At 72.4% G+C, this 57,671-nt stretch carries 47 protein-coding genes and 1 pseudogene (2 of these 48 only partly in view); 22 read left to right on the forward strand and 26 right to left on the reverse strand.

Annotation, left to right across the window (positions count from 1 at the left end):
* From AC067A_RS02165 to mce, 6 genes are all read right to left on the reverse strand, one after another.
* Positions 1 to 40, reverse strand: partial view of an ABC transporter ATP-binding protein gene (locus AC067A_RS02165; protein ID WP_478613253.1) — the 5' portion only. Its footprint begins 1,133 nt before the window's first position; 40 of the gene's 1,173 nt are visible here — the first part of the coding sequence; the start codon lies at positions 38 to 40; its stop codon lies beyond the left edge, outside the window.
* Positions 41 to 207: 167 nt separating this feature from the next.
* Entirely contained in the window at positions 208 to 987 is a 780-nt protein-coding gene (locus AC067A_RS02170; RefSeq protein ID WP_478613255.1) for an ABC transporter permease, read from the reverse strand.
* 3 nt (positions 988 to 990) lie between these two features.
* A complete protein-coding gene (locus AC067A_RS02175) occupies positions 991 to 1,989 on the reverse strand; it encodes an ABC transporter ATP-binding protein (RefSeq protein WP_478613258.1) in 999 nt (332 codons plus the stop codon).
* A gap of 74 nt (positions 1,990 to 2,063) precedes the next feature.
* The gene (locus AC067A_RS02180) at positions 2,064 to 2,999 is read right to left on the reverse strand and encodes a coiled-coil domain-containing protein (RefSeq protein ID WP_017236114.1); all 936 of its coding nucleotides are present in this window, start codon (positions 2,997 to 2,999) and stop codon (positions 2,064 to 2,066) included.
* Between the two features lie 114 nt (positions 3,000 to 3,113).
* The gene (gene scy / locus AC067A_RS02185; RefSeq protein ID WP_478613508.1) at positions 3,114 to 7,460 is read right to left on the reverse strand and encodes a polarized growth protein Scy; all 4,347 of its coding nucleotides are present in this window, start codon (positions 7,458 to 7,460) and stop codon (positions 3,114 to 3,116) included.
* Positions 7,461 to 7,645: 185 nt separating this feature from the next.
* The gene (gene mce / locus AC067A_RS02190) at positions 7,646 to 8,098 is read right to left on the reverse strand and encodes a methylmalonyl-CoA epimerase (protein WP_478613260.1); all 453 of its coding nucleotides are present in this window, start codon (positions 8,096 to 8,098) and stop codon (positions 7,646 to 7,648) included.
* A gap of 137 nt (positions 8,099 to 8,235) precedes the next feature.
* Between mce and AC067A_RS02195 the strand changes: the two genes are divergently transcribed.
* Positions 8,236 to 9,438, forward strand: coding sequence for an acetyl-CoA C-acetyltransferase (locus AC067A_RS02195; RefSeq protein WP_478613263.1), 1,203 nt, complete (start codon positions 8,236 to 8,238; stop codon positions 9,436 to 9,438).
* Between the two features lie 29 nt (positions 9,439 to 9,467).
* On the forward strand, positions 9,468 to 10,424 hold the full coding sequence (gene meaB, locus AC067A_RS02200) for a methylmalonyl Co-A mutase-associated GTPase MeaB (protein ID WP_478613265.1): 957 nt from the start codon (positions 9,468 to 9,470) through the stop codon (positions 10,422 to 10,424).
* Positions 10,425 to 10,486: 62 nt separating this feature from the next.
* Here the strand turns inward: meaB and AC067A_RS02205 are convergent, their stop codons facing one another.
* The 4 genes from AC067A_RS02205 to AC067A_RS02220 all read right to left on the reverse strand — a co-directional run bounded on the left by AC067A_RS02205 (position 10,487) and on the right by AC067A_RS02220 (position 13,117).
* A complete protein-coding gene (locus AC067A_RS02205; RefSeq protein ID WP_478613268.1) occupies positions 10,487 to 10,963 on the reverse strand; it encodes a MarR family winged helix-turn-helix transcriptional regulator in 477 nt (158 codons plus the stop codon).
* An 83-nt stretch (positions 10,964 to 11,046) separates the two neighbouring features.
* On the reverse strand, positions 11,047 to 11,832 hold the full coding sequence (locus AC067A_RS02210) for an AIM24 family protein (RefSeq protein ID WP_478613270.1): 786 nt from the start codon (positions 11,830 to 11,832) through the stop codon (positions 11,047 to 11,049).
* A complete protein-coding gene (locus AC067A_RS02215; protein ID WP_478613273.1) occupies positions 11,829 to 12,479 on the reverse strand; it encodes an AIM24 family protein in 651 nt (216 codons plus the stop codon). The genes AC067A_RS02210 and AC067A_RS02215 overlap by 4 nt, the downstream gene beginning before the upstream one ends.
* Entirely contained in the window at positions 12,479 to 13,117 is a 639-nt protein-coding gene (locus AC067A_RS02220) for an AIM24 family protein (RefSeq protein ID WP_478613275.1), read from the reverse strand. The genes AC067A_RS02215 and AC067A_RS02220 overlap by 1 nt, the downstream gene beginning before the upstream one ends.
* 107 nt (positions 13,118 to 13,224) lie before the next feature.
* On the opposite strand from AC067A_RS02220, the gene AC067A_RS02225 reads away from it, so the two are divergent.
* The 7 genes from AC067A_RS02225 to glxA all read left to right on the forward strand — a co-directional run bounded on the left by AC067A_RS02225 (position 13,225) and on the right by glxA (position 20,078).
* The gene (locus AC067A_RS02225; protein ID WP_478613277.1) at positions 13,225 to 13,578 is read left to right on the forward strand and encodes a DUF3817 domain-containing protein; all 354 of its coding nucleotides are present in this window, start codon (positions 13,225 to 13,227) and stop codon (positions 13,576 to 13,578) included.
* On the forward strand, positions 13,575 to 13,868 hold the full coding sequence (locus AC067A_RS02230) for an MTH1187 family thiamine-binding protein (protein ID WP_478613279.1): 294 nt from the start codon (positions 13,575 to 13,577) through the stop codon (positions 13,866 to 13,868). Before AC067A_RS02225 ends, AC067A_RS02230 begins: the two co-directional genes overlap by 4 nt.
* Before the next feature lie 164 nt (positions 13,869 to 14,032).
* The gene (locus tag AC067A_RS02235; RefSeq protein WP_478613282.1) at positions 14,033 to 14,755 is read left to right on the forward strand and encodes a hypothetical protein; all 723 of its coding nucleotides are present in this window, start codon (positions 14,033 to 14,035) and stop codon (positions 14,753 to 14,755) included.
* Positions 14,756 to 14,793: 38 nt separating this feature from the next.
* A complete protein-coding gene (locus tag AC067A_RS02240) occupies positions 14,794 to 15,453 on the forward strand; it encodes a DUF4166 domain-containing protein (RefSeq protein ID WP_478613511.1) in 660 nt (219 codons plus the stop codon).
* Entirely contained in the window at positions 15,450 to 16,148 is a 699-nt protein-coding gene (locus tag AC067A_RS02245; protein ID WP_478613284.1) for a TetR/AcrR family transcriptional regulator, read from the forward strand. The genes AC067A_RS02240 and AC067A_RS02245 overlap by 4 nt, the downstream gene beginning before the upstream one ends.
* Before the next feature lie 90 nt (positions 16,149 to 16,238).
* Entirely contained in the window at positions 16,239 to 18,095 is a 1,857-nt protein-coding gene (locus tag AC067A_RS02250) for a glycosyltransferase family 2 protein (protein ID WP_478613287.1), read from the forward strand.
* Between the two features lie 3 nt (positions 18,096 to 18,098).
* A complete protein-coding gene (gene glxA, locus AC067A_RS02255) occupies positions 18,099 to 20,078 on the forward strand; it encodes a radical copper oxidase GlxA (protein WP_478613290.1) in 1,980 nt (659 codons plus the stop codon).
* 91 nt (positions 20,079 to 20,169) lie between these two features.
* Here glxA and AC067A_RS02260 read toward each other — a convergent pair whose 3' ends face one another.
* The gene (locus AC067A_RS02260) at positions 20,170 to 21,186 is read right to left on the reverse strand and encodes a glycoside hydrolase family 6 protein (RefSeq protein WP_478613293.1); all 1,017 of its coding nucleotides are present in this window, start codon (positions 21,184 to 21,186) and stop codon (positions 20,170 to 20,172) included.
* A gap of 56 nt (positions 21,187 to 21,242) precedes the next feature.
* Positions 21,243 to 22,235, reverse strand: a complete 993-nt coding sequence (locus AC067A_RS02265) for an ArsR/SmtB family transcription factor (RefSeq protein WP_478613296.1) — start codon at positions 22,233 to 22,235, stop codon at positions 21,243 to 21,245.
* 342 nt (positions 22,236 to 22,577) lie between these two features.
* Here AC067A_RS02265 and AC067A_RS02270 point away from each other — a divergent pair, with 342 nt between their 5' ends.
* The 4 genes from AC067A_RS02270 (at position 22,578) to AC067A_RS02285 (ending at position 26,439) form a co-directional block, all read left to right on the forward strand.
* A complete protein-coding gene (locus AC067A_RS02270; protein WP_478613513.1) occupies positions 22,578 to 23,771 on the forward strand; it encodes an MFS transporter in 1,194 nt (397 codons plus the stop codon).
* Between the two features lie 9 nt (positions 23,772 to 23,780).
* Positions 23,781 to 24,290 (forward strand): MarR family winged helix-turn-helix transcriptional regulator, encoded by a 510-nt coding sequence (locus AC067A_RS02275; RefSeq protein WP_478613298.1) that lies wholly within the window; start codon positions 23,781 to 23,783, stop codon positions 24,288 to 24,290.
* Positions 24,291 to 24,334: 44 nt separating this feature from the next.
* On the forward strand, positions 24,335 to 24,667 hold the full coding sequence (locus AC067A_RS02280; RefSeq protein WP_478613301.1) for a DUF3817 domain-containing protein: 333 nt from the start codon (positions 24,335 to 24,337) through the stop codon (positions 24,665 to 24,667).
* Between the two features lie 71 nt (positions 24,668 to 24,738).
* Complete coding sequence (locus AC067A_RS02285) at positions 24,739 to 26,439, forward strand: acyl-CoA mutase large subunit family protein (protein WP_478613304.1); 1,701 nt, start codon at positions 24,739 to 24,741, stop codon at positions 26,437 to 26,439.
* A gap of 65 nt (positions 26,440 to 26,504) precedes the next feature.
* Here the strand turns inward: AC067A_RS02285 and AC067A_RS02290 are convergent, their stop codons facing one another.
* A complete protein-coding gene (locus AC067A_RS02290; RefSeq protein ID WP_478613307.1) occupies positions 26,505 to 27,140 on the reverse strand; it encodes a TetR/AcrR family transcriptional regulator in 636 nt (211 codons plus the stop codon).
* 322 nt (positions 27,141 to 27,462) lie between these two features.
* Between AC067A_RS02290 and AC067A_RS02295 the strand changes: the two genes are divergently transcribed.
* From AC067A_RS02295 to AC067A_RS02310, 4 genes are all read left to right on the forward strand, one after another.
* On the forward strand, positions 27,463 to 28,428 hold the full coding sequence (locus tag AC067A_RS02295) for a tetratricopeptide repeat protein (protein ID WP_478613310.1): 966 nt from the start codon (positions 27,463 to 27,465) through the stop codon (positions 28,426 to 28,428).
* Between the two features lie 604 nt (positions 28,429 to 29,032).
* Positions 29,033 to 29,695: a DUF6230 family protein gene (locus AC067A_RS02300; protein ID WP_478613313.1), complete on the forward strand. Its 663-nt coding sequence runs from the start codon at positions 29,033 to 29,035 to the stop codon at positions 29,693 to 29,695.
* Between the two features lie 107 nt (positions 29,696 to 29,802).
* Positions 29,803 to 30,354 (forward strand): DUF6114 domain-containing protein, encoded by a 552-nt coding sequence (locus AC067A_RS02305; RefSeq protein WP_478613316.1) that lies wholly within the window; start codon positions 29,803 to 29,805, stop codon positions 30,352 to 30,354.
* Positions 30,344 to 31,630, forward strand: coding sequence for a hypothetical protein (locus tag AC067A_RS02310; protein ID WP_478613319.1), 1,287 nt, complete (start codon positions 30,344 to 30,346; stop codon positions 31,628 to 31,630). The genes AC067A_RS02305 and AC067A_RS02310 overlap by 11 nt, the downstream gene beginning before the upstream one ends.
* A gap of 69 nt (positions 31,631 to 31,699) precedes the next feature.
* Here the strand turns inward: AC067A_RS02310 and pyk are convergent, their stop codons facing one another.
* The 3 genes from pyk to pta all read right to left on the reverse strand — a co-directional run bounded on the left by pyk (position 31,700) and on the right by pta (position 36,676).
* The gene (gene pyk / locus AC067A_RS02315) at positions 31,700 to 33,130 is read right to left on the reverse strand and encodes a pyruvate kinase (RefSeq protein WP_478613322.1); all 1,431 of its coding nucleotides are present in this window, start codon (positions 33,128 to 33,130) and stop codon (positions 31,700 to 31,702) included.
* An 82-nt stretch (positions 33,131 to 33,212) separates the two neighbouring features.
* Positions 33,213 to 34,589: an acetate kinase gene (locus tag AC067A_RS02320; protein ID WP_478613325.1), complete on the reverse strand. Its 1,377-nt coding sequence runs from the start codon at positions 34,587 to 34,589 to the stop codon at positions 33,213 to 33,215.
* The gene (pta, locus tag AC067A_RS02325) at positions 34,586 to 36,676 is read right to left on the reverse strand and encodes a phosphate acetyltransferase (protein ID WP_478613328.1); all 2,091 of its coding nucleotides are present in this window, start codon (positions 36,674 to 36,676) and stop codon (positions 34,586 to 34,588) included. Before pta ends, AC067A_RS02320 begins: the two co-directional genes overlap by 4 nt.
* 301 nt (positions 36,677 to 36,977) lie before the next feature.
* Here pta and AC067A_RS02330 point away from each other — a divergent pair, with 301 nt between their 5' ends.
* Positions 36,978 to 38,003, forward strand: a complete 1,026-nt coding sequence (locus tag AC067A_RS02330; RefSeq protein WP_478613331.1) for an ATP-dependent 6-phosphofructokinase — start codon at positions 36,978 to 36,980, stop codon at positions 38,001 to 38,003.
* Between the two features lie 316 nt (positions 38,004 to 38,319).
* Positions 38,320 to 39,474, forward strand: a complete 1,155-nt coding sequence (locus AC067A_RS02335) for a helix-turn-helix domain-containing protein (protein WP_478613334.1) — start codon at positions 38,320 to 38,322, stop codon at positions 39,472 to 39,474.
* 19 nt (positions 39,475 to 39,493) lie between these two features.
* On the opposite strand, the gene AC067A_RS02340 is transcribed toward AC067A_RS02335, so the two are convergent.
* The 5 genes from AC067A_RS02340 to AC067A_RS02360 form a co-directional block, all read right to left on the reverse strand.
* Positions 39,494 to 41,203: a serine/threonine-protein kinase gene (locus AC067A_RS02340; RefSeq protein ID WP_478613336.1), complete on the reverse strand. Its 1,710-nt coding sequence runs from the start codon at positions 41,201 to 41,203 to the stop codon at positions 39,494 to 39,496.
* Positions 41,204 to 41,422: 219 nt separating this feature from the next.
* Positions 41,423 to 42,163: a tyrosine-protein phosphatase gene (locus tag AC067A_RS02345; protein ID WP_478613339.1), complete on the reverse strand. Its 741-nt coding sequence runs from the start codon at positions 42,161 to 42,163 to the stop codon at positions 41,423 to 41,425.
* A 36-nt stretch (positions 42,164 to 42,199) separates the two neighbouring features.
* Entirely contained in the window at positions 42,200 to 42,808 is a 609-nt protein-coding gene (locus AC067A_RS02350) for a helix-turn-helix transcriptional regulator (RefSeq protein ID WP_478613516.1), read from the reverse strand.
* A 145-nt stretch (positions 42,809 to 42,953) separates the two neighbouring features.
* Complete coding sequence (locus AC067A_RS02355; protein ID WP_478613342.1) at positions 42,954 to 43,649, reverse strand: response regulator; 696 nt, start codon at positions 43,647 to 43,649, stop codon at positions 42,954 to 42,956.
* The gene (locus AC067A_RS02360) at positions 43,646 to 45,277 is read right to left on the reverse strand and encodes a sensor histidine kinase (protein ID WP_478613345.1); all 1,632 of its coding nucleotides are present in this window, start codon (positions 45,275 to 45,277) and stop codon (positions 43,646 to 43,648) included. Before AC067A_RS02360 ends, AC067A_RS02355 begins: the two co-directional genes overlap by 4 nt.
* Before the next feature lie 188 nt (positions 45,278 to 45,465).
* On the opposite strand from AC067A_RS02360, the gene AC067A_RS02365 reads away from it, so the two are divergent.
* Entirely contained in the window at positions 45,466 to 46,848 is a 1,383-nt protein-coding gene (locus AC067A_RS02365) for a cation:dicarboxylate symporter family transporter (protein ID WP_478613348.1), read from the forward strand.
* 105 nt (positions 46,849 to 46,953) lie between these two features.
* Here the strand turns inward: AC067A_RS02365 and AC067A_RS02370 are convergent, their stop codons facing one another.
* Together AC067A_RS02370 and AC067A_RS02375 are read right to left on the reverse strand one after the other, a co-directional pair.
* Entirely contained in the window at positions 46,954 to 47,832 is an 879-nt protein-coding gene (locus tag AC067A_RS02370) for an aldo/keto reductase (protein ID WP_478613351.1), read from the reverse strand.
* A 179-nt stretch (positions 47,833 to 48,011) separates the two neighbouring features.
* A pseudogene (locus tag AC067A_RS02375) lies at positions 48,012 to 48,896 on the reverse strand (NAD-dependent epimerase/dehydratase family protein); the annotation flags it as partial.
* Between the two features lie 67 nt (positions 48,897 to 48,963).
* On the opposite strand from AC067A_RS02375, the gene AC067A_RS02380 reads away from it, so the two are divergent.
* Positions 48,964 to 49,482: an Lrp/AsnC family transcriptional regulator gene (locus AC067A_RS02380; RefSeq protein ID WP_478613353.1), complete on the forward strand. Its 519-nt coding sequence runs from the start codon at positions 48,964 to 48,966 to the stop codon at positions 49,480 to 49,482.
* Between the two features lie 187 nt (positions 49,483 to 49,669).
* Complete coding sequence (locus AC067A_RS02385) at positions 49,670 to 51,928, forward strand: HelD family protein (protein ID WP_478613356.1); 2,259 nt, start codon at positions 49,670 to 49,672, stop codon at positions 51,926 to 51,928.
* A 39-nt stretch (positions 51,929 to 51,967) separates the two neighbouring features.
* Here AC067A_RS02385 and glgB read toward each other — a convergent pair whose 3' ends face one another.
* From glgB to treS, 3 genes are all read right to left on the reverse strand, one after another.
* Positions 51,968 to 54,361 carry a 1,4-alpha-glucan branching enzyme gene (glgB, locus tag AC067A_RS02390; protein WP_478613359.1) on the reverse strand — a complete coding sequence of 798 codons (2,394 nt, stop codon included), beginning with the start codon at positions 54,359 to 54,361 and terminating at the stop codon, positions 51,968 to 51,970.
* A gap of 178 nt (positions 54,362 to 54,539) precedes the next feature.
* Positions 54,540 to 55,883 (reverse strand): maltokinase N-terminal cap-like domain-containing protein, encoded by a 1,344-nt coding sequence (locus AC067A_RS02395; protein ID WP_478613362.1) that lies wholly within the window; start codon positions 55,881 to 55,883, stop codon positions 54,540 to 54,542.
* Between the two features lie 233 nt (positions 55,884 to 56,116).
* On the reverse strand, positions 56,117 to 57,671 hold the 3' portion of the coding sequence (gene treS / locus AC067A_RS02400) for a maltose alpha-D-glucosyltransferase (protein ID WP_478613364.1). It continues 143 nt past the right edge of the window; the window shows 1,555 of its 1,698 coding nt (coding positions 144–1,698); the start codon falls outside the window, past its right edge; it ends in the stop codon at positions 56,117 to 56,119.

The following is a 57,671-nucleotide window of genomic DNA, read 5'->3' on the forward strand; positions in this document are numbered from 1 at the left end:
TGGCGCCGTAGCGCTTCGTCAGGCCGACTGCCTCGATCATTCTCCAGCCCCATCGACAGGTCGGTCGCATCCATGTCGGGGCGTGGCGGCCTTCGGCCGGAGCCCCCCGTATGAGCTAGGAGCTTATCCAGCCATTGACGGTTCCGGCGAAGCGGAATCGAACCACCGGGGAACCTCCGGGAGATTCCCCGGTGGTCCCCTACGGGATCAGGCGTCCCGCTTCTTCAGCACCAGGTAGCCGCCGAGCAGCGCGGCCGCCACCCAGATCAGCATGATCCCGAGTCCGCCCCAGGGCCCGTAGGGGGCCTTCTCCGAGCCCATCGCGTCCGGTACCACCTGCATGATCTTGGAGCCGGCCTGGTCGGGGAAGTACTTGGCGACCTCCTTCGCCTTCGGCACCGCCGAGAGGATCTGCGAGATCAGGAAGAAGAACGGCACCAGGATGCCCAGCGACAGCATCGAGGAGCGCAGCATCGCCGCCACGCCCATCGAGAAGATCGCGATCAGGCCCATGTAGAGACCGCCGCCGACCACCGCGCGCAGCACGTTGTCCGCGCCGAGGGTGGTGCGGTGGTCGCCGAGCAGCGCCTGCCCGAGGAAGAAGGAGAGGAAGCTGGTCGCCAGGCCCACGGCCAGGGCGAGCACGCCGGCCACCGCGATCTTCGAGAAGAGGAAGGTGGCGCGCTGCGGGACCGCCGCGAGCGAGGTGCGGATCATGCCCGAGGAGTACTCGGTGCCGACCACCAGGACGCCGAAGACCACCATCGCCAGCTGACCGAGGATCATCCCGGAGAAGCTGGCGAACGTCGGGTCGAAGGTCGCCTGCTCCACCTCGTTGAGATCGTCGAAGGTCGCCTTGAACAGGGCGCACAGCGCCGCGCTCATCGCCACCGTGACGAGCAGGGCGCTCGCCAGTGTCCAGACGGTCGACGACACCGTCCGGATCTTGGTCCACTCGGACTGGAGGACCGCGGATGCCGCTGCCATCGTTCAGGCTCCCTCGGAGGTCGAGTCGTAGGAGTCGGAGGCCGACCCGGAGTGCGGGCCCCACCGGGGGCCGGGCGCCGGAGCGCCGTGTACGTCGGTGCCGTGCGCGTGGTACTCCACCGCACCGGCCGTCATCTGCATGAACGCTTCCTCGAGCGAGGCGCGCTGGGCGCTCAGCTCGTGCAGGACGAGGCCGTTCTCCGCGGCCAGCTCGCCCAGCTTCTCGGTCGTCGCCCCGTCCACCTCGAGGGTCCCGTTGCCCGCCTCGACCACGACGAATCCGTTGGCGTGGAGCACGTCCCGCAGCCGTTCCTGCTGCGGTGAACGCAGCCGCACGAAACTCCTGGAATTCTGCTGGATGAAATCCGCCATCGACGTGTCGGCCAGCAGCTTTCCCTGCCCGATCACGATGAGATGATCGGCCGTCAGTGCCATTTCACTCATCAGGTGACTGGAAACGAAGATCGTCCGGCCTTCGGCGGCCAACGCCTTCATCAGATTGCGGATCCAGTGAATTCCCTCGGGGTCCAGACCATTGACGGGTTCGTCGAACATCAGGACCTCGGGATCGCCGAGCAGCGCCGAGGCGATGCCCAGCCGCTGGCCCATGCCGAGGGAGAAACCCTTCGACTTCTTCTTGGCGACCGGCGTCAGCCCCACCAGGTCGAGCACCTCGCCCACCCGCTTCTCGGGAATCCGGTTGGACTGCGCGAGGCACAGCAGGTTGTTGTACGCGGAGCGGCCGCCGTGCATCGCCTTGGCGTCGAGGAGCGCCCCGATGTACTTCAGCGGCTCGGCCAGCTCCCGGTAGTGCTTGCCGTCGAGCCGGACCGTCCCGCTCGTCGGGTTGTCCAGGCCGAGCATCATCCGCATCGTCGTCGACTTGCCCGCCCCGTTGGGTCCCAGGAACCCCGTGACCACGCCCGGTCGTACCTGGAAGGAGAGATGGTCGACCGCCGTCTTCGCCCCGTACCGCTTGGTCAGGCCCTCAAGCTCGATCATGCGTACCAACCTACGGGCGCGCAAAACCCCCCGCCACCGGAATGACAGGGGGTTTCGGGTGTGCTGTCGACTTGTTACCGCGACTGCTGGGCCGGGACGCCGGCCGCACGCTCGTCGTCGATCGGCGAGCCCGCCGCCGCCACCGCGGCGCCGGTCAGCGTCGCCAGCATCTCGCGGACGTTGGTCAGCTGGGCGTTGATCGAGTCGCGGCGGTTCGTCAGCGCCGCGAGCTCGCGCTCCGACTCCGAACGGATCCGGTCGGCCTTGGCGTTCGCGTCGGCCACGATGTCCTCGGCCTGGCGCTGCGCGGTCTCCACCGTCTGACGGGCCCGGCGCTCCGCGTCCGTACGCAGCTTCTCGGCCTCCAGGCGCAGCTGCTCGGCGCGGTGCTCGATCTCCGCGAGACGCTTCTCGGCCTTCGCCTGGCGGGAGGCCAGGTCCCGCTCCGACTGCTCGCGGCGCTTCGCCAGGTTGGTCTCGAAGTCGGCGGCGGCCTGGGCGGCCTTGGCGCGGGTCTCCTCGAAGAGGGCGTCCGCCTCCTCGCGCTTCGACTGCGCGTCCTTCTGCGCCTCGGCACGCAGCGAGTTGGCCTCGCCCTGCGCCTTCTCGACGATCCGGACGCCCTCGTCCTCGGCCTTGGCCTTCCGGTCGGCCGCGAACGACTCCGCGTCGTTGCGCACCTGCTGGGCGGAGGACTCGGCCAGCTCGCGGTGCTGCTCGGCCGCGCGACGGGCCTCCTCACGCAGGTCCTTCGCCTCCTCCTCGGCGAGCCGGAGGATCTTCTCGACCCGGGCGCCGAGCCCCGCGTACGACGGCTCGGCGTCGGTGACCTGCGCCTGGGCGTTCTGCGTCTCGAGGTGGAGCTCCTCGATGCGCTTCTCCAGCGAGGTGATACGGGACAGGGCGCTGTCGCGGTCGGACACGAGCTTGGTAATGCGGTCGTCCACCTGACCGCGGTCGTAACCGCGCCGCACGAGCTCGAAGCCGAAGGGGGAGGATGTGTCGCTCATGGGTTTCCTGTCGAATGAGACCGGTGAGGTGTTAGAGGGAATCCTAGGGGCCTAAGCGGCGTGTCATCGAGCGTATGCCCGTTTGATCTGGAGAATGTCCAGCCTTTTGAGTGGCTAGCCGTCCTGGGACTTGCCACTCGAACGAGTGGTCCCCGACGACGCGCCCGCCTTGACCCCCTCCTTCGCCCCCGCTGACGGGGTCTCGAAAGACTCCAACGCCTCCAGTACGTCCTGGACACGGGAGATCTCGGCGTTGATGTCCTTTCGCCGGCGCACCAGCACCTCCAGCTCGCGCTGACCCTCCGAGATCGTCTTCTCGGCCTCGGCCTCGGCCTCCGCCCGGATCCGCTCCGCCTCCGCCTTGATGGCCTCGGCCTCCGCGACGAGCGAGGCCTTCTTCTGCTCGGCCTCCTTGAGGAGCGCCTCGGCCTTGCGGACCGCGGCGATCCGGACCTTGCTCGCCTCCGAACTCGCCTCGGACACCAGCTCCTTGGCCTTCTCGTCCGCCTCGGCGCGCTGCTCCGTCGCGGCCGCCACCAGCTTGTCGACCCGCTCGCCGGCCGTCCGCATCTGCTCGGCCGTCTCGCGCCGCGCCCGCTCGTGCAGCTCCTCGATCTCGCCCTCGACGCGGCTCCGCAGCTCCTCGGCACGCTCCCTTATGGCCGTGGCGTCGCCGCGCGCCCCGACGAGCAGTTCGTCCGCGTCCGTACGGGCCTTCTCCACCAGGGAGTTGCCCTCGACGGTCGCCTCGGCGACGATCCGCTCGGCCTCCTTGCGGGCCGCGCCGACCATCGTGTCCGCCTGCGACTCGGCCTCGGTGGTGGCGCGCAGCGCCTCCTCCTGCGCCTTGGCGATCAGCTGGTCCGCCTGCTCGGCCGCGTCCGAACGCTTCCGGGCGCCGGCCTCCCGCGCCTCGTCGAGCGTCCGGTCCGCCTCCTCGCGGGCCTCCGAGCGCATCTGCTCGGACGCCGCCTCGGCGTCGGCCCTGACCCGCTCCGACTCGGTACGGATCCGCTCGGCGTCCTGCTGCGCCGCGGCCAGCGCCGCGGCGCCCGCGGCCTCCGCCTCGGCCTTGGCCCGCTCGCCCTCGGCGAGGGTCCGCGCGGCCTGCTCGGCGGCCTCCGCCGCGACCCGCTCCGCCTCGGCCCGCGCGTCCGCCGTGACCGCGTCGGACAGCTCGCCCGCCTCGCGGGTGAGCCGTTCGGCTTCGCTCGTCGCCTCGGCGATGAGGGCGTCGGCTTGTTCGGCGGCGTCGGCGCGGCGCTTGTCGGCGGCCTTGCGGGCGTCGTCGAGCACCTTCTCGCCGTCGGCCAGGGCGGCGTTCCGCAGCGCCTGGGCGTGTGCCTCCCCGTCGATCTTGACCTGTTCGGCCTCGGCGCGCAGGCGCTGGGCGTCCTGTTCGGTCGTCTCCATGAGCTCGACCGCTTCGGCGGTGAGCCGTTCGGCTTCGTTCGTCGCCTCGGCGATGAGGGCGTCGGCTTGTTCGGCGGCGTCGGCGCGGCGCTTGTCGGCGGCCTTGCGGGCGTCGTCGAGCACCTTCTCGCCCTCGGCCAGGGCGGCGTCGCGCAGGGCCTCGGCGTGTGCCTCCCCGTCGGCCTTGACCTGTTCGGCCTCGGCCCGCAGGCGCTGGGACTCCCGCTCGGCCTCCGCGCGGAGCTCGGCGGCCTCGGCGGCGAGCCGCTCCGCCTCCGTACGCGCCTCGCCGACCACCGTCTCGGCGCGCTCGGCGGCCTCCGAACGAATCCGGTTCGCGTCGTCCCGGGCGTCGGCCCGGGTGCGGGCCGCGTCCTGCTCGGCCGACGCGAGCGAATCCGTCACCTCGGTGCGCACCCGCTGCGCGTACTCGGCGGTGTCCGTCCGCAGCTTCTCGGCCTCGGCGAGCGCGTCCGTGACCGTCCGCTCGGCCAGCGCCTTCGCGGCGTCCGACTCCTCCTGGGCGCGCGTCCGCGTGCGGGCCGCGTCCTCGGACGCCCGCTCCCGCTCCTCGTACGCGTCGGCGCGGACCCGGTCCGCCTCCTCCTGCGCCTCGGTCCGGGTCCGCTCGGCCGCGTGCTCGGCGGCGCTGCGCAGCCCGGCGACCTCCTCCTCGGCCTGCTCGCGCAGACCGGCCACCGAGTCCCGCAGCTCCTGGGCGGTCTGCTCGGCCGCGGTGACCATCTCGGTCGCCCGCGCGTCCGCCTCCTCGACCAGCCGCTGGGCCTCGGCCTGGGCGTCCTCGACCCGCTTGCGGGCGGCGGCGAGGAGCTCCTCGGACTGCTCGCGGGCGTGCTCGCGCTCCCGGCCGGCCTCGGAACGGGCCGACTCGAGGGTCGACTCGGCCTCCCGGCGGCGCCGGTTGGCCTCCTCCTGCGCGGCGGCCAGCGCCTCGGCGGCCTCGGCGGCCACCCGCTCGGCCGCGGCGGCGGCCTCGGCCCGCACCCGGTCGGCGGTCTCCTGCGCCTCCGACTTCAGGCGCTCGGCCTCCTGCCCGGCCTCCGTGCGGAGCCGTATGGCGGCGCTCTCGGCCTCGGTACGCACGGTCGACGCGTCCGAAGCGGCCTCGGCGCGCAGCCGCTCGGCCTCGTGCTCGGCCTGCTCCCGGAGCGTCCGGATGCGCTCCGCGGCCTCGGTCCGCAGCCGCTCCGTCTCGTCCGCGGCCTCGCGCCGCATCAGCTCGCTCTCGGCGCGGGCGTCGGTCAGCTCCTCGCCCGCGGCCGTCACCTTGGCCTCGGCCTCGGCGTGCAGCCGGGCCAGCTCCTCGGCGGCCTCGGCCCGGCGGGCCTCCGCGGCCCGCTCGGCGTCCGCGCGCAGCCCGGCGGCGGCCTCCTCGGCCGCGCTCCGCACCGACTCGGCCTGCTCCTCGGCCTCGGTCCGCAGCCGCTCGGCCTCGGCGCGGGTCCGCTCCAGGGTCTCCTCGGCCTGGGCCCGGAGCGTCTGGGCGCGCTCCATGGCCTCCGACTTGACCCGCTCGCCCTCGGCGCCCGCCTTGTTCCGCTGCTCCTCGGCGTCGGTACGGGCCTTGGTGAGGAGCTCCTCGGCGGTCTTGGCCGCCTCCTCGATCTGCTGGAGGGCCTCGCGCCGGGCCTCGCCGCGGATCCGCTCGCCCTCGTCGACGGCCTCGGCGCGCAGCTGCTCGGCCTCGCCGCGCAGCCGGCGGGCCTCCTCCTGGAGTTCGACCGTCTTGGCGCGGTACTCCTTGGTGTCGTCCTTCGCGGAACCGAGCAGCTCGTCGGCCTGCTCGCCGGCCTCGGCGCGCAGCCGGTCCGCCTCGATCTCGGCCTCGCGGCGGACCCGCTCGGCCTCCTCGGCGGCCTTGCGGGTGGTCTCCCGGGCGTCGTCGGACGCCTTGGTGAGGATCTCCTCGGCGGTGCGCGCGGCCTTGGCGAGCGCGGCCGCGGAGTCCTCGGCGGCGGCCGCCACGGCCTTCTCGGAGGCCTCCGAGAGCAGCTTCTCGGCGTGGGCGGTCGCCTCGCGGAGCTTCTCCTCGGCCTCGGCCTTCAGCGCCTCGGCGTCCTTGGTGGCCTCGCCGACGAGCCGGGCGATCTCCGTCTTGGCCGTACGGGTCCGCTGCTCGTTGACCGACTCGGCGGAGGCGAGCTGCCTGGCGGCGGCCTCCTTGGCCTCGGCGAGGGCCTTCTCGGCCTCGGCGCGGGCCACCCGGAGCTTCTCCTCGGCCTCCTGCATGCGCTGCTCGGCGGCGCGCGAGAGCTCGGTCGCCTGGCGGCGGGCCTGGTCGGTCTCGGCGGTCGTGGTGGAGCGGAGCTGCTCGGCGTGGCTGGTGGCCTCCTGCGCCTGGCTGGAGGCGGCGTTCAGGAGCCGCTCGGCGTCCTTGCGGGCGCGCAGCAGGATGGCCTCGGCCTCGGCGCGGGCGGACTCCGCCTCGGCGCCGACCCGGCGGCTGGTCTCCTCGGCGAGCCGGGCGGCCTCGGCACGGGCGGTGGCGAGCGACTGCTCGGCCTCCGCGCGGGACTCCTCCATCAGGCGGCGGGCCTGGGACTCGGTGCGGGCGCGGAGCTGCTCGGCCCAGGCGACGTTCTCGTTGACGTGCGCCTCGACGGTCTGCCGGCGCTCGTTGAGCTCCTGGTCGAGCTGCTGGCGGCGCTGGACCGCCTCGTTGTGGAGCTCGGCCTGGAGCCTGGCCTGGTGCTCGGCGTGCTCCTGGAGGATGCGCTGGGTCTGGGCGCGGGCCTCGCGCAGCTCCCGCTCGGCGTCCTGGCGGAGCTGCTCGGCCTGCGCCTGCGCGTTCCGCAGCAGCTGCTCGGCCTGGTAGCCGATGTCGGCGCTGTCGTACGCGGGCCGGGACGCGATGGTGCGGCGCGCCTCGTGGAGCTTGGCGCGCAAGACCTCGACCTGGTAACCGAGGTCCTCGGCGTGCTGGACGGCCTTCTCGCGCTCGGTCTTCAGCCGGTCCATCTCGGCTTCGAACCTGGCGAGATGGTCGTCTTCAGCTCGGTGGCTCTCCTGGCGTTCGTAGCCCCGCACTGCGCGGTCCATCCGTCCCCTGGTCGCAACACTCCAACGAGCACCGCCCTCACGGCCGAGGACGGACCCCCGGGGAATCGTGGCAGATCGGACGACCCCGACATCCCGACTTCGGTGCCACGCGGGGCAGCCCCGACCGGCCCCGGCCCGGAGCCGCCCACTCTACCGGGCCAGGAATCCGGGGGTCAGTGCTCCGCTGAGGAGTGGTCGGTGGACGGCTTGGCCGAGGTGACCAGTTCCGTGAGCACGCCGTGGCAGTCCTTGGGGTGGAGGAAGGTGATCCGGGACCCCATCGAGCCGGTCCGCGGCTCGTCGTAGAGGACCCGCACGCCCTTGCCCCGGATGTCCGCGGCGTCCCCGTCGACGTCGGCCGTGCCGAAGGCGATGTGGTGCACGCCCTCGCCGTTCTTGGCGAGCCACTTGCCCACCGCGGAGTCCTCCCGGGTCGGTTCGAGGAGCTGGAGGTACGAGGCCCCGCCGTCGGAGGTGTCGTTGATCTTGAGCATGGCCTCGCGGACGCCCTGCTCCTCGTTGACCTCGGAGTGGAAGACCTCGAAACCGTACGTGGCACGGTAGAACTCGACAGTCCTGTCCAGGTCGAAACAGGCGATCCCGATGTGGTCGATTCGCGTCAGCATTCCTCCAGTGCACCGCCGGGAGGGTGGTTACGCAACGTGCGCGCGATCACACCATCGGGCCGGTGACCGGGCGCCGCGCCTCTCAGTACATTGGCGGTAAACCCTCGTTCACTCCTCATCCCAAGGGGCCGTGCCTCATGTCTGGAACGACCGGTACCACCTCAGTGATCGTCGCGGGCGCCCGCACGCCCATGGGTCGCCTGCTCGGCTCGCTCAAGTCCTTCTCGGGCGCCGACCTCGGCGGCTTCGCCATCAAGGCGGCCCTCGACCGGGCCGGCATCGGCGGCGACCAGGTCCAGTACGTGATCATGGGCCAGGTGCTCCAGGCGGGCGCCGGCCAGATCCCCGCCCGCCAGGCCGCCGTCAAGGCCGGCATCCCGATGAACGTCCCCGCCCTCACCATCAACAAGGTGTGCCTGTCGGGTCTCGACGCGATCGCCCTCGCCGACCAGCTGATCCGCGCGGGCGAGTTCGACGTGGTCGTCGCCGGCGGCCAGGAGTCGATGACGAACGCCCCGCACCTGCTGCCGAAGTCCCGCGAGGGCTTCAAGTACGGCGCGATCGAGATGCTCGACGCCATGGCGTACGACGGCCTCACCGACTCCTTCGAGGGCATCGCCATGGGCGAGTCCACGGAGAAGCACAACACCCGCCTCGGCATCCAGCGCCCCGAGCAGGACGAGATCGCCGCCCTCTCGCACCAGCGCGCCGCCGCCGCCCAGAAGAACGGCATCTTCGAGGCGGAGATCACCCCGGTCGAGATCCCGCAGCGCAAGGGCGACCCGGTGATCTTCTCGAAGGACGAGGGCATCCGCGCCGAGACCACCGCCGAGTCCCTCGGCAAGCTCCGTCCGGCGTTCGCGAAGGACGGCACCATCACCGCCGGCACCTCCTCGCAGATTTCCGACGGCGCCGCCGCGGTCGTCGTGATGAGCAAGGCCAAGGCCGAGGAGCTGGGCCTGGAGTGGATCGCCGAGATCGGCGCCCACGGCAACGTCGCGGGTCCGGACAACTCGCTCCAGTCGCAGCCGTCCAACGCCATCCTGCACGCCCTCAAGAAGGAGGGCATCGGCGTCGAGGAGCTCGACCTGATCGAGATCAACGAGGCCTTCGCCGCCGTCGCCGTGCAGTCAATGAAGGACCTGGGCGTTACCCCCGAGAAGGTGAACGTCAACGGCGGTGCCATCGCCCTCGGCCACCCGATCGGCATGTCCGGCGCCCGTGTGGTGCTGCACCTCGCCCTGGAGCTGAAGCGCCGCGGCGGCGGCATCGGCGCGGCCGCCCTCTGCGGTGGCGGCGGCCAGGGTGACGCGCTGATCATCCGCGTCGCCGGCAAGTAAGTCACTCCAGGCAGGCAAGGAGCCCGCACATGGTGGACGTCCCCGCTCTGGTCACCCAGGCACGGGAGGGCAGGCCACGGGCCGTGGCCCGGCTGATCTCGCTCGTGGAGGGGGCGTCCCCGCAGCTGCGCGAGGCGATGGCGGCGCTCGCGCCGCTCACCGGCGGCGCGTACGTGGTGGGCCTCACGGGCTCGCCCGGCGTCGGCAAGTCCACCTCGACGTCGGCGCTGGTCTCCGCCTACCGGCGGGCGGGCAAGCGGGTCGCGGTCCTGGCCGTCGACCCGTCCTCCCCGTTCAGCGGGGGAGCGCTGCTCGGCGACCGGGTCCGGATGTCGGAGCACGCCTCCGACCCGGGCGTCTACATCCGCTCCATGGCCACCCGCGGCCACCTCGGCGGTCTCGCCCGGTCCGCGCCGCAGGCCATCCGCGTCCTGGACGCGGCCGGCTTCGACGTGATCCTGGTGGAGACCGTCGGCGTCGGCCAGTCGGAGGTCGAGATCGCGGCCCAGGCCGACACCTCGGTCGTCCTCCTCGCGCCGGGCATGGGCGACGGGATCCAGGCCGCGAAGGCGGGCATCCTGGAGATCGGCGACGTGTACGTGGTGAACAAGGCCGACCGGGACGGCGCCGACTCCACCGCCCGCGAGCTCAACCACATGCTGGGCCTGGGCGAGGCGCGGGCCGCCGGCGACTGGCGGCCGCCGATCGTCAAGACGGTCGCGGCGCGCGGCGAGGGGATCGACGAGGTCGTGGAGGCGCTGGAGAAGCACCGCGCCTGGATGGAGGAGCGCGGGGTCCTCGCGGAGCGCCGCCGGGCCCGTGCCGCGGGCGAGGTCGAGGCCATCGCGGTCACCGCCCTGCGCGAGCGCATCGGCGACCTGCACGGCGACCGGCGCCTCGACGCGCTCGCCGAGCGGATCGTGGCGGGCATCCTCGACCCGTACGCGGCCTCCGACGAGCTGATCGCGAGCCTGACCGGAAACTGACCCCGGTCACACGGGAAGGGCCCCTCCGGACGTCCGGAGGGGCCCTTCCCGTCTTTGTCAGGTCACGGCTTGCCGCGGCGGCCGCGCAGCTGCTCCGCGACCGGCTTGAGCGACTCGTGGAGGTCGCCGAGGGCCTCGCCGCTGAGCTGGTCGATGAAGTGCCTGCGCACCGACTCGACGTGGTGCGGAGCGACCTTGCGCATGGTCTCCATGCCGTCGTCGGTCAGGACGGCGTAGAGCCCGCGGCGGTCGGACTCGCAGTTCTCGCGGCGGACGAGGCCGGCGTTCTCCATGCGGGTGATCTGGTGGGAGAGCCGGCTCTTCGACTGGAGGGTGGCCGCGGCGAGGTCGCTCATGCGCAGCCTCCGGTCCGCCGACTCCGAGAGGTTCACCAGGATCTCGTAGTCGTTCATCGTCAGCCCGAACGGCTGGAGGTCCCTCTCCAGCTGGTACGTCAGCATGCGCTGGACGTCCAGGAAGGTGCGCCAGGCGCACTGCTCGCCCTCGCTGAGCCACGGGGTGGCGGTCTCGGTCTCCATATGTGGATTCTACCTAAGAAGTTGAATACTTGACGAAGTCTGGGAGCGCGCGTTCGAAGACGTCACACTCCGCAGACTACCGCTCACAGACCGAAGCGACGCTGGAGGTCACCGAGCTGGCCGGGAAGGCGCGGTACCGAACCGGGCATGCCCTGGCCGGAACCGTGCGCCCCCTGCCCGCCGGGCACGCCCGCCTGTGCGGGAGGCCCGCCGATCGCCCGCTCCGCCATCAGGAGCTCCGTCGACTGGAGCAGCACCGTGCCCGCGCCGACGAACTCGAACTGGTGCTCCTCGCCCGAGGTGCCGCCGATGCCCGTCAGGGCCCGTACGCCGCCCATCACGCCGGTCATGTAGCCGTGGTCGTAATGATGACAGGGGGAGGGGCAGTCGGCCCAGCCCACGAGGGCCTGCGGGTCGACCCGCATCGGGGGCTCCATGAAGACCACGGGGCCGTTCGACGCGGCCACGAACTTCCCCGTGCCGATCAGGGTCACGAAGCCGGGCACGATCGACTGCTTGAGCGCGAGCGTGGGCTGGTAGGCCAGGAGGTTGCCCGAGCGGATCGTCAGGTTGCCGTTGTCCAGGTCGTAGGAGTTCACGTCGAAGGCCCGGTCCGCCAGCAGCATCTTGCCGCTGCCCTCGGCCACCACCCAGTCGCTCGCGTGCAGCGGCGAGTGGAAGGACGTCCGCACCAGCCGGTCGAGCCGGCCGTGACCGATGCCGTTGAACTCGATCCGCCCGTAGTAGGCGATCATCTTCCCCTTCTGCAGGAACCACTGGGAGCCCTTGAGCTCCACGCAGAAGGTGTACGGGTTGACGTTGTCGTCCGACGGCAGGGAGTGCGGGTCGTGGATGACAGGGGTGCTCACAGCTTCTCCTCCGAGGCCTGGACGTACACCGCGCCGCTGCCGCTCAGCTCCAGCTGGAAGGCCTCGCCGGAGCCGCGTCCCACCATGTCGCGCCAGCCGAGCGCGGTGGAGAGCTTGTTCCGCACGTCGCCGTGGTGGGCCACGTACGCCTGCGGGTCGACGTGCACCGGGTTGCCCGGGGTGATCGGCAGCTGGACGACCCCGCCGTGGGCCATGACGGCCACCGAGCCGTGCCCCCTAAGCGTCGTGGTGAAGAGGCCCTGACCGGTCACCTGGCCGCGGACCATGCCCATGACCCCGCCCTGCGAGCCCATGAACATCGTGCCCTGCTCCAGGGTGCCGTCGAAGGCGAGCAGGCGGTCGGCCTCGACGTACAGGGTGTCGCCGGTGAGCGCGATCACCTGGATGTGGTGACCGCCGTGGCCGAACATCACGGTGCCGTTGCCCTCGACGGTCATCAGCGGGGTCGCCTCGCCGGCCACCCGGCGGCCGATCATCGACATCAGGCCGCCCTGGCCGCCCGCCATGTTCGGCGTGAAACTGACGTCGCCGCGGTACGCGAGCATCGCGCCGCGCTGGCTGAACATCCGCTGCCCGGGGATGACGGTCGCCTCGACCATCTTGGAGTTGATCTCGCGGAACGGCATCAGACGTCGCCCCCGACGGTGTTGCGCTCGCTCGGCTGGACGTACACGAGGCCGTCCCCCTCGAAGCGGATCTGGAACGCCTCGCCGCCGCCCTCGCCCATGAGGGTGCGGAAGGTCACACCCGACTGGAAGTGCTGCTGGAGGTTGCCCTGGTGGGCGATGTACGCGCCCGGGTCGACCTGGAGCGGGTACTGCGGGGTCACCCGCAGCACCACCGCCGGGCCGTCGGACATGATCGCCGCCTGGCCGGTGCCCTCGACGGTGGTGGTGAAGAGGCCGTTGCCCGTCGCGCCGCCGCGCAGCCCCGTGAAGGTGGTGCCGGTGCGCAGCCCCGCGTCGGTGCAGAGCAGGTTGCTCGCCTCCACCCAGAGCTTGTCGCCGTGCAGGGACACGAGGTTGATCTCGGAGGCCCGGTCGGCGAACCAGCAGGTTCCCTGGCCGCGTACCTCCATCACCTCCATCTGCTCGCCGGTGAGCCGGCGGGTCACCATGCCGCGCAGGCCCTCACCGCCACCGCTCATCTTCTTGAACGCCATCTGGCCGTCGTAGGCGACCATCGAGCCGTTCTTCGCCTTGACGGAGTCGCCGGTCATGGAGACGGCGAGCACTTTGCTGCCTTGGAGTCGGAACGTTGCCACCCCAGGAAGGTACTGGGCCCCCGGCTAAAGAGACAGCAAAGTCGGCATGCACAATGGACGGGCCCTTGTGCATCCGTTCACAAGACCGAACGAAGGTGACCCCCTCCGTGGACATCAAGACCGCTTCCTCCCTCCACCGGCTCCGGCTCGTCTCCGCGCCGGAGGCCGTCTCGTTCCTGCTCCTGCTGGTCTGCTCGGTGCTCAAGCGGACGACGGACTTCAACGCGGTGCCGGTGATGGGCGCGGTCCACGGCCTGCTGTTCGTCCTGTACGTCCTCTTCTGGCTGGACGCCTGGAACCGCACCAAGTGGAGCTTCGGCACCGCCGCCCTGTACTTCGCCCTCTCGGTGCTGCCCTTCGGCGGCTTCTACGCCGAGCGCAAGCTCAAGCGCGAGGCCGAGGACGCGGTCATCGCCTCCCGCGCACGGGCCGCGGCGGCCGAGGGCGTGGTGAAGGCGTGATCGTCGCGTTCTCCGTGACCCCCCTCGGCGTGGGGGAGGAGGTCGGCGAGTACGTCGCCGACGCCGTCAGGGTCGTCCGCGAGTCCGGGCTGCCGAACCGCACCGACGCCATGTTCACCTCGATCGAGGGCGACTGGGACGAGGTCATGGACGTCGTGAAGCGCGCCGTCGCCGCCGTGGAGGCGCGGGCGCCGCGCGTCTCGGTGGTGCTGAAGGCCGACATCCGGCCCGGTGTGACGGACGGTCTGACCTCGAAGGTCGAGACGGTGGAGCGGCACCTCGGCGCCTGACGCCGGGCCGTGAACCCCGAGAGCCCCCGGTCCCGGCATCCGCCGTCCAGGACCGGGGGCTTCTTCGTGCCGAGCGGTTGAGCGACTGCTCAAAATCGGCTACCTTCACTCGCGGGCAGTTTTGAGCGGTCGCTCAAAATGCCGGACGAGCCGGGGGAACGGTGATGGGTCTCTACATCGAGACGCGCGTGCGCGTGGACCTGGAGACGCTCTGGGAACGCACCCAGGAACCCGCCCGGCACCAGCGGTGGGACCTGCGGTTCACGGAGATCGACTACCTCCCGCGCGCCGAGGACGAACCCCAGCGCTTCCGGTACGCGACGCGCGTGCTGCCCTTCCTGGCCGTCGCCGGCACCGGTGTCTCCGCGGGGGAGCGCCACCGGGCCGGCGGCGACCGGGTCTCGGCCCTCCGGTTCGCCTCGCCGCACCCGCTGTCCCTGCTCGCCGAGGGCAGCGGCTACTGGAGGTACGTCCCCACCGCCGACGGCGTCCGATTCCTCACCGGCTACGACTACCGCCCGCGCTGGGGCCTCCCCGGCCGCGTCGCCGACCGCCTCGTCTTCCGGCCCCTCATGGGCTGGGCCACGGCCTGGTCCTTCGACCGGCTGCGGCTCTGGTGCGAGCGGGGCATCACCCCGGAGCGCTCCCGGAACCGCTGGCTGCTCGAACTCCTCGCCCGGGTGCTGGCCGTGGCCGTTCCGTGGACCGCCGGCCCGCTGCTGCCGGCGTTCGCCCCGCTCGCCGCCGTGCCGCTCACCGTCCTCGGGCTCGCCGCCGCCGTCCTCGTACCGCCCTCGTCGCGGACCCCCGCCGCCCGGCGCTGTCTGCGCACCCCGCCCGCACGTACCCGGGAGCCCCGGCTCCTCGCCGCCCTGGAGCAGCCGTGACCGCGACCTCCGCCGTACCCTCCATCTTCCGCACCGCCATGGGCGACGCCGAGTTCGAGCGGCTGCACCCGGAGCTCCGGCGCCGCTTCTCGGTGGGGCTCGCGAGCGGGGAGCTGTGCGTCGGGCGGGGCGTCATGGACCGCATCTGGCACGGCCGGACGTTCGTGAAGCCGTTCCTCGCCGTCGGCGGGCTGCGGAACATCCTGCTGCCCCGCACCGGCCGCGACGTCCCCTTCCGCATCGAGAACGTGCCGTACGCCGACTCGTACGGGCGGGAGACCGTCACCTTCGTCCGCACCTTCGCGCTGCCCGGCGGACCCCGGCGCTTCGACGCCACCATGGTCCACAGCCCCGAACGCGACTGCGTCCTCGACTACCTCGGCACGCACCAGCACCTCGCCAGCGACCTGCACCTGTCCGCCGAGCCCGACGGCTCGCTCCTCATCACCTCCGGCGAACACCGCTTCCGCGAGGGCCCGTTGGACGTACGGGTGCCGGAACTGGTCGGCGGCCGGGCCGAGGTGCGCGAGTCCTTCGACGAGCGCACCGGGCGCTTCCGGATCGACGTCCGGGTGGTCAACCGGTACTTCGGCCCCCTCTTCGGCTACCAGGGGTCGTTCACCGCCGAGTACGCGGAGGTACGGTCCCGTGGGGTGCGCGCGGGGCTGCGCCCGGTGCGCGAGGAGGTACGGGCATGAGCGGGGACGCCACCGGCGGCGGCGTGAAGAGCCGCAGGGCGCCGGCGCAGGACGCCCGGAGCCAGGAGACGAGGGAGAAGCTCCTCGAAGGCGCGCTGCGCACCCTCGTCGAGCAGGGCATCGCCAAGGCGTCGGCGCGCGCCATCGCGGCCACCGCCGGAGTGAACCAGGCCCTGGTCTTCTACCACTTCGGCTCCGTCGACGAGCTGCTCGCCGCCGCCTGCCGGCACGGCGCGGAGCAGCGGGTCGCCCGCCACCGCGAGCGCCTCCGCTCCGTCGGCAGCCTTACCGAGCTGCTCGCCTTCGGGCGCGAGATGCACGAGGAGGAGCGGAAGGCCGGGCACGTGGCCTTCCTGGGGCAGCTGCTGGCCGGGGCGCAGACGCACCCCCGGCTCGTGCCGGCCACCGCGGCCGGGCTCGACCTGTGGATCGCCGAGATCGAGCAGGTGCTCGTCCGCGTCCTCGCCGGGACACCGCTGGCCGAGTTCACCGACCCCGCCGGGCTCGCCCGCGCCGTCGGCGCCTCGTTCATCGGCCTCGGGCTCTACGAGGGCGTCGACCCCGGCGGGGCGGAGGCGGCCTTCGCGGCGCTCGAACAGCTCGGCGCCCTGATGGCCGCGGTGGAGGAGCTGAACCCGGTCGCCCGGAAGGCCGTCACGTACACGCTGCGCCGGCAGACCGGCCGCGCCCGGTAAAAACCCTCACTCGGACGACTCCGGTCGACACGTCGAACAATGTCCCTTTTCGTGGGGATATAGGTATGTTCGACGACAGCTGGAGGCACCGTGCAGCCGGGAGGCTACGACTACGACACCTACAGCCGACTCGCCGGCCCGCTCACCGAGCCGGACCCCGTGGCCTACGAAGTGCAGTACCGGAGTCTGCTCTCGAAGGAACCGCACCGAATACGAGCCGTCCTGCTCATGTGCCTCGCGCCCCTCCTGTCGGCGCTGCTCCTCGCCTACCTCGTCTGGCCGAGCCACTGGACCGTCCGCGAGGGCGACGACACCTGGCGCGTGCCGTACGACACCGTGATGCTCGTGTCGATCGGCCTCATCTGCTTCTTCATGCTGGTGAACGTCACCTCGATCGCGCACGCCACCATGGTCGCCCGCGACCCGATACCCGTGTACCCCGAGAAGGGCACCCGCGTCGCCTTCCTCACCACGTACGTCCCGGGCAAGGAGCCGCTCTCCATGGTCCGCGGCACCCTCGAAGGAGCCGTGCGGCTGCGGCACGAAGGCCCCCTCGACGTGTGGCTCCTCGACGAGGGCGACTCCGCCGAGGCCAAGGCCCTCTGCGCGGAACTCGGCGTCCGTCACTTCACCCGCGCCGGCGTCCCCGAGTGGAACCGCAGGAAGGGCGTCCACCGGGCCAGGACCAAGCACGGCAACTACAACGCCTGGCTCGCCGAGCACGGAGACGCGTACGACTTCTTCGCCTCCGTGGACACCGACCACGTCCCGCTGCCCGACTTCCTGGAGCGGATGCTCGGCTACTTCCGCGACCCCGACGTCGCCTTCGTCGTCGGCCCGCAGGTCTACGGCAACTACGACAACCTCGTCACCAAGGCCGCCGAGTCGCAGCAGTTCCTCTTCCACGCCCTCATCCAGCGGGCCGGCAACCGCTACCGCGCCCCCATGTTCGTCGGCACCAACAACGCCGTGCGGATCACCGCACTCAAGCAGATCGGCGGCCTGTACGACTCCGTCACCGAGGACATGGCCACCGGCTTCGAACTGCACCGCAGGAAGAACCCCCGCACCGGCCGCTTCTGGCGCTCCGTCTACACCCCCGACGTCCTCGCCGTCGGCGAGGGACCGGCCTCCTGGACGGACTTCTTCACCCAGCAGCTCCGCTGGTCCCGCGGCACGTACGAGACGCTCCTCAAGCAGTTCTGGAAGGCGCCCTTCCGCACCCCGCCGGGCCGCTTCCTCAACTACACGCTGATGCTCGTCTACTACCCGATGACGGCCGTCAACTGGGTCCTCGGCATCCTCAGCTGCGTCCTCTACCTCTGGCTCGGCGCCTCCGGCACCCAGGTCTCCACCCAGGTGTGGCTGATGATCTACAGCGACGCCGTCGCCCTCCAGATCGGGCTCTACCTCTGGAACCGGCGGCACAACGTCTCGCCCCACGAACCCGAGGGCTCCGGCGGCCTCGCCGGCATGGCGATGTCCGCGATCTCCGCCCCCGTCTACCTCAAGTCCCTCGGCTCGGCGATCCTCCGCACCCGCGGCCGCTTCGTCGTCACCCCCAAGGGCGGCGCGGCCAGCCCCGACCGGATCCTCACCTTCCGGATCCACCTCTGCTGGGCGGTGGTCCTCATCGCCTCGCTCGCCGCCTCCGTCCGCTACGGCCACACCCACGCCGCCATGCGCACCTGGACCGTGCTCGCCCTGGTCATCGCCCTGGCGCCGCTCGCCGTCTGGACCGTCACGGCGGTGCTCGAGCGCCGCGCCCGGCGCGCCCGCGCACACGCCAGGGCCCGCGCGAGGGCCCGTGGCCTCGCCGACGCCCGCGAGGAGATCGAGGTCCGTGAGGAGATCGAGGTCCGTGAGGGGGTCGAGGTCCGACCCGCCGTCACGGCGCTCCCTCCCGCGCCTTCCGCGCCCGCTCCGACGACGACCGGAGGGAATTGAGCCATGGCCCACCGGCCGCCGAAGAAGTTCAAGCCGCCGAAGAAGTTCAAGAAGACCCTGCTCGGCACCTCGGCCGTCGCGCTCCTGGCGGCGCTCAACGCCCCCGCCGCCGTCTCCTTCGCGGAGGAGAAGTACCACGCGTACAAGATCGCCCGGCCCGAGTACATGCGGCGGTACGGCTCCTGGGCGGAGGTCCCCGTCCCCGCCGAGTACCGCGTCAACGCCATCCACGCGGCGCTCCTGCGCACCGGCAAGGTGCTGCTGATCGCCGGATCCGGCAACAGCCAGAAGAACTTCGACGCCGGGACCTTCGAGTCCATCCTCTGGGACCCCGTGAAGAACACCTTCAAGAAGATCCCCACCCCCGAGGACTTCTTCTGCTCCGGCCACTCCCAGCTCCCCGACGGGCGGCTGCTCGTCGCCGGCGGCACCGCCCGCTACGAGATCCTCGACGGCGAGGTGAAGAAGGCCGGCGGCGGCATGCGGGTCAAGAACGAGAGCCCCGACGAGGCCGTCACCCTCAAGAAGGGCACCGTCTTCCGCTCCCCGTCCGGGGTCGAGTACGTCTCCAAGTTCGACGTCACCGTCCCCAAGGCCAAGCGCGAGTTCGAGATCTCCTACTTCGAGAGCGGCCAGATGAAGCCGTGGAAGACCAAGGTGACCGCCGCCGAGGCGCGCGTCTTCGTCGAGGCGCGCGAGGAGGGCCCGCAGGCCCTCACCACCGAGGCCGCGCAGTACGAGGTCGTCGGCCTCAAGGGCGAGGCGGCCGACAACGTCTACGGCCTCGCGCAGAAGCTCACCACCGAGAAGCAGGACTTCCAGGGCATCAAGGGCGCCTACGAGTTCGACCCCAAGGCCGAGAAGTACCTCCCGGTCGCCCCGATGAGGAACGCCCGCTGGTACCCCACGCTCGTCACCCTCGACGACGGCAGGGTCCTCGCCGTCTCCGGGCTCAACGACGTCGGCGACGTCGTCCCCGGCGACAACGAGTACTACGACCCCGAGACCAAGAAGTGGTCCAAGGGCCCCTTCCGCTACTTCCCCACCTACCCGTCCCTCTTCCTCACCAAGGGCGGCAAGCTCCTCTACACCGGCTCCAACGCCGGCTACGGCCCCGCCGACAAGGGCCGCGAACCCGGCATCTGGGACCTGGAGAAGAACTCCTTCACCAAGCTCGGCGGCCTCACCCGGCCCGACCGGCTGGAGACCTCCGCCTCCCTGCTGCTGCCCCCCGCCCAGGACCAGAAGGTCATGGTCCTCGGCGGCGGCGGGGTCGGCGAGTCCGCCGAGTCCACCGCCCGCACCTCCGTCATCGACCTCTCGAAGGACAGCCCCGCCTTCACCGACGGCCCCTCGCTCCCGCAGGGCACCCGCTACCTCAGCAGCGTCCTGATGCCCGACGACTCCGTCTTCACCACCGGAGGCTCCGGGGACTACCGGGGCCGCGGCGGCAGCGACATCCTCAAGGCGCAGTTCTACGACCCGGGGACCAACGCCTTCAGCGAGGCCGCCGAACCCACCGTCGGGCGCAACTACCACTCCGAGGCGCTGCTCCTTCCCGACGGCCGGGTCGCCACCTTCGGCTCCGACCCGCTCTTCGACGACAAGGACAACACCAAGCTCGGCACCTTCGAGCAGCGCATCGAGGTCTTCACCCCGCCCTACCTCCACAAGGCGGGCGACGACCGGCCGGTCCTGGGGGAGGGTTCGCCGGAGCTCGACCAGAACGGCCGCGCCACCTTCAAGACCAAGGACGCCGGCCGGATCGTCAAGGCACGGCTGATGCGGCCCAGCGCCGTCACCCACACCACGGACGTCGAACAGCGCTCGATCGAGCTCGGCCTGACGAAGGGCCAGGACGGCATGACACTCACCGTCGGCGTACCGCGGGACCGGACCCTCGTCCCGCCCGGCTGGTACATGCTCTTCGTCACCGACCAGGACGGCATCCCGTCCGAGGCGAAGTGGATCCAGGTGGAGTAACCCCGGCCGGCACGCACGCCCGCCGCGCCGTGCCCGGCACGACCGGCAGGCCTCCGGTCAGCCGCGTCGACGACGCCGCGGGTCAATACACCTAGGACTTCGCCCGGCGGGCCAGGCCAAGGGCGTATTCCGGCCACCAGGTTCCGGCGGCCGGGCCACCGCGGCACTGGCCGTCCGAGTCGCCGGGGCGCTTGACCCACAGGTAGGCGTCGATCAGTCCGTCCCCGGTCCGGTCCGTCGGCGGTACGCCGAGGGACCGGCCCGGCGGATTGCACCAGGACTCCGCCCGGTCGCCCGGGAGGGGGCCGGCGCCGTTCCTGCTCGTGTCCACCGTGAAGTGGGTGCCGCCGAGCAGCCCCGAGAGGGTGGCGCCGAAGCCCTTCACGACGTCGTCGCGCTGGAAGTTGGACACGTTCAGGGAGAAGCCGTCCGCGCGCGCGATCCCGGCCCGGCGCAGCGGCTTCACCAGCTTGCCCGGGTCGTCGATCCAGGCCGGGTTGCCCGCGTCCAGGTAGACCCGGGTGCGCGGCTGCCGCTTCAGCCGCTCGATCGCCCCGGCGAGGAGCTCGTAGCGCTCGTCGTGGTACTGGGCGGGGGTGCAGCCGTCGACGATGTGCGGCACCGCGTCCGGCTCCAGGACGACGATCGCGGAGGCCTCCCCGATCGCCGTGGCGAAGGCGTCCACCCAGTTCCGGTAGGCCTGCGCGTCGTGCGAACCGCCCGCCGAGTACATCCCGCAGTCGCGGTGCGGGATGTTGTACGCGACGAAGACGGCCGTCCGCTTCTCGGCGGCCGCGCCGCGGACCGCACGCGTGATCTCCGGCACCGGGTCGTCACCGGCCGGCCACTCCGCGGCCGGGCGGTCCGCGATCCGCTTCAGGACCCGGGCGTCCTCGGTCCTGCCCTGGGCCTCGTACTGGCGCACCTGCCTGGCCGCGTCGCTGTCCGGGTCCACCCAGAACGGGGAGCCCGACGCGGGGGCCGCGGCCTCGCCGCGCGCGGACGGCGGGCCGACGGGGCCCGTCGACGGCTCGTCCGCACCGCACCCGGTCAGGAACAGCGCGGAGACGAGGGCCAGCGCGGCGGCGGCGACGGTGCGGCGGGACATCCGGCCCCCAGGGTCGGGTACGCGACGGGACGTGCGGCGTCATCGTGACATGTCGGTCACTTCGCGTCCGGCTGCGACACCGCGATCCCCAGCGGGGTCCGCTCGTACAGCACCTGATGGCCGTAGCGCCGGGAGGACAGCAGTCCCGCGTCCCGCAGCACGGCGAGGTGGGAGGAGACGGACGAGGGCGCCCGCCCGAGCAGGTGCGCGAGCGCCGTGGTCCCCATCGGCTCCTCCAGGGCGCACAGCACGTCGGCCCGCACCGGGCCGAGCAGCCGGGCCAGCACCTCCGGCGTGCGGTCCGCCGGCCCGGACCACAGCCCGCCGATCCCGCGCGCCGGATACGCCACCGTCGGCTGCCACGGCGGGTCGAAGCCGCTCACCACGTCCGGCCAGGTGAACACCGAGGGCATCAGCACCAGCCCCTGCCCGTCCAGCGGACGCACGTGCTCACCCGGATACGCGACCGTCAGCGTCGCCGTCTCCGCCGCCCAGTCGAAGGCCGGATGCAGCTCGCCCAGGAGCCGTTCCAGCCCGCCCTCCGCGAGCCGGCGCGAGTGGTAGGCCACGTCCGCCTCGAGGAGTGCCCGCAGCCGCGGCCAGTCGGGCTCGATCAGCGCCGCCCACGCCGCCTCCAGGAGGTCGGCGAGCCGTTCCACCGCGCCGGCCGGATCGGTGAGCATCCGCCGTCCCTCCGCCGTCTCCGCCGCCCCCGGCGTCTCGGCCAGCGCCCGCTCGAAGTCGAACAGGGCCACCGCGGGATCCGTCTCCCGCACGGCCTCGATCTCCTCCTCGAAGGACGCGGCGGGCCCCAGCGGCGGCGGATAGAGCGAGTCGGGGCTGTGCCCCCGCAGCGGCATGAGGAGGTGCAGCGGACCCAGGTCGAGTCCGCGCGCGGCGCCCGCGATCCGCCGCATCCAGGGCAGGTGGTACCCCTGCTTGGCGGGCCGGGCGAGCACCCGCACGGCAGAGTGCGTCTCCCAGAGCGGCGAGATCGCGAACCGGATCCGCATCGGGTCCGCCTCGCCGAAATGCAGGTGGTACGGCACCGGCCCTCCCCGGACATTCGGCTGGAGCCGAAAGTCTAGGGCGGGACCCTCGCGCCGGGCACGCTGCCCTCCATGCCCACGAACGACACCCGGCCGCCGGAACCGGCCCCCGCCCCGACCCCCGCGCCCCCCACCGCCGCCACGCCCGCCTCGGCCCCGGACCGGAAGCCCGCCCCGGCGCACACCCCCGCCGGGGAGTCGGCCGCCCCCGCCCCGCACACCCCTGCCGGCGCCCCGGCGCACACCCCCGCCGACGAGCCGCCTGCGGCCGTACCCGCTCCCGCCCCCGCCCCCGAGCCGGCCGCGTCCGCGCCCGTCGTTCCCGCCCCCGGTTACCGTGCCGTGTTCGCCGTGCGGGAGTTCCGGTTCGTGTTCGTGGCGCACCTGTTCTCGCTGGTCGGCGTGGTCGTCAGCGAGCTGGCGCTGACGGTGCTGGTGTACGACCTGACGCGGTCGCCGCTGCTGTCGTCGCTCACGTTCGCGCTCGGGTTCCTGCCGTACCTCGTGGGCGGCACGCTGCTCGCCGGGCTGACCGACCGGTTGCCGCCCCGCCGGATCCTCGTCGTCTGCGACCTCGTCTGCGCCGCCTGCGTCGCCACGATGGTGGTCCCGGCGACCCCCGTCGCCGTCCTGCTGGCGCTGCGGTGTGCGATCGCCGTCGTCTCGCCCGTCTTCAACGGCACCCGGATGGCGACCCTCGCCGACATCCTCGGCGAGGGCGACCTCTTCGTCCTCGGCCGCTCGCTGCTGCGGATCGTCTCGCAGAGCGCCCTGCTGACCGGCTTCGCCGTCGGCGGCGTCCTGCTCACCGCCGTACCCCCGCGCGGCGCCCTCGCGGTCACCGCCACCACCTTCGTCGTCTCCGCGCTGCTGCTGCGCTTCGGGACCGTCCGCCGTCCGGCACGGGCGGCCGGGGCGGCGCGGAGCGGGCTCGCGGGCACCTGGGCCGTCCTGCGCGACCGGCGGGTGCGGGCCCTGATGCTGATGTTCTGGGTGCCGCCGCTCTTCGCCGTCGTGCCCGAGGCCCTCGCCGCCCCCTACGCCGACGAGATCGGCGCCTCCACCGCCGCCCTCGGTCTGCTCATGTGCGCGCTGCCCGTCGGCACCATCGCGGGCGAGCTCTTCGCCGGCTCCTTCCTGAGCGCGGCGACCCGCTCCCGCGTCGTGGTGCCGCTCGCGGTGGTGAGCGTCCTGCCCTACCTCCTCTACGCCCCCAGGCCGGGCCTGGTCCTGGCGGCCCTCGCGCTCTTCCTGGCCGGCGCCACCGGCGCGTACACCCTCGGCCTCGACGCCTGGTTCGTCGCCGCCGTACCCGAGGAGCAGCGGGGGAGGGCGATGACCCTGATGACGGCGGGCATGATGACCGTCCAGGGCGTCGGCATGGCGGCCGCCGGCCTCGCGGCCGAGTTCGCGTCCGTCCACGCGGTCGTCGCGGGCGCCGGAGTGCTCGGCACGGCCTGTGTCGTCGCCGTCGTCGTGGAGCTGCGGGCGACCGAACTGCGAGACGGGGCTGACCGGCATATGACCAGTCGGTAAGGTCGACGCGTGCCGAAGCCGCTCAGTCTCCCCTTCGACCCCATCGCACGCGCCGACGAACTCTGGCAGAAGCGCTGGGGTCCGGTCCCCTCGATGGCCGCGATCACCTCGATCATGCGCGCCCACCAGATCCTCCTCGCGGAGGTCGACGCCGTGGTCAAGCCGTACGGGCTGACCTTCGCGCGGTACGAGGCCCTGGTGCTGCTCACCTTCTCCAAGGCCGGGGAGCTGCCGATGTCCAAGATCGGCGAGCGGCTGATGGTCCACCCCACCTCGGTGACGAACACGGTGGACCGGCTCGTGAAGTCCGGCCTCGTGGCCAAGCGCCCCAACCCCAACGACGGCCGCGGCACCCTGGCCTCGATCACCGGGAAGGGCCGTGAGGTCGTCGAGTCCGCGACCCGGGACCTGATGGAGATGGAGTTCGGCCTCGGGGCCTACGACGCCGAGGAGTGCGCCGAGATCTTCGCGATGCTGCGCCCGCTGCGGGTCGCGGCGGACGACTTCGAGGAGAAGTAGCCCCCCACGTAGATCGCCCGGAACGTGCCGTTACGCTCGACGGCATGAAATCCAGCGTGCTGACCCGCTACCGCGTCATGGCCTACGTGACCGCGGTCATGCTCCTCATCCTGTGCGCGTGCATGGTCGCCAAGTACGGCTTCGGTGTCGGCGAGGACCTGACCTTCGCGGTCTCCCAGCTGCACGGCGTCCTCTACATCATCTACCTCGTGGTCGCCTTCGACCTGGGCTCCAAGGCGAAGTGGCCCTTCGGCAAGCTGATCTGGATCCTGATCAGCGGCACCATCCCGACCGCCGCCTTCTTCGTCGAGCGCAAGGTCGTCGCCGAGACGCTGCCGCTGGTCGCCGGCGCGCGGCCGGAACCCGTCAAGGCCTGACCTCCCGCCTCCGCACCCGGGTGCGGAGGTTCGGCACCGGCGCGCAGGGGGCGTCCCGGTAGATTCGGGACATGGACGCTGACGCCATCGAGCAGGGCCGCCGCCGCTGGCAGGCCCGCTACGACAAGGCCCACAAGCGGGACGCCGACTTCACCACGCTCTCCGGGGACGCGGTGGAGCCGGTGTACGGCCCCCGCCCCGGCGACACCTACGAGGGGTTCGAGCGCATCGGCTGGCCCGGTGAGTACCCCTTCACCCGGGGCCTGTACCCGACCGGCTACCGGGGCCGGACCTGGACCATCCGCCAGTTCGCGGGCTTCGGCAGCGCCGAGCAGACCAACGAGCGCTACAAGATGATCCTGGAGGCCGGCGGCGGCGGCCTCTCCGTCGCCTTCGACATGCCCACCCTCATGGGCCGGGACTCCGACGACCCCCGCGCCCTCGGCGAGGTCGGCCACTGCGGCGTCGCCGTCGACTCCGCCGCCGACATGGAGGTCCTCTTCAGGGACATCCCGCTCGCCGACGTCACCACCTCGATGACGATCTCCGGCCCGGCGGTGCCCGTCTTCTGCATGTACCTGGTGGCGGCCGAGCGGCAGGGCGTCGACCCGGCCGTGCTCGACGGCACGCTCCAGACGGACATCTTCAAGGAGTACATCGCGCAGAAGGAGTGGCTCTTCGAGCCCGAGCCCCATCTGCGTCTCATCGGCGACCTCATGGAGCACTGCGCGCGGGGCATCCCCGCGTACAAGCCGCTCTCGGTCTCCGGCTACCACATCCGCGAGGCCGGGGCGACGGCCGCGCAGGAGCTCGCGTACACGCTCGCCGACGGCTTCGGCTACGTCGAGCTGGGGCTCAGCCGCGGCCTCGACGTGGACGTCTTCGCCCCCGGCCTGTCCTTCTTCTTCGACGCCCACCTCGACTTCTTCGAGGAGATCGCCAAGTTCCGCGCCGCCCGCCGGATCTGGGCCCGCTGGATGAAGGAGGTGTACGGCGCCAGGACCGACAGGGCCCAGTGGCTGCGCTTCCACACCCAGACGGCGGGCGTCTCCCTCACCGCCCAGCAGCCGTACAACAACGTCGTGCGGACCGCGGTCGAGGCCCTCTCCGCCGTCCTCGGCGGCACCAACTCGCTCCACACCAACGCCCTCGACGAGACCCTCGCGCTCCCCAGCGCGCAGGCCGCCGAGATCGCGCTCCGCACCCAGCAGGTGCTGATGGAGGAGACCGGCGTCGCCAACGTGGCCGACCCGCTGGGCGGTTCCTGGTACGTCGAGCAACTCACCGACCGCATCGAGGCCGACGCCGAGAAGATCTTCGACCGGATCAGGGAACGCGGCCGCCTCGCCCACCCCGACGGACGCCACCCCGTCGGCCCGATCACCTCCGGCATCCTGCGCGGCATCGAGGACGGCTGGTTCACCGGCGAGATCGCCGACGCCGCCTTCCGCTACCAGCGGTCCCTGGAGAACGGCGACAAGCGGGTCGTCGGCGTCAACGCCCACCACGGCTCGGTCACCGGCGACCTGGAGATCCTCCGCGTCAGCCACGAGGTCGAGTGGGAGCAGGTCCGGGTCCTCGGCGAGCGGAAGGCGCGCCGTGACGACGCCGCGGTCCGCGCCTCGGTCGACGCCATGCTGGCGGCGGCCCGGGACGGCTCGAACATGATCGCCCCGATGCTGGAGGCCGTACGGGCCGAGGCCACGCTCGGCGAGATCTGCGACGCGCTCCGCGACGAATGGGGCGTCTACACGGAGCCCCCGGGTTTCTGACGGTTCCGCACCTCGCGGCGGGGCGGCCCGGGAGTCCCCGTACCGCCCCCGGCCGCCCGCTCGGCTCAGCCGCCGACCGCCGCCACCGCTCCGAGGCCGCCCACCAGGAGGGCGGAGAAGCGGGCCACCCACGCCTCGTCGACGGGCTCGGCGCTGACCAGGGCGCGGTGGACGACCGCGCCCGCGATCACGTCGAAGATCAGGTCGTCGGTGGCGTCCGTGGCGACGGGGTCGCGGCGCGCGGGGAGTTCGCCGCGCTGCTGCGCCCGCATGCGGCCGGCGAGCACCAGCCGTTTCTGGCGCTCGACGATCGAGGCGCGGATGCGTTCGCGGAGCGGTTCGTCGCGGGTGGACTCGGCGACCACGGCCATCAGGGCCGTCTTGGTCTCGGGGCGTTCCAGGAGCGCCGCGAACTGCAGGACGACGTGCTCGATGTCGGCCTGGAGGGAACCCAGGTCGGGGAGTTCGAGTTCGTCGAAGAGGACGGCGACGGCGTCCACCACGAGCTCGTTCTTGTTGGCCCAGCGGCGGTACAGGGTCGTCTTCGCAACCCCGGCGCGGCCGGCGACGTCCCCCATCGTGAGCTTGGACCAGCCCAGCTCGACCAGAGCGGCCCGGGTCGCCTCCAGGATGGCCGTGTCGGCCTCGGTGGAGCGGGGGCGCCCGGTACGACTGTTGCGGGGGTTGGTGCGGCTACACATGGAAACCGACCATACCCGCCGGTAGGTATCGCGCCAGGGGCGTGCGGTGTGAGGCAGTTCACCGTGCGGATCCCGTCCGGGCCCTCCCGCCGGCTCCCCCTCCGGAGATACGCTACGACCTGTAGCGAAAGGCATTGAGCGGCCTGAGCGACAACCACAGTGCCGGGTGGGGACCCGGCGGTCCATCGGGTGGGGACCCGATGGCGGACGAAGACGAAGAACCGTGTCGTCCACGCGTCTCGCACACCGGCGGGAGACGTGCGGACGGCACGGTTCAGCCATGGCTTACCGGTTCCGCGCGCGGAAGGGGGAGGATGTACCCATGCAGCCCCGAAACATGTCCATGAGCGGCGTCGTCGACCTCGCCGCGGTGAAGGCGGCCGGAGAGGCCAAGGCCAAGGCGGAGCAGGTGCGCGCCGAGGCCGCCCGGCAGGGTGGTTCCGCCGCGGTGCCCCCGTCCGCCCTGGTGATCGACGTCGACGAGGCGGGCTTCGAGCGCGATGTGCTCCAGCGCTCCGCCGAGGTCCCGGTCGTCCTCGACTTCTGGGCCGAGTGGTGCGAGCCGTGCAAGCAGCTCGGCCCCCTCCTGGAGCGGCTGGCCGTCGAGTACAGCGGCCGCTTCCTGCTCGCGAAGATCGACGTCGACGCCAACCAGATGCTGATGCAGCAGTTCGGCATCCAGGGAATTCCGGCCGTTTTCGCGGTGGTCGCCGGTCAGGCGCTGCCGCTCTTCCAGGGCGCGGTGCCCGAGGGCCAGATCCGGGAGACCCTCGACCAGCTGATCCAGATCGGCGAGGAGCGCTTCGGCCTCACCGGCATCGCCGTGGACGCCGACGCCGACGGTTCGGCCCCCGCCCCGCGCCCCGCCGGCCCGTACGACGCGCTGCTCGAAGCGGCCCTGTCCGCGCTCGACGCGGGCGACCTGGCCGGCGCGGTGCAGGCGTACAAGAACGTGCTCGCCGACGACCCGGCTCACCCCGAGGCCAAGCTCGGCCTCGCCCAGGCCGAACTCCTCCAGCGGGTGCAGGACCTCGACCCGGGTGTCGTCCGCAAGAACGCGGCGGACGATCCGGCCGACGTCGCCGCCCAGATCGCCGCCGCCGACCTCGACCTGGTGGGCGGTCACGTGCAGGACGCCTTCGGGCGCCTGGTCGAGACCGTGCGCCGCACGGCCGGCGAGGACCGGGACGCGGCGCGGCTGCGGCTCCTGGAGCTGTTCGAGGTGATCGGTGCCGACGACCCGCGCGTGACGGCGGGCCGCCAGGCCCTCGCCCGGGTGCTGTTCTGAGGCCTTTCCCGTCCCCTTGACGGGCGCCGGATCGTCGGACGATTTGGCGACAGAGCGACAGAAGGCGGCCGCGCTTTACCAAAACTTGGTAATCGCGGCCGCTGTTACTTGTAGTAAATCAAATCCGTGATTCTGTCCGGATTCTTACGGTTATCCGCTGATATTCGCGGTCACATGACCGCACCCTGCGTGCCCGTTCGGCGCCGCCTCGCCATCGCCTGGTTATCCACCCGTTACTAGCGAGTAACGAACCCCCTTGTGCGGGGGGCCGGAATGGACCACGATCGGCGACGCTCGGTCCGAACCGCACCACCCCCGGCAAACCAACCGGGAACGCGGCGAAGGTCCCCACCGAGCGGACCGGTGCCCCGGTACCGGTCGTGGACAGGGGGGTTCCCGCTCTCACCGAGTGGGGCCTGTCCAACTCAGGCCACGCGAAACGCGTGGCCCATGGTTGTCGCTCGGGGGTGATCGCCTTGATTCGGACGCGCAGCGCGCCGCCCGATGCCTCGGCGCTCTCCTTCCCGAGGACGTAGCTCTTCTCCCATCCCAGGACGGGCCCCTGGCCCTTCCGGAGATGTACGTCCGAGAAGGAGGAATTCTCATGAAGTCCCAGGTTCGTGGCGGAACCAGGTGGAAGCGGTTCGCCGTCGTCATGGTCCCGAGCGTGGCCGCGACGGCCGCGATCGGCGTCGGCCTGGCCCAGGGTGCGCTCGCGGCGTCGTTCGCGATCTCCGGCCAGGAGTTCAAGGTCTCGACCGACAAGCTCGAGGGCACCGAGTTCGTCCAGTACGGCAGCGTCGCCAAGGGCAAGAAGCTGGACGGCACGCCGTTCGGCGCCCCGGTCGCGGTCTCCGGCTTCGACACCGCCAAGATCACCAACATGTGCCAGTCCGTCGTGACCCCGGTTCCGGGCCTCGGCGACATCACCCTCCGCCTGGAGGCGGGCACGCAGGGCGCCTCCGACCCCGACAAGCGGGTCGACGCCAAGGAGCTCTACCTCGACGTCTCGTACCTCGAGGCCGACGCCGAGTTCAAGAACATCGACATCGGCGTCGCGGCCGGCTCGCTCCCGAAGCACGCGGACGGCCAGGGCATCCAGCCCAACACCCAGGCCAACGAGAACGGCTTCGCGCAGCGCGCCGACAGCGTCACGCTGACCAAGGTCAAGCAGAAGGCGTGGGCCACCACGGCCGCCACCTTCAAGCTCCCCGACCTGAGCCTGTCCCTGCACCGGGGCACCTCGAAGGAGTGCTTCCAGGGCTGATCCGGCCCCAGGGTGCGGGCCGCTCCGGCGGCCCGCACCCGCTCCGGGGCCCGGCGGCCCCGCTTCGTACCTCTTCTCAGCAACACCGCTTCCAGGGAGCTGTTTCCATGAGCGCCGAGACCCCTGCCTCCCACGGAGTCCCCCAGCAGGACAACCGGTTCAAGGTCTGGCGTCAGACCCGGCCCTTCTGGGCGGGACTGCTCACCATCCTCGGTGGCGTGCCGATCGCCTACCTCCCCTACGGGGACATGAGGCTCGGCAACATCACCATGGCGATGAAGACGACCGCCGGATCCGGCGCGCTGATCATCGGCGTCCTGCTCATCACGCTCGGCCTGACGATGTGGTACCAGCCCATCGTCCGGGTCTTCGCCGGTGTCGCGACGATCGTGCTGGGGCTGGTCTCCATCCCCGTGTCGAACTTCGGCGGTCTCCTCATCGGATTCCTGCTCTCCCTCGTCGGCGGCGGCATGTCCATCGCCTGGGCGCCCGCGCCGCCGGTCGAGGAGGTCGTCGACGCCGAAGGCGAGGACGCGCCGGAGGAGTTCGCCGAGACCGAGGCCCTGTACGCCCCCGGCGTCCCGGAGCAGCGCGAGGCGGAGCACCACCTGACCGAAACGACGATCGACGCCAAGGGCGGGAGGAACAGTGCGGGGTGACGAGACTCAGTCGGCGCTCGCGAAGGGGGGCCCGCGGCACGCGGCCCCGCGCAAGACGCTGCTGAACAGGATCCAGGGCCCGGCGGGCAAGGCGATGGCGCTGGCCGCCATGCCGACCGCCGTGCTCGTGGGAATGGGCTTCGCGCCCAGCCCCGCCCTCGCCGACGAGAAGGACATCCCCTTCGCCCCCGGCCCCTGCGTCACGCGCTCCGACGAGCCGACTCCGGAGGCCACGGAGAGCGCGAAGCCGACCGAGAGCGCCAAGCCGACGGCCACCCCCTCGGCCACGCCCTCCGCCACCCCGTCCACCACCGCCACGCCGACGCCGACCGCGACGGCCACCGGCGAGACGGCCGCGCCGCAGACCCAGGAGCGGGCCCAGCAGCCGGCCGCGACGCCGTCCGCCACGCCCACGCCCTCCGCCACGCCCACGCCGACGAAGTCCGCCAACCCGCTGGACCCGCTGGGCTGGGGCGACGCCCTCAAGGACCTCCTCGACGGACCGGACCCGACGCCGTCGGCCACGCCCACGACCGCGGCGCCGACGACCCAGGCCCCGGTCGCGCCCGCGGCGGCCGACGACGCGCCGGCCGCGACCACCGCGCCGAAGCCGACGGCCACGACGGCGAAGCCGGCCTCCGAGCCCGCCGCCGACGCCGCCGACAAGACGAAGGCCGCGATCCGGGAGGCCGCCGACAAGGCCGGCGTCGAGACCGCGGAGCTGTCGCCGAAGACCAAGGGCCTCGACGTCACGACCGACGAGGACATACCCGAGGGCGCCAAGCCCCGCTTCCCGTGCCCCGAGCGCGACGACGCGGCGCTCGCGGCCGCCGACCTGGAGCCCGGCCTCGCCCTGCTCCCGGACGAGCCCTGGCGCCTGGAGAGCTCGCTGCTCACCCTCAAGGGCCTGAAGTACCACGGCATCGTCGAGGTGAAGACCTACGGCGGCAAGATCAAGAAGGTCCTGAAGTTCACCGCCACCGGCGTGGACATCAAGGACCTGCACCAGATGACGGACCACTCCGAGGGCCGTACGGCGCACGTCCGCTCCGCCCAGGGCTCGACGTCCACCATCACCGACGGCACGGTCACGATGTACACGGAGGAGCTCAAGGGCAACCTCCTGGGCATCATCCCGATCACCTTCGGCCCGGAGTCCCCGCCCCCGCTGGACCTCCCGTACGTCTTCTTCACCAACGTGAAGCTCAAGCAGGCCGGCCAGTTCGGCGGCACCCTCAGCGTCAAGGGCCTCCGCAACAGCATCGAGCCCAGCTGACCCCCCGTACCACTCCGGGAGCCGCACACGACGAAGCCCCCGTCCACCGGACGGGGGCTTCGTCGTGTCTCAGGCGGTCTCGGTGCCGCCGAGGTGGTGGACGCGCACCATGTTGGTGGTGCCGGGGACGCCGGGGGGCGAGCCGGCGGTGATGATCATGGTGTCACCGGCGTTGTGGCGCTGGAGCTTGAGGAGCTCGGCGTCCACGATGTCGACCATGGCGTCCGTGGTCTCCACGAACGGGACGAGGAAGGACTCCACGCCCCAGCTCAGGGTGAGCTGGTTGCGGGTGCCCTCGTCCGTGGTGAAGGCGAGGATCGGCTGCTGCGTGCGGTAGCGGGAGAGACGGCGGGCCGTGTCGCCGGACTGGGTGAAGGCGATCAGCGCCTTGCCGTCCAGGAAGTCCGCGATCTCGCAGGCCGCGCGGGCGACGGAGCCGCCCTGCGTGCGCGGCTTCTTGCCCGGGACCAGGGGCTGGAGGCCCTTGGAGAGCAGCTCCTCCTCGGCCGCGGCGACGATCTTCGACATCGTCTTCACGGTCTCGATCGGGTACGCGCCGACGGAGGACTCCGCCGACAGCATGACCGCGTCGGCGCCGTCCAGGATCGCGTTGGCGACGTCGCTCGCCTCGGCGCGGGTCGGCCGCGAGTTGGTGATCATCGACTCCATCATCTGGGTGGCGACGATGACCGGCTTGGCGTTGCGGCGGCACATCTCCACGAGGCGCTTCTGCACCATCGGGACCTTCTCCAGCGGGTACTCCACCGCGAGGTCGCCACGGGCCACCATGACCGCGTCGAAGGCGGCGACGACGGCCGCCATGTTCTCGACGGCCTGCGGCTTCTCCACCTTGGCGATGACGGGGACCCGGCGGCCCTCCTCGTCCATCACCTTGTGGACGTCCTTGACGTCGTCGGCGTCGCGGACGAAGGACAGGGCGACCATGTCGCAGCCCATCCGGAGCGCGAAGCGGAGGTCGTCGACGTCCTTCTCGGACAGCGCGGGGACGTTGACCGCCGCGCCGGGCAGGTTGATGCCCTTGTGGTCGGAGATGACACCGCCCTCGACGACGATGGTCTTGACGCGGGGGCCGTCGACCTCGACGACCCGCAGCTCGACGTTGCCGTCGTTGATCAGGACCTGGTCGCCCTTGGAGACGTCGCCCGGGAGGCCCTTGTAGGTGGTGCCGCAGATCGACTTGTCGCCCGGGACGTCCTCGGTGGTGATGGTGAACTCGTCACCGCGCACCAGCTCGACGGGTCCCTCGGCGAAGGTCTCGAGGCGGATCTTCGGTCCCTGGAGGTCGGCGAGGACGCCGACGGCGCGCCCGGTGTCCGCGGAGACCTGCCGGACGCGGTCGTACCGCTCCTGGTGCTCTGCCTGGGATCCGTGGCTGAAGTTGAATCGGGCCACGTTCATGCCGGCCTCGATGAGAGCCTTCAGCTGCTCATACGAGTCGACGGCGGGGCCCAGCGTGCAGACGATTTTGGAACGGCGCATGAGGCGGATCCTATCGGTTTGTTTCACTGCGGAATATTCCGTCTGGCGGAAAGTACAAATGGGCGCGGGCCCGCTCAGGCGTTCACTCGTTCGAGCTCCCGATGGCGAGAACGAGCGCGTGACTCTGGCGCGCGATCTCCAGCTCCTCGTCCGTCGGAACCACGGCGACGACCACCCGCGCGTAGTTCGGCGAGATGATCCGCGCCTCGTCGGAACGTACGGAGTTGAGGTCCGCGTCCACCGCGAGCCCGAGCTCCTCCAGACCCGCGATCGCAGCCTCCCGCACCGGGGCCGCGTTCTCACCGACCCCCGCCGTGAACGCCACCGCGTCCACCCGGCCGAGCACCGCGTAGTACGCGCCGATGTACTTCCTCAGACGGTGGATGTACACGTCGAACGCGAGCGCCGCCCGCTCGTCGCCCTCGTCGATCCGGCGGCGGATCTCCCGCATGTCGTTGTCGCCGCAGAGCCCCACCAGGCCCGACCTCTTGTTCAGCAGCACGTCGATCTCGTCCGCCGACATGCCCGCCACCCGCTTGAGGTGGAAGGTGACCGCCGGGTCGATGTCGCCCGAGCGGGTGCCCATGACGAGGCCCTCCAGCGGCGTCAGGCCCATCGACGTGTCCACGCACCGGCCGCCCGCCACCGCCGAGGCGGACGCGCCGTTCCCCAGGTGCAGCACGATCACGTTCACCTCCTCCGGAGCCTTGCCGAGCAGCTTCGCCGTCTCGCGCGACACGTACGCGTGGGACGTGCCGTGGAAGCCGTACCGCCGGATCCGGTGCGCGTCCGCGGTCTCCACGTCGATCGCGTACCGGGCCGCGGCCTCCGGCATCGTCGTGTGGAACGCCGTGTCGAAGACCGCCACCTGCGGCAGGTCGGGACGGAGCGCCATCGCCGTACGGATGCCGATGAGGTTCGCCGGGTTGTGCAGCGGCGCCACCGGCACCAGACGCTCGATCTCCGCCAGCACCTCGTCGTCGATCACCGTCGGCTGGGTGAACCGCAGCCCGCCGTGCACCACCCGGTGGCCGATCGCCGCCAGTTCGGGGGAGTCCAGGCCGAGCCCGTCCGCCGACAGTTCCTCGGCGACCGCCTTCAGCGCGGCCGCGTGGTCGGCGATCGGGCCGTTCGTCTCGCGCTTCGCGCCCCCGCCGTCCTGCAGCGGGGTGTGGACCAGCCGGGACGTCTCCTCGCCGATCCGCTCCACGAGCCCTTGCGCCAGACGGCTGTCGTCCCGCATGTCGAGCAGCTGGTACTTCAGCGACGAGGAACCGGAGTTGAGGACGAGGACGCGGGTCGGCACGGGACCGGTCCCGGTCGCCGACACGGGGGCCTCGGACGCGGGGACGGGGGCCCCGGTCGCGGGGACGGGGGCCCCGGTCGCGGGGACGGGGGCCCCGGTCGCGGGGACGGGGGCCCCGGTCGCGGGGACGGGGGCCTCGGATGCGGCGGTCATGCGGGGAGCTCCTGACCCTGGAAGGGAACCTGGGACTGGATCGCCGTGATGGCGACCGTGTTGACGATGTCGCTGACGAGCGCGCCCCGCGAGAGGTCGTTCACGGGCTTGCGCAGGCCCTGGAGCACCGGGCCGACGGCCACGGCGCCGGCCGAACGCTGCACGGCCTTGTAGGTGTTGTTGCCGGTGTTCAGGTCCGGGAAGATCAGCACGGACGCCTGCCCGGCCACCTCCGAGTCCGGCAGCTTCGTCGCCGCCACCGACGGCTCGACGGCGGCGTCGTACTGGATCGGGCCCTCGATCCGCAGCTCCGGATGGGCCTCGCGGACCAGCTTGGTCGCCTCCCGCACCTTGTCGACGTCCGCGCCCGAACCGGAGGTGCCCGTCGAGTACGAGAGCATCGCGATCCGCGGCTCCACCCCGAAGCGGGCCGCGGTCGCCGCCGACTGGGCCGCGATGTCCGCCAGCTGCTCGGCGTTCGGATCCGGGTTGACCGCGCAGTCGCCGTACACCAGGACCTTGTCGGCGAGGCACATGAAGAAGACCGAGGAGACGATCGAGGCGTCGGGCTTCGTCTTGATGATCTCGAAGGCCGGCCGGATCGTCGCCGCCGTCGAGTGCACCGAACCGGAGACCATGCCGTCGGCCAGCCCCTCCTGGACCATCAGGGTGCCGAAGTAGTTGACGTCCGAGACGACGTCGTACGCGAGCTCGACGGTGACGCCCTTGTGGGCCCGCAGCGCCGCGTACTTCTCGGCGAAGGAGTCGCGCAGCTCCGAGGTCTGCGGGTCGATCAACTGCGTCTCGCGCAGGTCCACGCTCAGGTCGGCGGCCTTCTTGCGGATCGTCTCCACGTCGCCCAGCAGCGTCAGGTCGCACACGTCACGGCGGACCAGGACGTCCGCGGCGCGCAGCACCCGCTCCTCGGTGCCCTCGGGGAGCACCACCCGGCGCCGGTCCGCCCGCGCCTGTTCGAGCAGCTCGTGCTCGAACATCATCGGCGTCACCCGGCCGCTGCGGGCCACCGAGATCCGCTTCAGGAGGTCGGCGGTGTCCACGTGCCGCTCGAAGAGGCCGATGGCGGTCTCCGCCTTGCGCGGGGTGGCCGCGTTCAGCTTGCCCTCCAGGGCGAAGAGTTCGGTCGCGGTCGGGAAGCTGTTGCCGGGCACCGAGATGACCGGCGTGCCGGGCGCGAGGCGCGCCGCGAGCGTCAGGATCTCCTGGCTGGGCCGCTCGTCGAGGGTGAGCAGCACGCCCGCGATCGGCGGGGTGCCGGCCGAGTGCGCGGCGAGCGCGCCGACGACCAGGTCCGCCCGGTCCCCGGGGGTGACGACGAGACAGCCGGGCGTCAGCGCGTTCAGGAAGTTCGGCAGCATGGCGCCGCCGAAGACGAAGTCCAGGGCGTCGCGCGCCAGCCCCGCGTCGTCGCCGAGGACGACCGACGCGCCGAGGGCGTGGGCGATCTGGGCGACGGTGGGCGCGGCGAGCGCCGGCTCGTCGGGCAGCACGTAGCAGGGCACGGGGACCCGGGTCGCGAGCCGCTCCAGCGCCGCCAGGTCCTCGACCGCCACCCGGTTGACCACCATCGCGAGCACGTCGCAGCCGAGTCCGTCGTACGCCCGGAAGGCGTTGCGCGCCTCGGCCCGTACGGACTCCGACGGCTGGCCCTTGCCGCCGACCACCGGGATGACGGAGGCGCCGAACTCGTTGGCCAGACGGGCGTTGAGCGCGAGCTCGTCGGGGAGCTGGGTGGCGGCGAAGTCGGTGCCGAGGACGAGGACGACCTCGTAGTCGCGGGCGACGGCGTGGAACCGGTCGACCAGCTCGGAGACCAGCGCGTCGGTGCCCTGCTCGGCCTGGAGCGCCGAGGCCTCGTGGTAGTCCATGCCGTAGACCGTCGAGGGGTCCTGCGAGAGCCGGTAGCGGGTGCGCAGCAGGTCGAAGAGCCGGTCGGGGCCGTCGTGCACCAGGGGCCGGAACACCCCCACCCGGTCCACCTGGCGGGTGAGGAGCTCCATGACTCCCAGCTCGACGACCTGGCGGCCGTCACCGCGGTCGATCCCGGTCACGTACACGCTGCGCGTCACGCCGTGGTCTCCTGTCCAGTCCTGCGGAAAGGGCCGAGCGGTGCCTCGCGGCACCTCCGCGGCCCGTGGTCAATCGACAGTGCTCGGAAAGCCCCGTTAGGGCGGCATTACCCCCTTGACAATACCTCCGCGGATGGCTTAGTCGCCCGCCGGGCGAAGGGCCCGGAACCTTGGGACGAAAGGCCTCCGCGGGGCCGCCGGGAGGGACGCGCGCGGCGACGACGAGCACGGCCCTCAGGTCCGCCGTGTGAGAATTGCCGAGGCTCACCAAGGACCGCGACCGAGCAGGAGACACAGCACGATGCGCATCGGAGTTCTCACCGCAGGCGGCGACTGCCCCGGCCTGAACGCAGTGATCCGGTCGGTCGTGCACCGGGCGCTGACCGGCCACGACGACGAAGTCATCGGCTTCGAGGACGGGTTCAAGGGCCTCCTCGACGGCCACTACCGTCCCCTCGACCTCAACGCCGTCAGCGGCATCCTGGCCCGCGGCGGCACCATCCTCGGCTCCGCCCGGCTGGAGCGGAACCGGCTGCGCGAGGCCGCCGAGTCCGCCTCCGACCTGGCCCGGCAGTACGGCATCGACGTCCTCATCCCGATCGGCGGCGAGGGCACGCTGACCGCCGCCCGGATGCTCGCCGACGCCGGCATGCCCGTCGTCGGCGTCCCGAAGACGATCGACAACGACATCTCCTCCACGGACCGCACCTTCGGCTTCGACACCGCCGTCGGCGTCGCCACCGAGGCGATGGACCGCCTCAAGACCACCGCCGAGTCCCACCAGCGCGTGATGGTCGTCGAGGTGATGGGCCGCCACGCCGGCTGGATCGCCCTGGAGTCCGGCATGGCCGGCGGCGCCCACGGCATCTGCCTGCCCGAGCGCCCCTTCGAGGTCGACGACCTCGTCAAGATGGTCGAGGAGCGCTTCGCCCGCGGCAAGAAGTTCGCCGTCATCTGCGTCGCCGAGGGCGCGCACCCGATCGAGGGCTCCATGGACTACAAGAAGGGCGAGATCGACCAGTTCGGTCACGAGCGCTTCCAGGGCATCGGCAACCAGCTCGCCGTCGAGCTGGAGCGGCGCCTCGGCAAGGAGGCCCGCCCCGTCATCCTCGGCCACGTCCAGCGCGGCGGCACGCCGACCGCGTACGACCGGGTGCTCGCCACCCGCTTCGGCTGGCACGCGGTGGAGGCGGCGCACCGCGGCGACTTCGGCCGCATGACGGCCCTGCGCGGCACGAACGTCGAGATGGTGCCCCTCGCCGAGGCCGTCACCCAGCTCAAGACCGTTCCCGCGGACCGCATGCGCGAGGCCGAGTCCGTCTTCTGACCGGCCCACGGCCGGCCCATGGCCGAGCCCGGCCGACCGCCCCGTGCAGGGACCTCCGTCCCGACCCGTCCCGGATCCGTGCAGGGATCTCCGTCCCGGCTCGACCCGACCCGGATCCGCACCGGACCCGCGCACCCGAGAGTGGCCCCGACCGTCCCCCCGTGGACGGTCGGGGCCACTCGCCCGTGTGGGGCGCCGGTGCCGGCGCCCGCGGAATTGCCGGGTTCCACTCTTGAGTCCGGGCCCGAGATCAACAAGGCTTGGGGCCTGTCCCGGACATGTCCCAACGCTGTCCGGGGGAAGGGGGGAGACGCGGATGACACCGGGGGAACGGGCCCCTGACCCGCGGGAGGCACGGAACCCCGCCGAGTTCCTCGCGCGGCTCCAGGCGCTCAAGGACTGGTCCGGCCTGACCTATCGCGACCTGTCCGCCCGCGCGGAGGAGCGCGGCGACGTCCTGCCCCGCTCCACCATGGCCAACATGCTCGCCCGCCCCACCCTGCCCCGCGACGAGCTCCTCGCCGTCTTCGTCCGCGCGTGCGGCGTCACGCCGGACGAACGGGAGACCTGGCGGTCGGTACGGGCGGAACTCGCGCGACGAAGGACGTACGACCCGCCGCCCCCCGGGCCGGACGGCCCCGACGGGACCGGCCCGACGGGGTCCGACGACCCGGCCGACCCGGCCGACTCGGCCGACCCGGGGTCCGACGGTCCGGCTGATCCGGGGGACGCGGCCGATCCGGGCGATCCGGCCGACCCGGGGGACGCGGCCGATCCCGGACACCCGGCCGACCTGGGCGACCCGGCCGGCCCGGTCACGCCCGTCTGGCCCGGTGAACCGGCGACGACGGAGGCGTCGGCCGAGGCGGCGGGGGGCGAGGCCGGACCGCGGTCGCGGATACGGAGGGCCGTCGTCGCGGCGGTCGCGCTGACCGGTCTCGTGCTCGCCGGGGTGAGCGTCGTGGCCGTGCTGAAGGACGGGCACGGCGGGCACCCGCCGCGTACGGTCACCGCGCCGGCCGTCGGGGACGTACGCATCAGGGTGGTGGGCACGGACCACTGCCTGGGCGAGCGGCGCGGCTCGCGGACCGGCCGGATCCACCAGGTGCCGTGCGCGGGGGCGGGCGTGCCGCTGTACTCGCTGGCGGAGACCGCCCGCGGCCGGTGGAGGATCGTCTCGGACCACCCCGACTACGGCCCCGGCTGCTCCGGCATACCCTCCGGCGGCCGGATACCCGCGGCCGCCTTCGAGGACTCCGAGTGCGGCGACCCCAGCCGGGTCGAGGAATTCGCCCTGGAACCGTACGGCACCCCTGTCCAGGGCTACCGGATCGTCCCGGTCGGCTCGGCGACCCCGCACAGCTGCGTCACCGTCACCGGCGACCGCACGGCCGCCTGGGCCCGGCTCGCCCAGGCCCCCTGCGCGCCCGACGCCGCCGGCCAGCTCTTCGACTTCGACCGCCGCGACTGACCGGTCCGGCGGCCCGCCCTCAGCGCAGGGAGGCGAGGGCGGTCTCGGCGATCCTCGTGGCCTCGGGTTCGCAGTCCTTCGCGGGGTCGGCGCCGTCGCCGAACGAGACCGAGGCGCGGACGACGAGGTTGCCGTCGCGGACGTGCAGGGAGCAGTCCTCGTAGGCCGACGGCTTCGCCCAGTACGCCTCGTCGCCGAAGGCGATGCCGGCGGGGCGGCCGCCGGCCGACTGCTGGGCGAATTCGGCCCGTTGGCGGTCGGACGCCTCGCCCCTCGTGCCGGTGGGGAGCTTCAGGTTCCACCAGATCTCGGCGTTCCTGGTGCGCTTGTCCTTCGGTCCCTCGGCCCAGAAGCAGCGGGTCTCCGGGCCGTCGGCGCGGACGACGGAGAAGTCGCGGTCCGTCTCCCGCTCGTAGGAGTCGAGCCGGAAGGACGACTCCCCGCAGGTGGGCAGCGTGAGGTACGGGTCGGCGTCGGCCCTCAGCAGGAAGTACCCGCCGACGCCCGTCCCCGCCACCGTGAGCAGCCCGGCGGCGACGAGCCCGAGCGTCCCCCCGAGCCGCCGCGGCCTCGCCGGCGGGGCGTCCGGCGCCGGCCCACCGGCCGGCGCCTGGGCGGTCGCGGCGGGGACCGGCGTGGGCGTGGCTTCGGGGACCGGAGCGACAGCCGCTCCGGATTCCGGCAGGGGTGCCGCACCGAGGCCCGGCGCGGGTGCGGCTTCGGGAATCGGCGCCGGTGTCGAGTCCCGGACCGTCACCGGTGCGTGGCAGGGCGGCGCCGGCGGTCGCGTACGGGACGGCGGGACGGCGACCGTGGGCTCACGGCCGGGCGCCTCGCCGAGCAACGCGCCGATGCGGGCCTGCTGTTCGGCGACCATGGCGTGCACCGCCGGGGGCCAGACCCGGGCGGCCGGGGGGACCGGGCCGAGGAGCTCGATCAGCCGGGGCGGGGAGGGCCGGGCGGCCGGATCCTTCGCGAGGCACGCCTCGACGATCCCGCGCAGCCCCGCCGGCACCCCGCCCAGGTCGGGCACCCCGTGCACCACGTTGGAGAGGATCGCGAAGGTGGAGGTGCCGTCGAACGGGCACTCGCCGGTCAGCGCCAGGACGAGGATCGCACCGAGCGAGAACACGTCGCTGGCGGGAGTGAGTTCCCGGCTCTCGGCCTGCTCCGGCGACATGAACGGCGGCGAGCCGATGACCCAGCCCGTCTGCGTCAGCCGGGTCGGCTCCGCGCCCGCCTGCTGCGCCGCCCGCGCGATGCCGAAGTCGATGACCCGGACCCCGTCCTCGGCGAGCAGCACGTTCTCGGGCTTGAGGTCGCGGTGGATCAGCCCCACCCGGTGGATCTCGACCAGCGCCGTCGCCAGGCCGAGGGCGAGCCTGCGCACGGCGGTCTCGGGCAGCGGGCCGGCCTCCCGCACCACCGACCCGAGCGAGGGCCCGGTGACGAAAACCGAGGCGAGCCAGGGGAGTTCGGCCTCCGCGCCGGCGTCCATCACGGCCGCCGTGTACGCGCCGGACACCCGGCGGGACGCGGCCACCTCCCGCCGGAAGCGGGCCCTGAAGTCGGCGTCGGAGGCGAACCGGGCGTGCACCAGCTTCACGGCCGCCAGCCGGCCGTCGTGGGCCGCGCCCAGGAGCACACGGCCCATTCCGCCGTGACCGAGTTCGGCGAGCAGCCGGTACGGGCCGACCCGGGTCACCTCGGATGCGTCGAGCGGTTTCATCGCAAGCCCCCCACGGCGCCGCGGCGCCCTCTGTCCGTCCCGCCGCCCGCCCGGCCCTGCCGGCCGCCGCGAACGCGGCAAGATCCTACTGACCCGAGGGGCCCCGGGCGGCCACGGGCCCGATCCGAACCGCCCAGCTCCCGGGCCTGCCACGGGCCCGATCCGAACCGCCCAGCTCCCGGGCGGGCGCGGAGCAGGTCCGGACGGCCCCTACGGCCCCTACGGCCCCTCGACCAGACGGGACCTGAGCTTCACCACCACCGCCGGGTCGAGCCCGACGTGGCCGGTGACGTAGCCGTACACCGAGCCGTGTCGCTCGCGCAGGTCCGCGAGGAAGAGCCGGATGATCTCGGCGGGCGCCCGGCCGTAGCCGGGCCAGCGCAGCTCGCGGCCCGGGTGGGCGGCGTGCCAGTCGGCGACGAGGCGCTCGGTGGCCAGCTCGGTGAGGGCGAAGTCGGCGAGGACGTCCTCGTCCGCGACGTCGAGGAGGCCGAGGACGACGGCGGCGAGCAGCCCCGTCCGGTCCTTGCCCGAGGCGCAGTGGAAGACCAGCGGCCCGTCGGCGTCGGCGATGACCTCCAGGGCCGTACGCAGCTCCGCCGCCCCGTCCTCGGCGACCTCGGCGAACCGGTCGGCGAGGTAGCGCCACGGGTCGAGGTCCGGGTCGATCTCCGCCTGGTCGTACGGGCGGTGCTCGATGGAGAGGTTGTGCCAGGCGACGTCCTCGGTCTCGGGCAGCCGGCCCTTGGCGGCGATCTCCCACGGATAGCGCAGGTCGATCACGGTGCCGACGGCCAGCGCCCGGAAGCGCTGCAGGTCGGCCGGCTCGGCGTCCGCGAGCTTCGCGAGGGAGTCCGAGCGGTAGAGGGTCTCCCACCGCACGGTCCCGCCGTCGGCGGTCCGATAGCCGCCCATGTCACGGAAGTTGTGGAGTCGTTCGAAGGTTATGTGTCGTCTCACCGGCCCCAATCTATGGCCTGGCAGGGCCCTTTCGACCTAGAGACCCACCGTGGCCCAGAAGTGGCCCGTGATGTCGTCGAGGTACGCCCGGCCCTCGTCGCCGGTCGCACCCGAGGCGCCCCAGCTGCTGGTGGCGGCCATGCGGGAGTGGTAGTCCGTGTGGAGCCGCTGGAGCGCGGACTCCAGTTTCCGCTTCGGCAGCGGCAGCATCTTCACGGCGGGTTTCACATAGGCCTGCCAGCGGGTGGTGGCGGCGTCCCGCAGCAGCTCGGCCAGACGCTCGTCGCCGCCGGTCGCGGTGATCAGGGCGCGCGGGCCCAGGCCGAGGACCTCGGCGAGGGCCGCCGTCTGGCGCTCGGTGCCGCGCCACCGGCCCTCGTCCTCCATCCGCTGGTACACGTGGGCGGCCACGCCCACGAGGCGGGCCAGCTCCTCGGCGGAGAGCCCGCGCGCCATCCGGTGCTCGCGGAGGGTGGAGGCCGTGGCGATCAGCTCGGCCGGGGAGCACCACAGGACGCCCGCGAGGGCGGTGAGCTCCTGTTCGTCGGGCACGGCCCGGCCGCGCTCCCAGGCCGCGACGGTCTCGGGGGCGACGAGGAGGCCGTACTGCGCGCGAAGGCCGTAGGCGACGTGGCCCGGGGCCATGCCGAGGCCCTCGCGCAGCCGGCGGGCGGCCTGGGCGTCGAAGGGTGGGGAGGGTTGGTGCACCCGGCCACGGTAGGTGCGGAGGGTGACGTCTGGATACGGTGCGTTCGCCCAACGTGCGAGGTCGTAGGAACGTGGGAACCGATCAGTAACCGCGCTTGCGCCCGTCGAGCCAGCGGTACTGGAGTTCCGGCCGCCCTATCTGCCCGTACTGCGGGGCCCGCACGGCCCGGCCCTCGGTCACCAGGTGCTCCAGGTAGCGGCGCGCGGTGATCCGGGAGATCCCGACCGCCGTCCCGGCCTCGGCGGCCGTGAGCCCGGCCGGAGCGTCCCGCAGGGTGCGGGTGACCGACTCCAGGGTGGGCCCGCTGAGGCCCTTGGGGAGCGTCGCGGGCTGCGGGGCCCGCAGCGCGGCGAGCGCCCGGTCCACCTCGTCCTGTCCGGACGCCTCCCCGGCCGCGGCCCGGAACTCGGCGTACCGTGCGAGCCGGTCCCGCAGGGTCGCGAAGGCGAACGGCTTCAGGACGTACTGGACGACGCCCAGGGACACCCCCTCCCGGACGATCGCCAGGTCGCGTGCCGAGGTCACGGCGATCACGTCGGCCGCGTGCCCCGCCGCCCGCAGCGCCCGCAGCAGCTGGAGCCCGTGTCCGTCGGGCAGGTACAGGTCCAGGAGGATCAGGTCGACCGGCGTCCGGTCCAGGATCCGCACGGCGGCGGCCCGCGAATGCGCCACGCCGACGACGGTGAAGCCCTCGACGCGGCCCGCGTACAGCGCGTGGGCGTCCGCCGCGACGGGATCGTCCTCGACGACGAGGACCCGGAGGGGAGCGGTGCTCACGCGGTCACCTCCACGGGGGCGGCGCCCGCCGGCGCGGAAGCGTCCGGCAGCGGCAGCCGTACGGTGAACTCGGCGCCGCCCGCCGCCGCGTCCGCGAGGGTCAGGGTGCCGGCGGCGCGCGAGACGGCCTGGCCGACGAGGGCGAGGCCCAGACCGCGGCCGGGGCCCCGGGTGGACCAGCCGCGGCCGAGGACGGCGTCGCGGTCGGCGGGACGGACCCCGGGGCCGCTGTCGCCGACACGGAGGAGGAGCTCGCCGTCGCCGGCCCGGGCGGCGACGGTGACCGTCACCCGCGCGTGGGGGGTGCCGCCCGCCGCCTCGACCGCGTTGTCGATGAGGTTGCCGAGGATCGTCACCAGGTCCCGCGAGGGCAGCGCCGCCGGCACCCGGCCGTCGTCGATGCGGCTGTCCTCGGTGAGGACCAGCTCCACGCCCCGCTCGTTGGCCTGCGCCGCCTTCCCGAGCAGCAGGGCCGCGAGCACCGGCTCCCCGACCGCGTCCACGACCCGGTCGGTCAGGGCCTGGGCGAGTTCCAGTTCGGCCGTCGCGAACTCCACCGCCTCGGCCACCCGGCCGAGCTCGATCAGCGAGACGACCGTGTGCAGCCGGTTCGCCGCCTCGTGGGCCTGCGAGCGGAGTGCCTCGGTGAACCCCCGCTCGGAATCCAACTCACCGGAAAGGGACTGGAGCTCGGTGCGGTCCCGGAGCGTCACGACAGTGCCGCGCCGCTCCCCGCCCACCACCGGACGGGTGTTGACCACGAGCACCCGGTCGGCCGTCAGGTGCGTCTCGTCGACGCGCGGCTCCGAGGAGAGCAGCGCCCCCGTCAGGGACGCGGGCAGGCCGAGTTCGGCCGCCGGCCGGCCGACGACCCCCTCGTCCAGACCGAGCAGCTCCCGCGCCCCGTCGTTGATCAGGGCGATCCTGCGCCCGCCGTCGAGCATGACGAGCCCCTCGTGGACCGCGTGCAGCGCGGCCTCGTGGTAGTCGTGCATCCGGCTCAGCTCCGTCGCGTTCATGCCGTGCGTGTGGCGGCGCAGCCGCGCGTTGACCACGTACGTCCCCGCGCCGCCCAGCGCGAGCGCCGCACCCGCCATGCCGAGCAGGGCGGTCACCTGCTCCCGCACCTGCTCGCTGATCCTCTCGATGGTGATGCCCGCGCTGACCAGGGCGACCACCCGGCCGTCGGCGTACACCGGGGCGACCGTCCGCACGGAAGGCCCGAGCACTCCGAGATGGGTCTCGGAGTAGAGACGGCCCTGCCGCGCCTCCTCGATGTGGCCGAGGTACGTCCGGCCGATCTGATCCGGCTCCGGATGCGTCCACCGGGTGCCGTCCGGCGCCATGATCACCACGAAGGCGACGTCCGCGTGCCGGCGCAGCGACTCCGCGTACGGCTGGAGGACGGCCGTCGGGTCGGCCGAACGGGCGGCGGCCGCCACGGCGGGGGAGTCCGCGACGGCCGCCGCGGTCGCCGTGGACTGGCGGCGCGCCGTCTCCTCGGCCTGCGCGAGGTCCGTGACGTACGCGAAGAACGCGCACCCCGCCACGACGACGGCCACGAGCACGACCTGCATCGCGAACAGCTGGCCCGCCAGGCTGCGGGGGCGGGGGAGGGGGAGACGCATGCGGGTAAGTGTGCACGGCGGCGTTTGCGCCGGGGCATTGCGTTCCCGAATCGTTCCCTTCCCACCCGTGCCCCGCCGCCCTGCCGCCCGCGCCCTTCCGGCGCACCCCACCCTTCGGTCGTGAACGAAACGTACGCAACGGTGACCCCGGTCACAGGCTGGTGGATAGTCGCGGAGTCCACCGGGACGTGGACATCCGACAGCACGAGGAGGACCCCGTGGCCGCACGGCGGGACCGTACGCACTATCTGTATCTGGCCGTCATCGGCGCCGTACTGCTCGGCATCGCGGTCGGCTTCCTGGCGCCGGGCGTCGCCGTCGAGCTCAAGCCCCTGGGCACCGGCTTCGTCAACCTGATCAAGATGATGATCTCGCCGATCATCTTCTGCACGATCGTGCTCGGCGTCGGATCCGTCAGGAAGGCCGCCAAGGTCGGCGCCGTCGGCGGCCTCGCCCTCGGCTACTTCCTCGTCATGTCGACCGTCGCACTCGCGATCGGCCTGCTCGTCGGCAACCTCCTGGAGCCCGGCTCCGGACTCCACCTCACCCACGAGATCGCCGAGGCCGGCGCCAAGCAGGCCGAGGGCGCGAGCGAGTCCACGACCGACTTCCTGCTCGGCGTCATCCCCACCACCCTCGTCTCCGCCTTCACCGGCGGAGAGGTCCTCCAGACCCTCCTCGTCGCCCTCCTCGCCGGCTTCGCGCTCCAGGCCATGGGCGCCGCCGGAGAGCCCGTCCTGCGCGGCATCGGCCACATCCAGCGGCTCGTCTTCCGCATCCTCGGCATGATCATGTGGGCCGCCCCCGTCGGCGCCTTCGGCGCGATCGCCGCCGTCGTCGGCGCGACCGGCGCCGCCGCGCTCAAGTCGCTCGCCGTCATCATGATCGGCTTCTACGTGACCTGCGGGCTCTTCGTCTTCGTCGTCCTCGGCACGATCCTCCGGCTGGTCGCCGGGATCAACATCTGGTCCCTCCTGAAGTACCTGGGCCGCGAGTTCCTGCTCATCCTCTCCACCTCCTCCTCCGAGTCGGCGCTGCCCCGGCTCATCGCGAAGATGGAGCACCTCGGCGTCAGCAAGCCCGTCGTCGGCATCACCGTGCCGACCGGCTACTCCTTCAACCTCGACGGCACCGCCATCTACCTCACGATGGCCTCCCTCTTCACCGCCGAGGCCATGGGCGACCCCCTCTCCCTCGGCGAGCAGATCTCCCTCCTCGTCTTCATGATCATCGCCTCCAAGGGTGCCGCGGGCGTCACCGGCGCAGGGCTCGCCACCCTCGCCGGCGGCCTCCAGTCCCACCGCCCCGAACTCGTCGACGGGGTCGGCCTCATCGTCGGCATCGACCGCTTCATGAGCGAGGCCCGCGCCCTCACCAACTTCGCCGGCAACGCCGTCGCCACCGTGCTCGTCGGCACCTGGACGCGGGAGATCGACCGGGCGCGGGTGTCCGACGTCCTCTCCGGCCGCGTCCCCTTCCCCGAGGACACCCTCCTCGACGACCACACCCCCGTCCCCGTCCCCGACCCCCGCCCCGACCCCGGCCACGAGAAAGCCCGCACCGGCGTCTGACCCGGGGGCCGTGCCCGGGGGAGAAGGCTCCGGGTCCCGGGTCTTGAGCCGGATCCGGGCCCCGGGGGAGGGCGGCTCGGCCCCGAAAGGGCGGGGCCGCCCTTCTTACCCGTCGAGCGCGGAGAGCTCGTCCGGGGAGAGGACGAGGGCGGCCGCGTCCGCCGAGTCCCGCACGGACGACGGCCGACTCGCCCCCGGGATGGGGACGACGGTGCCGGAGCGGGAGAGCAGCCACGCGAGGGCGACCCGCTGAGGGCTGACCCCGCGGGCACGCGCCACACGGTGGAAGGCGCCGGACGAAGGATCCTGTTCCAGGGCCGACGCGCCGTCGAGGGAGCTGCGGGAGATGCCGCCCAGGGGGCTCCACGGGAGGAAGGCGAGACCGAGCCGCGCACAGAGCCGGAGTTCGGCCTCGCTGTCCCGGACGGCGGGGGAGTAGCGGTTCTGGACGGAGACGAGCCGGTCGCCGAGGATGTCGCGGGCGAGGAGGATCCGGTCGGTGTCGACGTTCGAGACGCCCGCGAGGCGGATCGTGCCGGCGTCCAGCAACTCCCTCACCGCTCCGAGGGATTCGGCGTACGGGACGGCGGGGTCCGGCTTGTGCAGCTGGTAGAGGCCGATCGCGTCGCCGCCGAGCCGTCGTGCCGAGGCCTCCGCCGCTCGGCGCAGGTGCTCGGGGCGGCCGTCGACGGTCCAACCGCCGTCCGGCGTGCGTCCCCGGCCGCCCTTCGTCGCGACGAGTACGCCGTCCGTAACGCCGCCGTAGGAGGCGAGCGCGCGCGCCACGAGGAGTTCGCCCTCACCGGGGGTGCCGTTCGGCGGGTGGTAGGAGTCGGCGGTGTCGAGGAGGGTGACGCCCGCGTCGAGTGCGGCGTGCACGGTGGCGACGGCCCGCGCCTCGTCGGGCCGGCCCTCGATGGAGAGCGGCATGGTGCCGAGGCCGACCGCCCCGACGCGCACGTCTCCGAGCATGCGGTACCGCATCACCGCACCACCCCGGCGGCCTCTTCGACCGCAGCCCTGACCGCGGTCTCGCGGGTTTCCCCGACCGCGGCCTCACCCGTTTCCCCGACCGGGTCCTCACCGGTTTCCCCGACCGCGGCCTCACCGGTCTCCCCGACCGAGGCCCCGGCCACAGCCCCGTCGACCTCCCCGGCCGTTTCCCCGACCGTTTCCGCGACCGCCTTCGCCAGCCATTCCCGCGAGTGGCTGAAGGAATAGCCGAGCGCGGTGGCGCGGGAATTGTCCATGCCGTAGGAGCGGGTGAAGGAGAAGGGGGAGATCCGGCCGACGTCGACCGGACGGAAGTGGGCGCGGCCGCCGACGTGCCGGTGGATTTCGGCGCAGATGTCGGCGGTGGTGAGGGGGCCGTGGGAGTGGGCGTTCACGGGGCCGGTGAAGTCCGCGGAGACGGTCCAGGCGAGGAAGGCGGCGATCTCGTCGACGTACACGTAGGTGGCGGGGTGGTCGACGGCCGGTACGGCGATGGGTTCGGCGGCGCGGATGCGCCGGACGTAGTGGTCGAGCCGGCCGGTGAAGTCGTCGGCGCCGCCGAGGACGTGGGCGACCCGTACGGACGTCCAGGCGAAGGGGGAGCCGGCCGCGAAGACCGCCTCGGCCTGGCGCTTGCCCTCGCCGTAGTGGGCGTCGAGGAACTCGGGGTCCTCCCAGGGCAGGCCGGTGTCGACGGTGACCGCCGAGAGGTCGAGGGCGGTCTCGGCGACCGGAGTGGCCGAGTCCTCGTACTCGTACACCTCCACCGTCGAGGTCATCACGTAGCGGCGGGTGCGGTCACGGAACACGCGCCGGGCGATCTCGGCCTGGCGGGGGGTATAGCAGACCTGGTCGACGACGACGTCGAAGGAACGGCCGGTGAGAACGGATTCCAGGGAGACCTCGTCGTCGCGGTCGGCGACGAGCTGCTCGATTCCCCCGGGGGCGGGGGAGGAGCCCCGGTTGAGCACCGTGACGCCGTGCCCGGATTCCCGCAGCAGCGCGATGAGCCGCTTTCCGAAATAGCGGTTGCCGCCGATGACCAGAACGTTCACGAATCCCAACTCCTTTGTATTCGGGGACAAGTGTTACGTTGTGGGCTCGCCGGATGAAGGGGGATACATGGGAGTGCGGGCCGTCTCGCCGAAGGAACCACGGCCTTCGCGTGCGGGCGCCGACGAAACCTCGGCGGCCGCTTTCGACGCCATCGACCGGCAGATCCTGGGCCTCCTCCAGAGCGACGGCCGCATGAAGCTCAGCGAGCTCGGGCGCCGGGTACGGCTCAGTCCGGCGGCGGTCACCGAGCGGGTGCGGCGCCTGGAGGCGGGCGGGGCGGTCACGGGGTACGGGGCCCACGTCTCGCCGGCGCGGCTGGGCTACGGCATCCAGGCCTTCATCAGGGTGAACCCGCACGGCGGCTACACCCTGAAGCACCCCCGCACCCTGGAGCTCACCGCGCGACCCGAGGTCCTGGAGGTCCACCACGTGGTCGGCGAGGACTGCTGGATCCTCAAGGTCGCCGTCACCGACACGATCCACCTCGAAGAGGTCCTGGAGCAGACCTCGGCGCTCGGCAGGACCACGACCTCGATCGTCCTGTCGTCCCCGGTCGAGCGGAAGCCGCTGCTGCCGCCCGCGTGACGACGCCCGTCCCGGCGCCCCCCACGGGGCGAGTCCCCGTGTGACCCGCTCACCGCGCATACGGAAATACCCCGACTAGAATTGACAGCCGGGGTATTGCGTCGCGTATATTCATGGGTTCCGTGTCCGGACATACGAGAGGCACGGAGAAGTTCAATAAACGCACTGTATCGCGCCGGGAGTCGAATTGTCAACCGAGGAATTTCGGAAAGAGCAGCAATTCATCACCGATCTGTACGGACGGCTCGACGACCTCAGGGACCAGGCCGAGGCCTCCGTCGCGCAGGCCCTGCGCACCCCGGGGGTCGGCGGCAACCAGGGCCGGCTGGAGCGGGACGTGATGGTCGCCGAGCAGTCCGGTCTGCTCGCCGCGCTGAACGCGGGGGAGAGCGGGCTCTGCTTCGGCCGGCTCGTGTTCAAGGACGGCCGCGACCACCACATCGGCCGGCTCGGCATCCGCGAGGACGACGCGAACCGCACCCCGCTCGTCGTCGACTGGCGCGCCGAGGTCGCCCGGCCCTTCTACCTCGCCACCGGGTACGAGCCGATGGGCCTCACCCGCCGCCGGCACCTCACCACCGTCGGCCGCACCGTGACCGCGCTGCACGACGAGGTCCTCGACCTGACCGACGCCACCCGCACCGGCCACGAGAGCCGGGACGCCGACGAGGTGCTGCTCGCCGCGCTCGACGCCGCCCGCACCGGCCGGATGCACGACATCGTGCAGACCATCCAGGCCGAGCAGGACGCCATCATCCGCTCGCCGCACCGCGGGGTCCTCGTCGTCGAGGGCGGCCCCGGAACCGGCAAGACGGCCGTCGCCCTGCACCGGGCCGCATACCTCCTCTACGCGCACCGCGAGCAGCTCGCCCGGCGGGCCGTCCTGATCGTCGGCCCCAACCCGGCGTTCCTCGGCTACATCGGCAACGTCCTGCCCTCCCTCGGCGAGACCGGCGTCCTCCTCGCCACCCCCGCCGAGCTCTTCCCCGGCGTCCGCGCCACCGGCACCGACACCGCGGAGGCCGCCGCGGTCAAGGGCTCCGCCGCCATGGCCGACGCCCTCGCCGCGGCCGTACGCGACCGCCAGCAGGTCCCCGACCGCGGCGAGCCGCTCGTCGTCCCGCACGACGACGGCGACCTGGTCATCGACTGGGACATGGCGCTGGAGGCCCGCCACAAGGCCCGCGAGACCGCCCTCCCGCACAACCTCGCCCGCCCGTACTTCGTCTTCCGCATCCTCGACGCGCTCGCCGAACAGCTCGCCGACCGGATCGGCGCCGACCCCTACGGCGGTCCCAACTTCCTCGGCCCCGACGACATCGCGCTGCTCGCCAAGGGCATCGCCGCCAACCCCGAGGTGTACGCGGCGATCGGCACGCTCTGGCCCGCCCTCACCCCGCAGGACTTCCTCGCCGACTACCTCGCCGAACCCACCCACCTTCCCGAGGCCGACGCCGCGGCGATCCGGCGCGACGGCGGACCCTGGACCCCCGGGGACGTACCCCTGCTCGACGAGGCGGCCGAACTCCTCGGCGAGGACGACTCGGCGGCCCGCGCCGCCGAGGAGGCCGAACGGCAGAAGCAGATCCAGTACGCGCAGGGCGTCCTCGACGTCTCCTTCGCCTCGCGCACCTACGAGTTCGAGGACAAGGAGGAACTCGACAAGGACGCCTCCGAGGTCCTCTCGGCCCACGACATCATCGACGCCGAGCGCTTCGCCGAACGCCACGAGGAGGCCGACCACCGCACCGCCGCCGAACGGGCCGCCGCCGACCGCACCTGGGCCTTCGGCCACATCATCGTCGACGAGGCCCAGGAGCTCTCCGCGATGACCTGGCGCCTGCTCATGCGCCGCAGCCCCAACCGCTCCATGACCCTGGTCGGCGACCCCGCCCAGACCGGCGACCCGGCGGGGGTCGGCGCCTGGGAGAGCATCCTCGCGCCGTACGTGGAGGACCGCTGGGACCACGTCCGCCTCGGCGTCAACTACCGCACGCCCGCCGAGATCATGGCCGTCGCCGCCGAGGTGCGGCGGTCCGACGACCCGGCCTTCGAGCCGCCGAGCTCGGTCCGCTCCACCGGAGTGGAACCCTGGGACCGCACCGTCGACGACCCGGTCAAGGAGGCCGCCGACGCGGTCGCCGCCGAGGCCCGCGCGGAGGGGCGGCTCGCCGTCATCGCCCCGCCCGCGCTCCATCCCGGTCTCGTCGCCGCCCTCCCGGACGCCTCGTACGGCCCGAAGCCCGACCTCACCCGGCCGGTCGTCCTGCTCGACCCCCGGCAGGCGAAGGGCCTGGAGTTCGACACCGTCCTCGTCGTCGATCCGGACGGCATCCGGGCCGGCGCCACGCACGGCGTCAACGACCTGTACGTGGCACTGACCCGGGCCACCCAGCGCCTGGGGATCATCCGCCCGGCGGCCCCCGCCGTACCGACCCCCGCGTAGACCGTCACGCGAAGGCCGGCACCGGCCGCGGCGGGACCGTCACGCCGGCCTGAGCCAGACCGTCGCCAGCGGGGGCAGCGTCATCCGGAGGCTCGCCGCGCGGCCGTGCCACGGCACCGACTCGGTCTTCACCGGGTCGGTGCCGACGACGTCCCCGCCGCCGTACCGGGCCGCGTCCGTGTTCAGGACCTCCGACCAGGCGGCGAAGGCGTCCGGCACCCCGAGCCGGTAGTCGTGCCGGACGACGGGCGAGAAGTTGGACACGGCGAGCAGCGGCGAGCCGAACGCGTCGAAGCGCAGGAAGGCGAAGACGTTGTCGTCGGCCGCGTCCCCGACCACCCACTGGAAGCCCTCCGGGGCGGTGTCACGCTCCCAGAGCGACGGGCTCGCCGTGTACACCGTGTTCAGGTCCCGCACCAGGTCCCGCACACCCCGGTGGTCCGCCTCCGCCCCGTACGTCGGGTCGAGCAGCCACCAGTCCGGGCCGTGCTCCGCCGACCACTCCGCACCCTGGGCGAACTCCTGGCCCATGTACAGGAGTTGCTTGCCGGGATGGGCCCACATGAACCCCAGGTAGGCCCGGTGGTTGGCCCGCTGCTGCCACCAGTCGCCCGGCATCTTCGACACCAGGGACCGCTTGCCGTGCACCACCTCGTCGTGCGAGATCGGCAGGATGTAGTTCTCGCTGTACGCGTACACCATCGAGAACGTCATCTCGTGGTGGTGGTACTTGCGGTGCACCGGCTCCTTCTCGACGTAGCCGAGCGAGTCGTGCATCCAGCCCATGTTCCACTTCATGCCGAAGCCCAGGCCGCCGAAGCCGCCCGGACCCACCTGGTCGGTCGCCCGCGTCACCCCGTCCCAGGCCGTCGACTCCTCGGCGAAGGTCACGATGCCCGGGCAGCGCCGGTACACCGTGGCGTTCATCTCCTGGAGGAACGCCACCGCGTCCAGGTTCTCCCGGCCGCCGAACTCGTTCGGCAGCCACTCGCCGTGCTCCCGCGAGTAGTCCAGGTAGAGCATCGACGCCACCGCGTCCACGCGCAGCCCGTCGATGTGGAACTCCTGGCACCAGTAGACCGCGTTCGCCACCAGGAAGTTCCGCACCTCCTTGCGGCCGTAGTCGAACTCCAGGGTCCCCCAGTCGGGGTGGTGCGAGCGGCGCGGGTCCTCGTGCTCGTACAGCGGGCGACCGTCGAACTCGGCCAGCGCCCAGTCGTCCTTCGGGAAATGCGCCGGGACCCAGTCCATCAGGACCCCGATGCCCGCCCGGTGCAGCGCGTCCACCAGGTACCGGAAGTCGTCCGGCGTGCCCAGCCGGGCCGTCGGCGCGTAGAACCCGGTCACCTGGTAGCCCCACGAGCCGCTGAACGGGTGCTCGGCGACGGCCATGAACTCCACGTGCGTGAAGCCCAGGTCCCGCACGTAGGCCGGGAGCTGCTCGGCCAGCTGCCGGTACGTCAGGCCCGGACGCCACGACGGCAGGTGCATCTCGTACACCGACAGCGGGGCCTCGTGGTGCGGGCGGGCCCCGCGCCGCTCCATCCACTCCGCGTCGTCCCACTCGAAGTGCGACTCGGTGACGATCGAGGCGGTGTTCGGCGGGCACTCGGTGCGGCGGGCCATCGGATCCGCCCGGACGGTGTGCGAGCCGTCCGGGCGGGTGATGTCGTACTTGTAGACGGCGCCCTCGCCGATCCCCGGCACGAACAGCTCCCACACGCCCGTCGAACCCAGCGACCGCATCGGCAGTCCCGTGCCGTCCCAGTACGTGAAGTCACCCGTGACCCGCACGCCCCGCGCGTTCGGCGCCCACACGGCGAAACGGGTGCCGGCGACGCCCTCGTGGGTCATCGTCCGGGAGCCGAGCGCCGTCCACAGCTCCTCGTGCCGGCCCTCCCCGATGAGATGCAGGTCGAGCTCGCCGAGCGACGGCAGGAAGCGGTACGGGTCGCGTACGGCCAGCTCGTCGCCGCCGTCCTCGTAGCGGACCCGCAGCTCGTACGCCGGGACCTTGCGCAGCCGCGGGATCACCGCCGAGAACAGCCCGTCCCCGTCGTCGTGCAGGACCACACGCCGGTCCTTCGTGACGACCGCGACCTCCTTCGCCCACGGGCGCAGCACCCGGACGGCGATCCCGCCCCGCACCGGATGCGCCCCCAGCACGCCGTGCGGATCATGGTGCTCACCCGCCAGCAGCCGCGCCCGCTCACCCGGCTCCAGCGGCGGCGCCTTCCGCGGCGCGGTCCGGTCCGGCGGCGGCGCCTTCCGGGGGGACGCCGGATCCAGCGGCGCCTTCCGAGGGGGCGCCGGATCCAGCGGCGCCTTCGGCGGCGCCGTCGAGTCCAGTGGTGGCGCCTTCCGTACCGCGGTCCGGTCCGGCGTGGGCGTCTTCTTGGTGCGGGACGTCTTGCCTGCGGATCGGGCGGTCAACGGGGGCCTCCTGAGGGGCGAGGGGAACGGGGGTACGGATGCGCAACGTCTCTCTGTCCTGCCTGGACACTCGGCCGAACGGGGCCCACCCCGTTCCCGCAGGCCACAGCCCCCACCCCCTGCTCCATCCGTGTCCCCCACCCGGCCGGCAGGGGGTGAGGGCGGGCGGTGCGGGGGGTCACAGGGGGGTGGAGAGGCGGTGGATGGCGGACATGGGGACGGGGAGCCAGTCGGGACGGTGCCGCGCCTCGTAGACGACCTCGTAGACCGCCTTGTCGGTCTCGTAGGCCCGCAGCAGCGCGGGATCGGCCCGCGGGTCCTCCCCGGCCGCCTCGGCGTACCCGGTGCAGTAGGCGGCCCTGCAGCGGGCGGCCCAGTCGGCGTTCCAGGGGCGGTGGGTGCGGGCCGCGTAGTCGAAGGAGCGGAGCATGCCGGCGACGTCGCGGACGGTGGGCTGGGGGCTGCGCCGTTCGTCGAGGGACTTCGCGGGTTCGCCCTCGAAGTCGATGACGGCCCAGGCGCCGTCGGACCCGCGGAGGGTCTGGCCGAGGTGCAGGTCGCCGTGGATGCGCTGGAGTGCCCCGGCGCCGGCGCCGGCCGCGGCGAAGACCGCCCGCAGGCCGGGCACGTACGGGAGGAGCGCGGGCACGGCCTGGGCCGCCGCGTGGAGGCGGCGGTCCATCGCGTCGGCGACCTCCGCGGCCTCGGCCTTCCGCAGCCGCCGGGTGGGCAGGGCTTCGGCGAGGGCGAGGTGGACCTCGGCGGTGGCGCGGCCGAGGGCGCGGGCCTCGGTGGTGAACTCGCGGCCGTCGGCGAGCGCGTCGAGGGCGAGCCGCCAGCCGTCGCGGGAGTTGCGCAGGTAGGGCTGGAGGACGCCGAGGGTGGAGGCCCCGGACTCGAACCAGGCGACGGGCGCGGGGACCCGTTCGCAGCCTGCCTGGCTGAGGGCGAGCGGGAGTTCGAGGTCGGGGTTGGCGCCGGGGCTGACCCGCCGGAAGATCTTGAGGATGAACGAATCGCCGTAGACCAGTGACGAGTTGGACTGTTCGGTGTCGAGCATGCGGGGGGCGAGGGCGGCGGGGAGGGCCGTCGTGGCGTGGAAGCGCAGGGGCCCGGTGCGGCCCGGGGTGCGCAGCCGCTCGTAGACGAGTCCGGCGAGCCGCGGGTCGCGCAGCCCTTCGTAGACGGCCCGTCCGGCGAGCGGCCCCTGCCGGACCCGCCCGATCAGGGCGGGGGCGAGGCGGGGCGGGAGCTGGGTGCGTACGCCCAGGAGGAGTTGGTAGCAGTCGGCGGGTGTCCCGGCCGGGCGGCCGGGTTGTTCGACCCGTACGAGCAGGTGGAGGAGGCCGGGTCCCGCGCCGTCCAGAGGCAGCAGCTCGGTGGCCGCGTCCAGGGTGAATCCGGTGACCCGGCGGCCCTTGCCCGCGAACCAGCGCTGCCGTGGCAGCCATTCGTGGAGCAGGGGGGCGAGGGACGGGAGGAGGGCGTCCGGGGCCCGGGTGGTGGATGCGGTCTCCGGCATGACATCGCGTCCTTTCCCCGGGGTGCGCAGTGGGCTTTCGTGTGCGTTCAAATGCGCAGAGTGTCCCGGATTGCGGCTGTGACTGTCCGGATGTGCGGGACGTGTCGGAAAGGGAAGATCCGTATGGGTCCGCCAAGTGGGCCCGGATGGACCTGAATCGTGTGTCGTTCACAGTGCCCAGAGTGGGACGGAGGAAACCGTCCCACCCGGGGTGAGCGAGAACTGGCTCCCGCTCAGGCCTTCTTGAGACGGAACCAGTAGAAGCCGTGTCCCGCAAGGGTCAGGAGGTAGGGCAACTGGCCGATCGCGGGGAACTTCACCCCGCCGATGAGCTCCACCGGCCGGATGCCGTCGAAGCGTCGCAGGTCCAGCTCGGTGGGCTGCGCGTGCCGCGAGAAGTTGTTGACGCACAGCACGAGGTCGTCGCCGTCCTCCCGGAGGAAGGCGAGCACCGCCGGGTTGGACGCCGGGAGTTCCGTGTACGTCCCCGTGCCGAAGGCCCGGTTCTGCTTACGGATCTCGATCATCCGCTTCGTCCAGTGCAGCAGCGAGGACGGCGACGCCATGCCGGCCTCGACGTTGGTCACCTGGTAGCCGTGGACCGGGTCCATGATGGTCGGCAGGTAGAGCCGACCCGGGTCGCAGGAGGAGAAGCCCGCGTTCCGGTCGGGCGTCCACTGCATCGGGGTCCGCACGCCGTCCCGGTCGCCCAGCCAGATGTTGTCGCCCATGCCGATCTCGTCGCCGTAGTACAGCACGGGTGAGCCCGGCAGCGAGAAGAGCAGCGCGGTGAACAGCTCCATCTGCTTGCGGTCGTTGTCGAGGAGCGGTGCGAGGCGCCGCCGGATGCCGATGTTGGCCCGCATGCGCGGGTCCTTGGCGTATTCGGCGTACATGTAGTCGCGCTCTTCGTCGGTGACCATCTCGAGGGTGAGCTCGTCGTGGTTCCGCAGGAAGATGCCCCACTGGCAGCCCGAGGGGATCTCCGGGGTCTTCGCCAGGATCTCGGAGACCGGGTAGCGGGACTCGCGCCGCACGGCCATGAAGATCCGCGGCATGACCGGGAAGTGGAAGGCCATGTGGCACTCGTCGCCGCCGGAGCGGAAGTCGCCGAAGTAGTCGACGACGTCCTCCGGCCACTGGTTCGCCTCGGCGAGCAGCACCGTGTCCGGGTAGTGGTCGTCGATCTCCTTGCGGACCCGCTTGAGGAAGGCGTGGGTGGCGGGGAGGTTCTCGCAGTTGGTGCCCTCCTGCTGGTACAGGTACGGCACCGCGTCGAGCCGGAACCCGTCGATCCCCAGGTCGAGCCAGAACTTCAGCGCGGAGAGGATCTCCTCCTGCACCGCCGGGTTCTCGTAGTTCAGGTCCGGCTGGTGGGAGAAGAACCGGTGCCAGTAGTACTGCTTGCGGACCGGGTCGAAGGTCCAGTTGGAGGTCTCGGTGTCGACGAAGATGATCCGGGCGTCCGCGTACTGCTTGTCGTCGTCGGCCCAGACGTAGTAGTCGCCGTACGGCCCTTCCGGGTCGCGCCGCGACTCCTGGAACCACGGGTGCTGGTCGCTGGTGTGGTTCATGACGAAGTCGATGACCACGCGCATGCCGCGCTGGTGGGCCGCGTCGACGAACTCGACGAAGTCGGCGAGGTCGCCGAACTCGGGAAGCACCGACGTGTAGTCGGCGACGTCGTAGCCGCCGTCCCGCAGCGGGGACTTGAAGAACGGCGGCAGCCAGAGGCAGTCCACGCCCAGCCACTGGAGGTAGTCCAGCTTGGACGTGATGCCCCTCAGG

Source organism: Streptomyces sp. NPDC043176 (assembly GCF_056436715.1).

Bases quoted from the DNA above. Each gene is read 5' to 3' on its own strand.
- AC067A_RS02370 (WP_478613351.1), bottom strand. From the start codon at position 47,832: ATGCGGTACCGCATGCTCGGAGACGTGCGCGTCGGGGCGGTCGGCCTC.
- AC067A_RS02285 (WP_478613304.1), top strand. From the start codon at position 24,739: ATGGACGCTGACGCCATCGAGCAGGGCCGCCGCCGCTGGCAGGCCCGC.
- mce (WP_478613260.1), bottom strand. From the start codon at position 8,098: ATGCTGACGCGAATCGACCACATCGGGATCGCCTGTTTCGACCTGGAC.
- glxA (WP_478613290.1), top strand. From the start codon at position 18,099: ATGGCCCACCGGCCGCCGAAGAAGTTCAAGCCGCCGAAGAAGTTCAAG.
- AC067A_RS02260 (WP_478613293.1), bottom strand. From the start codon at position 21,186: ATGTCCCGCCGCACCGTCGCCGCCGCCGCGCTGGCCCTCGTCTCCGCG.
- AC067A_RS02350 (WP_478613516.1), bottom strand. From the start codon at position 42,808: ATGGCCCCGGGCCACGTCGCCTACGGCCTTCGCGCGCAGTACGGCCTC.
- AC067A_RS02330 (WP_478613331.1), top strand. From the start codon at position 36,978: ATGCGCATCGGAGTTCTCACCGCAGGCGGCGACTGCCCCGGCCTGAAC.
- pyk (WP_478613322.1), bottom strand. From the start codon at position 33,130: ATGCGCCGTTCCAAAATCGTCTGCACGCTGGGCCCCGCCGTCGACTCG.
- AC067A_RS02360 (WP_478613345.1), bottom strand. From the start codon at position 45,277: ATGCGTCTCCCCCTCCCCCGCCCCCGCAGCCTGGCGGGCCAGCTGTTC.
- AC067A_RS02180 (WP_017236114.1), bottom strand. From the start codon at position 2,999: ATGAGCGACACATCCTCCCCCTTCGGCTTCGAGCTCGTGCGGCGCGGT.
- AC067A_RS02245 (WP_478613284.1), top strand. From the start codon at position 15,450: ATGAGCGGGGACGCCACCGGCGGCGGCGTGAAGAGCCGCAGGGCGCCG.
- AC067A_RS02280 (WP_478613301.1), top strand. From the start codon at position 24,335: ATGAAATCCAGCGTGCTGACCCGCTACCGCGTCATGGCCTACGTGACC.
- AC067A_RS02175 (WP_478613258.1), bottom strand. From the start codon at position 1,989: ATGATCGAGCTTGAGGGCCTGACCAAGCGGTACGGGGCGAAGACGGCG.
- AC067A_RS02235 (WP_478613282.1), top strand. From the start codon at position 14,033: ATGGGTCTCTACATCGAGACGCGCGTGCGCGTGGACCTGGAGACGCTC.
- AC067A_RS02240 (WP_478613511.1), top strand. From the start codon at position 14,794: ATGGGCGACGCCGAGTTCGAGCGGCTGCACCCGGAGCTCCGGCGCCGC.
- AC067A_RS02305 (WP_478613316.1), top strand. From the start codon at position 29,803: ATGAGCGCCGAGACCCCTGCCTCCCACGGAGTCCCCCAGCAGGACAAC.
- AC067A_RS02170 (WP_478613255.1), bottom strand. From the start codon at position 987: ATGGCAGCGGCATCCGCGGTCCTCCAGTCCGAGTGGACCAAGATCCGG.
- AC067A_RS02335 (WP_478613334.1), top strand. From the start codon at position 38,320: ATGACACCGGGGGAACGGGCCCCTGACCCGCGGGAGGCACGGAACCCC.
- AC067A_RS02215 (WP_478613273.1), bottom strand. From the start codon at position 12,479: ATGCCGTTCCGCGAGATCAACTCCAAGATGGTCGAGGCGACCGTCATC.
- AC067A_RS02195 (WP_478613263.1), top strand. From the start codon at position 8,236: ATGTCTGGAACGACCGGTACCACCTCAGTGATCGTCGCGGGCGCCCGC.
- AC067A_RS02320 (WP_478613325.1), bottom strand. From the start codon at position 34,589: ATGACCGCCGCATCCGAGGCCCCCGTCCCCGCGACCGGGGCCCCCGTC.
- meaB (WP_478613265.1), top strand. From the start codon at position 9,468: ATGGTGGACGTCCCCGCTCTGGTCACCCAGGCACGGGAGGGCAGGCCA.
- AC067A_RS02295 (WP_478613310.1), top strand. From the start codon at position 27,463: ATGCAGCCCCGAAACATGTCCATGAGCGGCGTCGTCGACCTCGCCGCG.
- AC067A_RS02205 (WP_478613268.1), bottom strand. From the start codon at position 10,963: ATGGAGACCGAGACCGCCACCCCGTGGCTCAGCGAGGGCGAGCAGTGC.
- AC067A_RS02380 (WP_478613353.1), top strand. From the start codon at position 48,964: ATGGGAGTGCGGGCCGTCTCGCCGAAGGAACCACGGCCTTCGCGTGCG.
- AC067A_RS02300 (WP_478613313.1), top strand. From the start codon at position 29,033: ATGAAGTCCCAGGTTCGTGGCGGAACCAGGTGGAAGCGGTTCGCCGTC.
- AC067A_RS02395 (WP_478613362.1), bottom strand. From the start codon at position 55,883: ATGCCGGAGACCGCATCCACCACCCGGGCCCCGGACGCCCTCCTCCCG.
- AC067A_RS02290 (WP_478613307.1), bottom strand. From the start codon at position 27,140: ATGTGTAGCCGCACCAACCCCCGCAACAGTCGTACCGGGCGCCCCCGC.
- AC067A_RS02340 (WP_478613336.1), bottom strand. From the start codon at position 41,203: ATGAAACCGCTCGACGCATCCGAGGTGACCCGGGTCGGCCCGTACCGG.